The following is a 55,963-nucleotide window of genomic DNA, read 5'->3' on the forward strand; positions in this document are numbered from 1 at the left end:
CAGGGATTACCGCATAATTTTATTTCGCGCGGTGTGGCGCAGGGGTCATTACCGGTACGGGTGCAGGCCACCGGCAAAGGGGCGATCCTGGTGGGTAGCTGCTCGCGCACCACCTTGAAACAAATTCAATATCACGCTAAACACCATCCCGTCTGTCAGATTGATGTGGAAGCGATTCTGAATAACCGGATTTCGCAGGATAAATTGGTCAACTTCATTGTTGAGAACAGCGGCAAGGCGCCGCTCCTCTATACATCAAGCATTGATAATTTGGTCAATGAACTTCAGGAACGCTACGGGCGGGAAAAGGTCGCCGGTACTATTGAGAATTTTTTCTCGGCGCTGGCGGTTCGTTTGGTGGCATCAGGTATTCGCCGCATCGTCGTGGGCGGGGGAGAGACCTCCGGGGCGGTGGTGAAAGGGCTGAATTTGGCCAGCCTGATTATTGGCGAAGAAATCAGTAAAGGCGTGCCCGCCTTGGTGACGAGCGGTATCGAAGAGCCGCTCGGGTTAGCGCTCAAATCAGGCAATTTTGGCGGCGAGGATTTCTTTTCCGTCGCGCTCGACGCGCTTGGCCACGACTAATTTGCGGCAAAAAGCGCGGCCGTCGGGGCGCTGGGCGTAAAGGTCCGGCGCGTCTTCGGCTGCCCTGTTAGCGGACCGCCCCATCCCTTTCTCAGCATCACCCTCTCGATTTTTTCACTGAACGCGGCCATTATCGTGGTCTGGCAGAAAAAATAATCAATCAAAGAGGCGGCGGCATGGATATCAAGGGCGTTATTTTCGATATGGACGGCACGCTGACGGACACGCTTTCGCTGTGCGTGGCGGCTTTCCGGCAGGCGATAGAACCCCTGTCCGGCAAACAATTTTCAGACGAGCAAATCATCGCGACCTTCGGCCCTTCGGAAGAAGGCACCATTATGCAACTGGCGCCGGACCATTATGAACAAGGGCTTAGCGCCTATCTCGCCGCCTACAAAACCCTGATAGGGGATGCCGACGGGGTGTTCAGCGGCATTACCGAGCTGCTTGGCGAGCTGCGTAGCGCCGGCATCCCCATGGCGCTGGTCACGGGTAAAGGCAGCGGCAGCACCGAACTGACGCTGGCGCGCTACGATCTCGCCCCCTATTTCACCACCGTCGCCACCGGTTCGCCCCAGGGTTCGGTAAAAGCGCTGCGCATCCGCGAAATTGTCGGCGCCTGGGGGCTGGACCCGCGGGATGTGCTGTACGTGGGCGATGCGCCCAGCGATGTGACCGCCTCCCGGGAAGCCGGCGTGCGTATCGCCGCCGCATTGTGGTCCCCCGAGGCGGATAGCCGGGCGGTGGCGGCGCTTCACCCGGATCTCATGTTTAACCGCGTGGCGGAATTGCTCGCCTGGTTTCGGCAACAACGGCAAGACCGCTTTTTCTCGCTGGTGCAGCAGCTCCAGGGCATGGCCCAGACCGGCCTGACCTTTACCCGGGACCGGTACGATATTGAACGCTACGAGGCCCTGCGGGACATCGCCGCGCAGCTGATGGCGGGGCAGTCGAGCGCCTTGCGCGCGCAATTGGCGGCCTCTTTTACCGGGCAAGCGGGCTACGCCACGCCCAAGGTGGATACCCGGGCCATCGTGCTGCGGCAGGGCAAAATATTGCTGGTGCGCGAAGCGGATGACGGTTTATGGAGCCTGCCGGGCGGATGGGCCGATATCGGCGATCGGCCTTCAGAGGCCATCCGCCGCGAGATAAGGGAAGAAACGGGTCTGGAGGCCACCACCGAACGGCTGCTGGGCGTCTGGGATCGTAACCTGCACGGCCATCCCCCCTATCCTTTTCACGTCTATAAAATGATTTTTCTCTGCGCTGAACAAGGCGGGGAGCTGCGTTTATGTGAAGACTCCCTGGAGCTCGGCTTTTTTGATCCCGCGCAGTTGCCGCCGCTGTCGCTGACGCGCATCGTGCCGGTTGAAATCCAAACCAGCCTGCGGATTATTAATGAAAACGGACCAACCTGGTTCGACTGATGCCCTTTCGCCGTTTATTTCCTAGGACGGGCGCAACGGCAGGTACGCTCCACGCCGCGGCGCCGGTTTCATACTTTATTGCTGCTTTCCGATCACAATTTTTTCACAATGGATGTTCTAAAGCGCGATCCAGATCGTAGTACAACCAAAAATTATGGTGCTACAATTTCCCTCGGCTTAGTCGGCCTAAGCCATTTTTTTCCTTACCTTAAACGTCAAATTTAAGGGCGGCCTGTATTTGCCGCTATTTCCCTACATTAAGACATAATATAAACAGGACCATTGAAATGGATACTGCGATTACCCAACGTCCAACCAAAAGGCGTTATATTACGCTATTGATGATTTTTATTACCGTGGTTATTTGTTATGTGGATCGGGCTAATTTAGCGGTAGCATCGGCCCATATTCAGCAAGAATTTGGCATTAATAAAGCCCAGATGGGTTATATATTCTCGGCGTTCGCCTGGACCTATACCTTAAGTCAAATACCGGGCGGCTGGTTCCTCGATCGCGTCGGCTCCAAACTGACCTATTTTATCGCTATCCTGGGCTGGTCGGTGGCCACCCTCGGCCAGGGTTTCACCAACGGCCTGGCCGGCCTGCTTGGGCTGCGCGCCATCACCGGCCTGTTTGAGGCGCCGGCTTTCCCCACCAATAACCGCATGGTCACCAGCTGGTTTCCGGAACGTGAACGCGCGTCCGCGGTAGGGTTCTACACGTCCGGGCAATTTGTCGGCCTGGCATTCCTCACCCCGCTGCTTATTTGGATTCAGGAATTGCTGAGCTGGCATTGGGTATTTATCCTGACCGGCGCGGCGGGTATTCTGTGGTCGGTGATTTGGGCCGTAGTTTATAAGTCGCCGCGCAAAAGCCGCGGCATTAATTCCGCCGAACTGGACTATATCGCCGCGGGCGGCGGCATCATTGATGGCGATGCGCCGGTGGAAAAGAAAAACCGCACGCCAATGTCCATTGCCGACTGGAAGCTGGTATTTAACCGTAAGCTGGTAGGGGTTTATCTCGGCCAGTTCGCCGTCACCTCCACGCTATGGTTTTTCCTGACCTGGTTTCCCAACTACCTGACGCAGGAAAAACATATCGGCGCGCTGACCGCCGGTTTCATGACCACCGTGCCGTTCCTGGCCGCCTTTTGCGGCGTGCTGCTGTCGGGTTATTTCGCCGATCGCATGGTGCGGGCCGGCAAATCCCTCGGTTTTGCCCGTAAAACGCCGATAATTTTCGGCCTGCTGCTCTCCACCTGCATTATGGGCGCCAATTACACCAACGATCCCCTGTGGATTATGATCCTGATGGCGCTGGCCTTTTTCGGCAATGGTTTTGCGTCCATTACCTGGTCGTTGGTGTCATCGCTGGCCCCGGTGCGGCTCATCGGCCTGACCGGCGGGGTATTTAATTTCGTGGGCGGGTTGGGCGGTATTACCGTACCGCTGGTGGTGGGCTACCTGGCGCAGTATTACGGCTTTGCCCCGGCGCTGATTTATATCGCGGTGGTGGCGCTGCTGGGCGCCCTCTCCTATCTGCTGCTGGTGGGCGAGGTGAAACGCGTCGGCGAATAATCGCTCCCCGGCCGGGATACGGCGGTTTAGCGTATCCCGGCCGCAGCGCGTTTAACCGGCTAGACGCGCCGTAATTTTTATGATCCAACGCATTTTTCCCGCAAGTTCCCCTACCCTTGCCCCGCCGACCCGGTAAAATCTACGGCCGTTTATTTTGCCATCCAAAGCGATCGCCATGACCTCAAGCCTGCTCCAGCCCGAGCGCAAGCTGTTTTCTTATCCGCCGTATTGGGCGGAATGCTTCGGCCCGGCCCCTTTCCTGCCCATGTCCCGCGCCGAAATGGACTTGCTGGGGTGGGACAGCTGCGACATTATCGTGGTGACCGGCGACGCATATGTCGATCATCCCAGTTTCGGCATGGCCATCGTAGGCCGGATGCTGGAGGCCCAGGGATTTCGCGTGGGGATCATCGCCCAGCCGGACTGGTCCGGCAAATCGGACTTTATGCGCCTGGGCAAACCCAATCTGTTTTTTGGCGTGACCGCGGGCAATATGGACTCGATGATCAATCGTTATACGGCGGATCGCAAACCGCGCCATGACGACGCCTATACGCCCGGCAATATCGCGGGCAAACGGCCCGATCGCGCCACGTTGGTTTACACCCGGCGCTGCAAAGAGGCTTTCAGCGACGCGCCCGTCGTGCTGGGCGGCATCGAGGCCAGCCTGCGGCGTATCGCCCATTATGACTACTGGTCGGATACCGTGCGCCGTTCGGTATTGGCGGACGCCAAAGCCGATATGCTGATCTACGGCAACGGCGAACGTCCGCTGGTGGAAGTGGCTCACCGCCTGGCGGCTGGCGAACCGATCGGCGCCATCCTCGATGTGCGTAATACCGCCGTGCTTTGCAAAGGGGCGTTGCCGGGCTGGGCGGGCGTCGACTCCACCCGCCTGGACCAGCCGGGACGCATTGAGCCGATCCCCAATCCCTACGGCGAAGATCTGCCCTGCGCCAATCCTGCCGCCGCGCCGGATAACGCGCCCCGGCCGGTAAGCGTGCGGGCGCCGAAACCCAAGCCCTGGGAAAAAACCTATGTGCTGCTGCCGTCATTCGAGCAGGTGAAAAACGACAAAGTACTGTATGCACACGCTTCGCGCATTTTACATCATGAAACCAATCCGGGCTGCGCGCGGGCCCTGCTGCAACAACACGGCGACCGTTATGTATGGGTCAACCCGCCGGCCATACCGCTGCTCACCGCGGAGATGGACGCGGTATTTGCGCTGCCGTTCCAGCGCGTGCCGCATCCGGCCTATGGCCACGCCCCGATCCCGGCCTACGATATGATCCGTTTTTCGGTAAATATCATGCGCGGCTGCTACGGCGGCTGCGCGTTTTGCTCGATTACCGAACATGAAGGCCGCATTATCCAAAGCCGTTCGGAAACCTCCATCGTGCGGGAGATCGAGGAAATCCGCGACACCGTGCCGGGCTTTACCGGCGTGATCTCCGATTTGGGCGGCCCCACCGCCAATATGTATATGCTGCGCTGCCGCTCGCCCCGCGCGGAACAGACCTGCCGCCGCACATCCTGCGTTTATCCCGAAATCTGTTCCCATATGGATACCAACCATGAACCGACCATTAAACTGTACCGGCGCGCGCGGGGGCTGCCAGGCATCAAAAAAGTCCTGATAGCTTCCGGGGTGCGTTACGATTTGGCGGTGCAAGATCCCCGTTATATCAAGGAGCTGGCCGAGCATCATGTGGGGGGATATCTGAAGATTGCGCCGGAACACACCGAAGCCGGCCCGCTGGCCAAGATGATGAAACCGGGCATGGGCAGCTATCAGCGCTTTAAGCAGCTGTTCGACACCTATTCCAGACAGGCGGGCAAGGAGCAATACCTGATCCCCTATTTTATCGCGGCGCATCCGGGCACCGAAGATCGGGATATGGTTAATCTGGCGCTGTGGTTGAAAAAAAACCGCTTCCGGCTCAATCAGGTACAAAACTTCTACCCGTCGCCGCTGGCCAGTTCCACCACGATGTATCATAGCGGTAAAAATCCGCTGGCCAAGGTGGATTATCACAGCGAAGAGGTGGTAGTGCCCAAAGGAGAGCGCCAGCGGCGCCTGCATAAAGCGCTGCTGCGCTACCACGATCCGGCCAACTGGCCGCTGATCCGCGCGGCGCTGACCGCGATGGGGCAAAGCCAGCTGATCGGCAACCGCAGGGAATGTCTGGTGCCGGCGGCCACGCCGGATGAACGGCGGGCGGGCAACAACCGGGACCGAAAAACCCGGCCGGCGCTGACGCGTTTCACCGGAGCAGGTGCGCGGCCGGCCGCCAGACGCTCCTCCGGCAAGGGTTAATGCAGCGCCAGTCCGCCGTCGACAAAGTATTGGCTGCCGGTGACATAAGACGCGTCATCGGACAGCAGGAACAGCGCCACGGCGGCGGCTTCATCCGCCGACCCTACCCGGTTTAACGGCACGCGGGCCAGCACACCGGCTTCAAATCCCCGGCGGGCATCAGCGGACATAAAATCCCGCAAGCGGGTGTCGATCGGTCCGGGAATCAGGGAGTTAACGCGAATACCTTGTGCAGCAAAAGCCGTCGCCCAGCAGCGTGCCAGGGAAATCAGCGCGCCTTTGGCGGCGGCATAAATGCCGGTGGCCGCCGCGCCCTCATAAGCCGAGGTGGAGGCACTGACCACCACCGACGCGCCGGGTTTTAGCAGTCCGCCAAGCCGGGCCATCTGTAATACCGGCCCGCGCACATTCGCCGCCATCATACGATCGAAAAATTCCGCGGTGGTCGCCGTTGCCGCCGCCACATCCGCATAACCGGCATTGAGCCATAGGCCATCAAGTCCTCCGAGATGTTCGATGCGCACGGCCAGATCCTGTGCCGCGTCGGGTGCCGCCGCATCATTTCTCAACACCAGCGCACCGGCGGGAAGCCGGGCCGCGGCCTCATCCAGATGGTCCTGGTTCAAGCCGGTGATAATAACGTCGCCCCCTTCCCTGGCGATCCTTTGCGCGCCGGCCAGCCCCATGCCGCTGCTGCCGCCGGTAATCAAGATACGTTTTCCGTTAAACCTGTCCATCGCCATCTCCTGTTTGCGTTAAGTGGATAAACAGGGTAGCACCGGCGCATAATCACGATAATATGACATTATCTTCATGGGTTGATTAGGGAATCAGCGATAATGCGTGGCAGTGATTATGCTGAATTACAGGCGTTCGCCGCTATTGTCAAACACGGCAGTTTTGTCCGCGCGGCGGCCTATCTGGGGGTGACCCCGTCGGCGTTAAGCCAGATCATCCGCAATTTGGAAAAACGGCTCGGCGTACGCCTGCTAAACCGCACCACGCGCAGCGTCGCGCCCAGCGAAGCCGGTACCCGTTTGCTACAGCGCCTGCTGCCCGCGCTGGCTGATTTGAATGCGGCCCAGGCGGAGGCGACGCAAATGGGCGCGCTGCCCGCCGGCACGCTGCGGATTAATACCTCCCGGGTCGCCGCTATCCACTACCTGGCGCCGCTGCTGGGGCCGTTTATGCAGGCCTATCCCGCTATCCGGCTGGAAATCATTACCGATGAACGGTTAACGGATATCGTGGCGGCAGGGTTTGACGCCGGCATCCGCATCGGCGAAAAACTGGAGCAGGATATGATTGCGCAACGCCTGAGCGGCGATCTGTCCATGCAGGTGGTGGCCGCGCCCGCCTACCTGGCGCGCCACGGTACGCCGCGGCATCCGCGGGATCTGCATCAGCATCGCTGTTTATCTTATCTGCGCCCTTCCAACGGCAGTCCTTATCGCTGGGAGTTTGCACGGGCGGGCCAGAGGCTGGAAGTCTCGGTGGACAGCCCGCTGCTGGTTAACGAGCCGGAAATGCTGGCGGAGATCGCCCTGTCCGGAGCCGGCATCAGTTATCTGTTCAGCCATCAGGTGGCGCCATATCTGGCGACGGGTCAACTGGTCGCCCTGCTGGATGACTGGACGCCGCCGTTTCCCGGTTTTTACCTGTATTATCCCAGCCGGCATCACCTGTCGCCGGTATTGCGGGTTTTTGCCGATTTTGTCAGGGAGCATTATGAAGAGGGGCTTGATGGCAAAGGGGAGAATGTATAAAAATGATCTATGCAGTGCGATTAACCTGAACGGGGAAATTAGCAAAAAAAAGTTTATCGAGTTGAAAGCTGCCTCTACCTAAATTTATTCTCTTCATCTGCGGGATGATCACCAATGATTTAGTATATTATTATTTCATGCAGGCTGAGTGATAATATTTTTTTAACCCATGTGCCAAATTCATTTAGCTTATTATTGATATGTCGATGTTTGAAACTTAAATGTAAGTATTTTCCCGGTATTTTCTATGATATCGCAACTGTTTCTATGCAAAAAATTTATTTCAGCTCAGGATATGGATGGCAATGTTCCAAAGCGAACTCATTAGCCGAATAAAATATATATTATCCGAAACTAATAAGTCTACAGGTTTTACAAAAAAATATTTTGGCCATTTTCAGTAAGACTTGCACAAGTTTAAAAATCGGTCAATGTGGCGCGTGAAATAAGAAAAAGTTATCCAAAAATATGTATTGCGTGATTATGTGACTTTTTTAAGAAACAGCAAAAAAATTATATAAATATTATTCCCATGTTTATATTAATTAGAATAATTAACCATTACCTTAATACAAATAACAAACGAAAATAAAGTTTTAAGATAAATTAATTTTTTCTGTTTATGTAATAAACCTTGCCTAAAGTGAAAAGTATAGTTAGATTAATTTAATGGTAGATTCTATTTTAGTCGCGAATTTCTTTTACCCTATAAATTCCACAGAATTAAGTCAATTCAACAAGAAAATAAATTTTATATTTTATAAAAGCACACTTATAAATGGCTAATAAATACACCATAGTAGAGCGAATTTTCTTGAATTTATAATTATAATTCTCCTATGACATACCCAATGAAATGATTTACTTTAAGTAAATATATATTAATTAGCAACAGATCACACATTTTTAATAATTAATTATTAAGGTAACAAAAATATCAAGTCCATTCGTATTTAAATAAGGATATTTAATGAATTTTATAAACGTCATCAAACCTACGCATATATGCAATTTATCATGTACATATTGTTATAATGAAGATGTACGCAAGCCCATAATGTCTAAAGAAACATTACAAAAACTTATCTATGATAATTTTAATTACGTTAGTTCCATGAGAGCATTTTCTGGAATAGAATTATCTGGCACGGTGGGGAACCATTTATTGCTGGAATAGAATTTTACGAAGCAGCAGTCAAATTTCAGAAAAAATATTCAAAAGGGTTAAAATACCTTAATACCATACAAACCAATGCGACCTTATTTAATAATCGATGGTTGGATTTTATCAAAAAAAAAATGATTTTTCCGTTAGTATATCAATTGATGGTCCAAAAGAAATACATGATGCAAATAGGATTGATCATAAAAAACAAGGAAGCTTCGATCGGGTAATGGCAGGAATAAATAAATTGCGGAGTGCAAATATTGATTTTGGCAGTGTGCTTGTGGTAAATAAAAAAACAAAGAAAATATAGAAGAAATATACGATTTTCTGTTACAGGAAAAAATAGCATTTAATATCATACCATTGACTAAATCTGGTAGTGCTGTTACGAGCTATGAAGATTTGGGATTAGATGCAGCTGAATACGCTGATTCATGGATAAAATTATATGATAGATGGTTTGACGCTGCCGGCGATAATTACATTTATATATCAGATTTCGTTAGAAAAACACAGGCAATAATGGCAGGAAGAGCTTCCGATTGCATTGGCATGTCACAATGCGGCAATGCTAATTGCTCTACCGATCCACTTGGAGATATATATCCTTGCGCCAGCCTGTCCGGTCATCCTGATTTAAAATTCGGTAATATAAACCAGAACTCTCTATTAGAAATATTAAATGTTACTAAGGCAAAGGCGTGGCGTACTCGTAAAATAGATGAGAATTGTAGTATATGTAAATGGCAACATGTTTGTCATGGTGGATGCCAATCCAGATCCTATAATTTTTTTTCGGGGAATTATAATGTACGGGACTATTATTGTCCAAGTTTATACAAAGCATACGAGCATATCGAGCAAAAACTTAATAGCAAAGGAATCGCAGCTCGAACGCCTTTCCTTGATCATATGAATGATGGATTAAGGAATACGTCGGTTTATTTACATTCTAAAATAAACCAAGATAATAAAATTGATGTCACATTCTTATAACTGGAGGAAATAATGAGTGAAGTAAAAACTACAATGCCACATACTTGGAGCAAGGCGCTTCTCGATTGTGTTACTCCTAACAAGGAAACAATGCTAAAAGAGGGAGAAAAAATTGATCATAATATCATCGATAAATTAGTACAAGTTTCAACTATTCCGACATGGAATAGCAATGTTCATAAGTATAGGCATTAATACCCAAAGGTCTGTAATATGATCCAGACCTTTCCGATATCGTCTAAATTTATTTTTTATAACACATTATCAATCATACACTGGATGAAAGGTTTCACTTCTTCATGCCGCTGCTCTCCGACTTCCCGACGTGTTTCATCCGAAATATTCAATTCCTGAGTTATGATATCCTTTTGGTCAGGTGATTTTCTATCCGCGGTTACCTTGATATTTATACTGTACGAATGGCCGTCGGGAAGCAGTTTTACGCATTTTTTCATTCTTTCTTCTCCACGTTGGCCTGAGGGAATGGGGCCAGCATATGCAGCGGTGTTAATTGTTAATGTTGTAAATAATATGCAAAGTAAATTTTTCATTTCTTCTCCTTTAGAAACGTCATCATTGATGGTTATTGAGTTATTTGATTGGCCAGGATAAATAAAGTTCAACACCCCATGGCTAAATTTAATTTTCAAATTACGCAGATAATCATTTTTAGACATGAATGATTTTATATTAACCAAATATATTCTTGGTTAATATAATTACACATAATAAATATTAGCACAAATGCAAGGGTACCCGAGAGGGTTGCGGCTAATGAACGGTGCGTACGTAAAGGAATATTAATGCAGAAGTTACTTAGTTTATAAAATCGGCATCTTCATTGCCCGGCGACGAGCATCAGCTAACAAAAGCGGAGCGTTATTAATTCGCCGTTCCACGTTATGGTGAAAATAACTAACACCCCGGCAGTACGGTGCAAGGTAACCAGGGGCCGTGCCGCACCGGCCCCTGAACGTTTACTATGCTGCCCCTTGTTTCTCCACCAGCAGCAGATGCTGGGTCGCCAGCACGCACTCCTGGCGCTGATTGATCACCTCGATCTGCTCGGTTACGATGCCGAAGCCCGGCCGTTTAGGGTGATCCCGTTTGTCGGCCAGGGTCACCCTGACCCGGATGGTATCGCCAATAAATACCGGATGAGGGAACCGCAACTTCTCGTAGCCATAGGTCATCGCCCGGGAGTTAATCTCGCCGGCGGTCATGCCGATGCCGATGGCGAACGTTAGCGTGCCGTGGGCAATGCGCTGTTTAAACGGCTGGGTTTTACACCACTCGGCATCCATATGATGAGGATAAAAATCGCCTGTCTGCCCGGCATGCAGCACGATATCGGCTTCCGTTATTGTACGGCCCACCGTCTCGCGCGTGTCCCCCACGGCAAATTGTTCAAAAAATTTATCAATAAACATTGCCCATCCTTACGCTGTGAGAATTATCCGCTGCCGGACTTAGTCGAGATGATAAACTTCAGCCATTGAAGCCCACAGTTCTCCTGCGCCGCGGCTTTCCAGCGGTTCCAGGCAAGGGGCGCATTCGGCCCACCATTCGTTGGTCTTGGGGTCGGCGGCCATTTTTTGCATATCCGCCGCATAGTCGTCGCCGCTATATTCGTAATAGCTAAACAGATAACCGTCTCGGTAATAAATCGAATAATTACTGATATGGCATTGTTTAATCATATCGTTGATTTCCGGCCATGGGTTGGCATGCAGCTCGCGGTAATAGGCCAGTTTATCGGCTTTGACTTTTATCACGCCGCCGAATCGTTGTATTGTGTTCATTATCACACCTCGCTTAACGGGTTGTTAAATCACCTTGTTAAATAACGCTGTTAAATACGGCGGCTAAATAACCCCGCTTTGGGTCAATGCCAGGGCGATCTGCCGTTTTCTCTCATCGCCGAGCGGCGCGGTGGGCAAGAGGGAATGAACGGACACATCCACGCCTATCAGGCTAATGGCATATTTAATGACGTTATAAAAGGGCGTATCCAGGCCGTATAGACTGGGTATATACGACAGGCGCTGCTGTAATTCCACCGCCCGCGCATAGTCCTGCCGCCGGTAGGCCTGAAGAATGCCGCAGGTTAATTCAGGAGCAAAATTGGCGCTGGCGGGGATCGCCCCATCGCCTCCCAGGATCAGCGTTCCGAACAAATACTCATCGTAACCGGCGAATACGGCAAAATCGGGGCGCACGGGTTTAACCGCATGCAGCGTTTCACGGATATGATTAAGCGTATCCACGGTATCTTTCAGCCCGACGATATTAGGGCACTCTTCGGCCAAGCGACGGATAACGGCCACCGGAATATTCTGCCCGGTCAATGCCGGAAAGTTATACATAATAATCGGCAACGTTAATTGCGCCGCGATATGACGATAGTGCAGATACAGGTTCTCTTCCGACAGCGGATTATAAAAAGGATTGACCACCACCACCCCGTCCGCGCCGCAGGCCTGCGCATGCCGGCCCAGCTCGATGGTGGCCCGCGTCCCGCTATGGGCAATGCCGATCAATACCGGTTTGCGTTTATCCACGCAGGCGATGCAAAATTCCGCCACCTCTTTTCGTTGCGCATCGGACATATGGGCGAATTCCCCCGCGCTGCCGAGAAAAAATACCCCATCGATATCCGTGCCCATCAAATGTTCGATCAGGCGGCTCATGGCCGGGCGATCCAATTGCTCATCGGCGTCAAACAGGGTAGGAACCGGCGGTATCACGCCATGAAACAGACATCCTGACATAAAGCGTCTCCACATGAGAATAAACGGCCGGGCTTAAGCCCGGCCGTGGATTAATAAATTTCCTGATATAACTGCTGAATTTCCGCTTCATTGGTTTGGCGCGGATTGCCGCCGGTGCACACATCGGCGTAGGCCGCTTGGGTCAATGCTGGAATGTCTTCCTGCCGCAGGCCGATATCACGTAATTTTTCCGGAATACCGATATCGCGGTTTAGCCGGCGCAGCGCCTCGACCACCTGTTGCCGGACGGTATCAAGGGGCTGGGATGCGCTGTCCGCCAGGCCCATCGCCGCCGCGATATGGCGGAATTTTTCGCCGGTGGCCGGGGCGTTGTAGGCCATGAGATAGGGCAATAATACCGCATTGGCGATGCCGTGGGGCGTATTGTAAAACGCCCCCAGCGGGTGCGCCATGCCGTGTACCAGGCCAAGGCCGACGTTGGAGAACCCCATGCCGGCGATATATTGCCCCAGGGCCATATCTTCGACGGCCTGGGGATCATTATTCACCGAACCGCGCAGGGAGCGGCAGATAATCTCGATGGCTTTCAGATGCAGCGCGTCGCTCAACTCCCACGCGCCCAGGGTGATATAGCCCTCGATGGCATGGGTCAGCGCATCCACGCCGGTGGCCGCCTTGAGGCTTTTTGGCATGCTGGCCATCATATCGGGATCGATAATCGCCAGCACCGGAATGGCGTGGGGATCGACACAGACAAATTTGCGTTTCATTTCCACATCGGTAATGACGTAGTTAATGGTAACCTCGGCCGCGGTGCCGGCCGTCGTGGGTATGGCAATGATCGGAACAGCGGGCCGCGCGGTGGGCGCCACGCCCTCCAGGCTGCGCACATCGGCAAAATCAGGGTTGTTGATAATAATGCCAATCGCTTTGCTGGTATCCTGCGGCGAACCGCCGCCCACGGCGATCAGATAGTCCGCCCCGGCCTGTGAAAATGCCGCGACGCCCTGTTGCACCGTCTGGATGGTGGGGTTAGGCACCACCTCTTCATAAATGTCATAAGCCAGACCCGCACGGTCCAATAGCTCGGTCACTTTGGCTGCCACACCGAACCGCATCAGTTCCTTATCGGTTACCACCAACGCCTTGGTAAATCCTCTTTTTTGGATCTCTCCGGTAATGGACGCAATCGCCCCGGCGCCAAAATATGACGTTTCATTAAGTATCATTCTATAAGCCACAATAAAATCCCTCTCAAAACGTTAAAGTTGATAAATTCTTTTAGCGTTATTAAAAAATAAATTATCCCTGAATGAAGCCGATCTTGAGGCGCTAAAATCAATTAAGGTATTTACCCAGGCGCCTATACCGATATTCAGATTACACACCGGGTAATTGCTGCCGAACATCACTTTATCCGCGCCAAATGCTTCCAGGCAGTGACGCAGCACGGGGAACATATTTTCCACATGTTCAGGATTGGCAATATTCACACCCGAGACTTTACAGCAAATATTATTACAGGCCGCCAGTTGTTCAATATCGTTAAGCCACTGCGTCTGATAATGCCGTTGCCTGGCCGCCAGCGGGGTACCGGCGATAATATCCGCATCGACATTGCCCATATGATTCAGCACCAAAGGCGTTTCGGGACAAGCGCGCGCCAATAAGACAAGGTCCGAAAGCTCCTCGCAGCGCACACAGCCTTCAAACAGCCATCCCCCGGCGCCCAGCGCGCGGACGTTATCGATAAAGGCGGGCTGTAAACAGGCTCCCCGCGGGCTATCGGCCACATGCAGCACATGGCGCACCCCTTTGATTACGGCAGAAGGGCCGGAATGCGCCCAGCGCTCAACGCTGCCGTCCGTCGCCAAATCAAGGGCGATAATGCCGCCCGCTAGCGCGTTGGTTTCGTCCTTGCACAGATCGTTTATCAATACTTCTTCCTGCCGCCGCAAGCGGGGCGCGGCATCGACTTCCACATAAATGGCTTGCTCTATCGCCCAGTTTTTATCGTCCGGCTGCGCCGCAAGGTAATCAGGCCAAAAAAAACTACGGTTGAGCTGCGGCACATTATTCAGCCAGGGAAGTGAAAATCGCGCCAAATCCCATAAATGAAGATGAGTGTCGATAATGCGTCGCATAGGGCCGGTCTCCATGGGTTGATGATGACTTAATACTGCACGTCCGTCGCGGCCTTGGCCGTTGATTGATAGCAGGCTTCCACCACGCACATGGTGCGCCAGGCGTCATCCACGCTATTGAGGTAGTGATATGCCGGGTCTTCCATTTTCTTTTGCAAACCGCTCATCGGGCCGATAAACGCCTGCGGGAACCAACTGCCTTTAATCTCCAGGCTGCGCCATCCCAGGCCGTCATCCAGCACATATTCAAACTTGTCCACCGACCCGTTGGGATAGTTTAAAATCACGCCGATCTGGATTTTTATCGCCCCGCGCGTCCCTTCGATTTTAAAGAAACACTCCTGTTTGTCGGAGGCATAGTCATGGCCATGGTTGGTATGGATATTGGCCCGGATCACATCGCCGTAATCCATAATGATGGAAGAACGGGTCTGCGCCAGCTCCATCATCTTGGGGTGTTTCATGGTCTTGCAATACACGGCCTGCGGGTCGCCGAGGAAAAACCGGATGGCATCAATGTAATGGATGCTGTGGTAATTCACTTCCATGCGCTCTTTGTCGTTGAGGAAGCTCCATAAATTCCATGGCGTATGGCACACCACGCGCATTTCCACGTCGTGAATATCGCCCAGCGCGCCGCTATCGACAATCTGCTTGGCCGCGATCATAAACGGCGCCCGGCGCAGCTGAAAATTAATCCCGGCGGTCAATGGCTTTTGCTGGCAGATAGCCAGGATTTTCCTGGCCTCTTCGATGGATTCACCCATGGGCTTTTGAATCAGCACACCTGAACGGGCCGGCAATAGCGGCAGGATATTTTTGATTTCCGACGCCGGGACGGCGATATCAAATACCGCCTGGTGGGCGATACCGTGCTGAATTAATTCAGGCAGGGTAGAGCAGGCATGGGGAATATCCCAGGCTGACGCCACGGCTTGCGCTTTGGCGGCGTTGATATCATAAATCGCCTGTACCTTGAAGCCCGCTTCACGATAGGCCGGCAGATGGGAATCCGTAACGATGCCGCCGGCGCCGATAATCACGATATCGCGTTTAACCCGCGGCATTTCAGGGGTGGTATTAATCGCCGAAAAATCTACAGTCATTTTTTTGTCCTTGTTTACTCAGGCAATGCCGTTGGCATACCCTACGATAATCACGGAAAGCACCAGCACGACATTGCCCCACAGCAACACGCGTTTAGGCCGCTGGTAACCCTGCCATTCACCGGTTTTCAAGCCCCAGGCGTTACAGATAATCAGCGCGCCGGATAAGAAGGCAATCCAGCCGATGACCGGCCCGAGACTGCCGAGCAATGCGGTTGATTTGGCATATAACCCCAGCGCCGCGAACCAAATACAGCCGGTTAACAGCGCCTTGAAATAAGCGAACGCCGACCCGGAGCGCCCGAAATCGGTATAGGTCTTGTTTTTGATCAACAGGAAAATGGCATAACCCAGATTCGAAACAAACCCGCCGCTGGCAAAAACAATCACATAGGCAATCAGGCTGGCGCTAACGGGGTTAACGCCGTCGGCCACGGCCAGCGCGCTGGCTTTGCTGGCATAGGTGTAACCGATATTCATCGCCGCGGTGCCAAATCCCGACGCCAGCGCCATAAACAGGCCGAGGACGAATTGGTCATTACGCGGTTTTGCCGCATCGGCCTTTGATTCGCGATCGCGCAGGATGCCGGCTTTGGTAATTACCCCTACCCCGAGCAACATGACGGCCATGCCCACCAGCAGTAACGTTAGCGAATTGGCCGAAGGAATATTACCCAGGATAAACAGCGGAATCAGCGAGCCGAGAGAACAGCCCACCCCGGTATTAATCCCCACCGTCAGCGACATGCCGATGGAATCGATGCCCTTACCATACCAAATGGCGCTGATGCCCCACAAAAATCCGCAGGCGGCGGCAATAGCCAGTACATTCCCGGGCGTAGCAAAGATATATTTATAGAAATTGGGGACTTCTATGGCGGTCCAGACAATCGGAATAATCAGGATACCAATAATGGAAAATAAAACCCAGAATGCTTCCCAGGAAAATGGTTTATAATTCTTCATACCTAAACCAAAACTTCCTTGAAACAGACAGGCAACGAGGAGCACGGTAAATCCCGTCAGCATAATACTACCCCTATCAGGTTTTTATAATCATGAAATGAATTATCCAGGCAAGGTCCTTGGCTACCAACCGCTGCCCATTTGTTCATATATATGAATTAAAATCTTCATATATGAACTTTTATGCAAGCTATTCCTACATTTTTACTGCGTCAATACAATTTTTATAGCGTTTTAATTATTTTGCATCCGCTCACACTTTAATCATTTCCTGCTTTAATAATGCACCTTGTTGTGTCGCAATGGTACCCTGGTACTACCAATTATGTGTGATCAAATCCGCAAAAAGGAAAATCATGGTGACGTTAAAAGGCATTACCTGGAGCCATAGCCGCGGTTACACCCCGGTGGTGGCTACAGCACAGCGTTTCACGGAGCTGCATCCCGAAGTCAGGATCGAGTGGGAAAAACGTTCATTACAGGAATTCGCCGACGGGGCGCTTGATGAGCTGGCAGAGGCTTACGATTTACTGGTCATCGACCATCCGTGGGCGGGGTTTGCCGCCGACAAGGCCGTGCTGCTGCCGCTGGAGCGTTACCTGCCGGCCGGCTATCTGGCCGATCAGGCCGCCAATTCCGTGGGCGGCTCTCATGAAAGCTATCTTTTTGACGGGTTCCAAACCGCGGTGGCCATTGACGCCGCCACCCCGATTGCGGTCTATCGGCCGGATCGTTTTACCGCCGCCGATAAACCGCTGCCACGCTCTTGGGACGAGTTATTAACGCTGGCGCGCGCGGGCTATGTCGCTTATGCCGGTATTCCGATCAATATGCTGATGGATTTTCTGATGCTATGCGCCACCAGGGAACCGGACTGGTTTAACGGGCAGCGGATCGTCAGCCGAGAAATAGGCATCCAGGCCCTGGAAGATCTGCGCGAACTGGCGGGCTATTGCCCGGCGGCGATGTTTGACTGGGACCCGATTCAGGTGCATGAGGTGATGTCAGCGCAAGATGAATTTTTTTATTGCCCCTTTGCCTACGGTTATTCCAATTATTCCCGGCCGGGCTATTCGCGCTATCTGCTTAAAGGCGATGATGTGGTGTCTTATCACCAACAGCCGCTGAAAACCGTACTGGGCGGCACGGGCCTGGCTATTTCCAATCACTGCCGGCAGCGCGACATTGCGTTGGAATATCTGATGTTTACCGCGTCGCCGGTGATACAAAAAACGCTCTATTTCGACAATGGGGGCCAGCCCGGACACCGCGGTGCCTGGCTGGATAATGAAGTAAATCGCCGTTCGCTGGATTTCTTTAAAGATACATTGCCCACCCTGGACCGCTCGGCCAAACGGCCGCGTTATTCCGGTTTTCTCCATTTCCAGGACCACGCCGGGGAACGGGTGCGCAATTATGTGATGCACGGCGGCCAGGCGGCACGGGTGATCGACCAGCTTGACCAATTATACCGTTTATCCCTTACGCTGGCGGAGTGATCGGATGGAACCGTTAGCAGGTATTATCGTACTGGATTTCAGCCAATTTCTGGCGGGTCCCTCCGCCGCGCTGCGGCTGGCCGATCTGGGGGCGCGGGTGATTAAAGTGGAACGCCCGGGCACCGGCGACAGCAGCCGCAAACTCGCCCTGAACAATTTGACGGTTGACGGCGACAGCGTGCTGTTCCACACCATTAACCGCAATAAAGAGAGTTTTGCCGCCGACCTGAAAAACCCGGCGGATTTAGCGCAGGTCCGGGCGTTAATCCGGCAGGCGGATGTCATGATCGAAAATTTCCGCCCCGGCGTGATGACCAAAATCGGCCTGGACTACGCCGGAGCGCAAAGCTTGAATCCCCGGCTGGTGTATGCCACCGTCACCGGTTATGGCAATGAGGGTCCCTGGAGCAAAAAACCGGGGCAGGATCTGCTGGTGCAGGCCTTGTCCGGCCTGACCTGGCTCAACGGCAACGGCGATCAGCCGCCCACGCCGTTTGCCCTTTCGGTGGCCGATTCCATGGCGGGCGTGCATCTCGCCCAGGGCATCATGGCCTGCCTGATCCGCCGGGCCAAAAGCGGCGCCGGCGGCCTGGTTGAAGTCAGCCTGCTGGAATCGTTGCTCAGCATGCAGTTCGAGGTGCTGACGACCTGGCTCAACGACGGCCGCCAGACGCCCCGGCGCAGCCGCATCAATAATGCCCATGCTTATCTCAGCGCGCCCTACGGCATCTATGGTACCGCCGACGGCCATATCGCGTTGGCGATGGGCTCGGTCACCGGGCTTGGGCAGATCCTCGATTGCCCCGCCCTCGCCCGCTATGCCGACCCCGCGCAATGGTTTAGCCGGCGCGATGAAATCAAGGATCTGCTGGCCGCTCATCTGGCTTCGCAAACCACCGCCTATTGGCTTACCCGCCTGGAGCGACACGGGTATTGGTGCGCGGATGTCTATAACTGGCAGCGGCTATCCGAGTCCCCCGCTTTCCAGGCGTTAAAGATGGTGCAACACATCCAGCGCCCGGGTTCGCAAGCCATCCGCACCCTACGCTGTCCGATCCGTTTCAACCGCCGAGTGTTAAGCCCGGAAAAATGGGCGCCGGGTCTGGGTGAAGATAACCGCAAAATCATTGATGATTTTCATCTCGGGGACGCAATATGATGCAAATGCTAGCAGGCATCACCGTACTGGATTTCAGCCAGTTCCTTTCCGGCCCCTCGGCGGCGCTGCGCCTGGCGGATCTTGGCGCCACGGTGATTAAAGTGGAAAACCCCGCCGGCGGGGATATATGCCGGCGCCTTTATATTTCCAATCTGGATATCGATGGCGACAGCTCGTTGTTTCACGCCATTAATCGCAATAAACAGGGGATCGCCGTCGACCTCAAGGACGACGCCGACCGGCAGCGGCTGCTGCCCCTGTTAAAGCAGGCGGATGTCATGATTTTCAATTTTCGTCCCGGCGTATCGGCGCGTTTGGGGCTGGATTATGACAGCATAAAAACCCTCAATCCCGGGGTGGTCTACGGCGAAATTACCGGCTACGGCGACGAAGGCCCATGGCGCGATAAACCTGGCCAGGATTTGCTGGTACAGGCCCTGTCCGGCCTTTGTCACTTAAACGGCAATGCCGATCAGCCGCCGTTGCCGTTCGGGTTATCCATTGCCGACCTGTTTGCCGGCGAACATTTGGCGCAGGGTATCCTCGCCGGCCTGCTGAGCCGCATAAACCGGGGCGAGGGATCGTTGGTGCAGGTCAGTTTACTGGAGTCGATCCTGGATGTGCAGTTTGAAGTGCTGACCACCTGGCTCAATGACGGGCAACAACCGCCGCGGCGCAGCCAGGTGAACAATGCCAACGCCTATATCGCCGCCCCCTATGGCATTTATGCCACCGCGGACGGATTTATCGCCATCGCCATGACGCCGATTCCCCGCCTGGGAGAACTGCTCGGCTGCCCGGGGCTGCTGGCTTACACCGATCCCGAGCAGTGGTCCAATCAGCGTGATGAGATTAAACGGTTATTAAGCGATCATTTATTATCCGGCACCACCGCCGATTGGCTGCAACGGTTGGAAGCGGCGGATGTCTGGTGCGCCAGGGTACAAACCTGGGAGCAACTGGCCGGCAGCGAAGGGTTTAAGGTCTTGCAGATGCTGCAAGCGGTGGACCGGCCCGGCGGCGGCACGTTTTTAACTACCCGCTGTCCGATCCGCATCGATGGCGAACGTTTTTTCAGCAGCAAGGGCGCGCCCGGAATCGGCGAGGATAACCGGCTGCTGTCCTGATAAAGCGGCGCTTGCGCGCGTTATAGCCGGATCAGGCGTTGTTCGATCATGGTCCGGCCCTGGCGCATCACCGTCAAGACCTGCTCAACATCCAGGTTTTCCCATTCATAGGCGAGAAACGTGATGCTAAAAGCGGCGATGGTTTTACCATTCTGCTCGATGGGCATGCCGATACAGGCGGCCCGCTCATTGGCTTCCCGCTGTTCGATGGCGTAACCGTCGTCCCTGGCCTGCTGCACATCCCGCAGCAGCACCGCCAGGGAGCCGATGGAATTGACGGTCATTTTCTCCAGCGGCTTATTGCCATAGAGCCGGGCGATAACCTCATCGGGGTATTGGCTGAGCAAGACCTTGCCTACCGAAGTACAGTGCGCCGGCAGGTGAATGCCGATATTGCGCATCAACGACAGATCGTCTTTGGCCTGCGCCTTGGATAAATAAACGACATTGACCCCGTCAAGAATGGCCGCATGGGAGGTTTTCCCCAGCCGCTGGCTAAGATGCTGGGTCAGTAAATTCAGTTCCTGGATAAGATCGGTGCTTTCGATGCAATTGGCCGCCATTTTTATCAGGGCAACCCCGGCGTAATATTTTTTATTGGCCGAATTGTAGAGCAGGTAGTCGTTATCCAAAAACTCCTGGATCAGGCTATGGGCGGAGCTGCGCGGAATATCCAGCGTCGACTGCATATCGGAAAAGGACAGGCCGTCGCGCTTATTGGCAATCAATTCCAGCAGGCGAAACGTTCTTTCCGCTGACTTTACTTTCGGCATCTCAGGATTGCTCTTTAGCCAAAATGGTGTCGTAGAAATGGCGCGAGGACGTATAAAAAGCATTCAGGGATTTTTTTAAGCGGGGCTTATCGTTGTGCGCAAAGGCATCGTGGATTTTTTTGCGCATCTTGATGCTGTGTTCAATGGCGCCGGCCGATTGCAGCAGCTTGCGTGAAAATTCCTTGCGCAGCAGTACGATGGTCTGCATCAGCTTATTATAAATCTGATTACCGCAGAATTGCCCCATCAGCAGATCGTAATCATCGAGCAACTGATGATAACGTACGGCGCCCTCGCTGTGCTCCGCCGCCGAGGTTAAGTCGGCCATAATGCCGTCCAGCCGCAGCCGCTGCTCCGTCGTCACATGGTCGATGGCGGTCAGGTAGACCTCGGCTTCAATCAGTTTACGCGCCGCGTAGACTTCGTCCAGGTTATGAATTTCTTTATGGAAAATCCAGGTAATGGTTTCTTCCGGCAGCGCGGGCCGCTGTTCGCATACGTAGCTGCCGTCGCCGGGTTTAATATCGATCAGGCCAATCAGGGATAATGCGCGCAGCGCCTCGCGCACCCGGCTGCGGGTCACGTGGAACATCTCGCCCATGGCCCGCTCGTTCGGCAATTTTTCGCCCGGTTTCATTTTACCCGAGGTTATTTGGCCGGCGATTTGCTCCATGATTTGCTCGGTCAAGGTGATTTTTTTCAGCGCGGTAATATCCACCAGGGCATCCTTTACGTTATCCACGTTTGTTCACATACGTGAATTTACGTTATCCGCCCGGTCGCGTCAATCGGCCTGAAGGCCGGCCGGCGTTGTCATTTTTTTGTAATAACCTGGTCATGGTCCCGTCAGCGGCGCGCACGTAGTCTGGGTTACGCGCTTAAGAAGCTTTATTGACCCTCACCGACCAAGGATTCGCCATGACCTTTAAACGCACCGCCCTCACCCTGTTGTGCTCCACGCTGTTGTTAGGCGCCGGGGCCGCCCCCGCCCTGGCCGCGCCGATTAAAAATATCGTGCTGGTGCACGGCGCCTTTGTGGATGGCGCCGGCTGGCAGCCGGTATATGACCGGCTGACCAAAGACGGCTATCACGTCACCCTGGTGCAGGAACCGCTGACCTCGTTCCCGGAGGATGTCGCGGCCACCAAACGCATTCTTGACCAGCAGGATGGTCCGACGGTACTGGTTGGCCACAGCTACGGCGGCGCCATTATTACCGAAGCGGGCAATGATTCCCATGTCGCCGCGCTGGTCTATATCGCCGCCCATGCCCTGGACACCGGGGAAACCGAAGCCAGCAATGGCAAAAAGCTGCCGAATACCGCGCATCCGTTTGTTAAAACCCCGGACGGCTATTTATATATCGATCGCCAGTATTTCCCGGCGGATTTCGCCGCCGATTTACCCCCGGCCGTGGCGCGCTTCGAGGCCGCCTCGCAGATACTGACATCCGCCTCGGTATTTACCGCCAATATTCCCGACCCGGCGTGGAAAACCAAGCCCAGCTGGTACATGGTGGCGCAGGCCGACAGGATTATCAGCCCAGACCTGGAGCGCATGTATGCCAAACGCGCCCGCAGCACCACGGTGGAAGTGAAAGGCGCCAGCCATTCGGTCTACCGGTCCCACCCGCAGGAAGTGGCGCGGCTGATTGAAAACGCGGCGCAAACGGCACTAAGATAGCGCATCCCCCACCCACAGGACGCCGGCCCATGCACAGGATTCTAATCGTTGAAGACGAACCCAAAGCCGGGGAGTATATGCGCTCCGGCTTAACCGAGGCGGGGTATGTCGTCGACGTGGCCACCAACGGCATCACCGGGCTGCACCTGGCCCGGGAACTGGCGTTCGACCTGATTTTGCTTGATGTGATGCTGCCGGATATGGACGGCTGGCAGGTGATGGCGGCGCTCAACATGCGGGATGCCGCCACGCCGGTGCTGTTTTTGACCGCCCGCGGCACGCTGGACGATCGGTTAAAGGGGTTGGCTTCCGGCGCGGAAGATTATCTGGTTAAACCCTTTTCGTTCGCCGAACTGCTGGCGCGCATCCGCATCGTCCTGCGGCGCGGCGCCCGCGAGCCCCGGACCGACCTGCTGGCGCTGGCCGATCTGCACATGGACGTGCCGCAACGCCGCGTGGCGCGCGGCGGCGTGCGGCTCACGCTGACCAATAAGGAATTCAATCTGCTGCATCTGTTTTTAACCCATCGCGGCCAGGTGCTGTCGCGCACCCTGATCGCCTCGCGCGTCTGGGACATGAATTTCGATAGCGATACCAACGTGGTGGACGTCGCGGTGCGCCGGCTGCGGCAAAAAATCGACGAGCCCTTTTCCCAGCGCCTGATCCATACCGTCCATGGCGTAGGCTATCGCTGCGATGACCAGGCATGAAACGCCTCTCGCTGACGGCGTTTTTATCGCTGATCCTGGCGGCGCTGACATTGACGGTGATGGCCGCCGTCGGCTGGATCATGTATGGCACGCTGGAGCGGCAGCTTACCGTGCGCGACGACGGGGCGCTGATAACCCGCGTCGAGCAGATCCGTACCCTGCTGCACAACGAAGACGCCATCGATCTTATCCATCATAAACCACAGCTGTTCGCCAATATGCTGGGCAATACCGAGTCGCTGCTGGTGTTGCGCTTTCCCGGACAACCGCCGCTTATCGAGGTCAATCCGGGCAAATCCCCCGTGCCGGATATCAGCGCCGCGCCGGCGGCGCAAAAACTGTCCCTCGATTCGGTGCATCACCGGCTCCAGGGCGACGTGCCGTTTATCTACACCGCCGCCCAGGCGCAGACTACGCGCCCCCCCTATCAGCTTGAGATCATTACCGGCCGCCTGATGACGGAACGCACGCATATGCTGGCGTCGTATCGTAACCAGATTGCCCTGGTGGTGATTGGCGCTGCGCTGCTCACTATGCTGCTGGCATGGCTGGTGGCCCGCCGCGGGCTGCGGCCGCTGCGCCGCCTCGCCGCGCAGACCGGGCGCATCGGCATTCGCAACCTGTCGGTACGTATCGACGGCGAGGCCGCGCCCAGCGAACTCAAGACGCTGATTGACGCATTTAATTTGATGCTGGACCGGCTGGAGCTCAGCTTTACCCAACTGAGCCAGGTGTCGGCGGATATGGCCCATGACCTGCGCACTCCCATCGCCACCCTGATGGGCCAGACGGAAGTGGCGCTGAGCCGCCCGCGCCCGGCGGAGCAGTATGCCAGGCTGTTGGGTTCTAATTTCGAAGAGCTGGCCCGGCTGGCGAAGATGATTGAGAATATGCTGTTCCTGGCGCGGGCCGAACAGGCCGACCACGCCATCGATCGCGTCTGGCTGGACATCACGGATCAGTTCGCCACGCTTGCTGACTATTTCGACGGACCGGCGCAGGAGCGCGGCATTGCGCTGGCATTCAGCGGCGCCGGGCAAGTCTATGCCGACGCCACTTTACTGCGCCGGGCATTGGCCAATTTGCTGGCCAACGCCATTCATTATGCCGACCCCGGCTCGACGATAGCGATCGGCGCGCGGCGGGACGCCGACGGGACCACCCTGAGCGTAACCAACCGCGGTCCGGATATTGCGGCGGAACACCTGGAGCGCCTGTTCGAGCGTTTCTACCGCGCCGACGCCTCGCGCTCTACGGACATCCAGGCCAGCGGGCTGGGCCTTTCCATCGTGCGCAGCATCATGTTGCTGCATCAGGGGACCTGGCAAGCCGCCAGCGCGGCGGGACAAACCTGTTTCGAGCTATATTTTCCCGACGCCCGGCGGCCACCTGCTAATCCCAGGCGGTAATGTCCCCACCGGAATTAGTTTTCAATCGCCGTTGGCATAGCGGAACCCGAACCCGTCCGGGCACCACCGGCGATCGCGGTATACCGGAAGTGCACCGATAACGGCATGGATAGGGACAAGGGCTTTAGTCGCCGTGACAGCCCCCCGAGGCAATGGATTGGGGAGAGTTGATCGGGTGAGGCTTTCTACCAATTGGCTGCGGACCGGGTCAGAGCGGCGGGGTCCGGACGTAAACCGCCGCGCGCTTGAACGCGCCCGCCTGTTAGCGTGCAGGCGCGCCTTTATTTATTTTCAGACATGCCCTTAGTTGAATACCATGCCGCCATCGATAATCAGCGCTTGTCCGGTCATATAGTCCGAGTCGGGCCCCGCCAGATAGGATACGCAGGCCGCCACGTCTTCCGGCTCGGATATCCGGCCCAGCGCGACCGTTTTCGCCCACTGCTGCAGGCCCCACTCCAGCGACTGATTATTTTCATCAGCGACTTTTTTAGCAATATTCTCCATCATTGGCGTACGCACAATACCCGGGCAATAGGCATTGACGGTAACGCCGAGTTTAGCCAGGTCGCGGGCGGCCGTTTGGGTAATGCCGCGGACGGCGAACTTGGTTGCGCCATAGACGGCCAGATCGGGGTTGCCTACCTGTCCCGCCTGGGATGAAGCATTAATTATCTTGCCGACGATCGCGCCCGGTTTAGCGGGTTTTCCGGCTTTAAAGTGTTTAAGGGCCGCCTGGATACCCCAATAGACGCCGCCCACATTAACGTCAAAAACTTTATGGTAGATTTCCGGCGTAATCTCTTCAAGAGGCGTCGTCGGGCCTAAACCTGCATTATTGATCATGACATCGAGCCGGCCGAACTTTGCCACCACCTGGTCGACAGCGGAGATGACATCCTCTCGCTTCGACACATCCACCGGCACGGCCAAGGCTTTGCCGCCGGCGGCCTCAATCAATGCCACCGTCTCCTTCGCCGTATCGGCGTTAAAGTCCAGGCTGCCGATAGCAAAGCCATCTTTAGCCAGGCGCAGCGCAATGGCCCGGCCAATGCCCTGACCGGCCCCAGTGACAACCGCGACTTTCTTGCTCGAATCAACCACTATATTCTCCTGGCTCTCTGATTTACACGTGAAGCCGCATAGCAAACGGCTTCTGATTACTTCTTTTAGGCATAGCAGAAAAAAGCGGCCTTTCCTTGATATAAATCATTTATAGTTATGTACCGAAGCAGTAAATAACGACAATGCATCCCGTAATTCGTTATTTTTATTATCTTTTATCTCGGTGGGAACAGAATTGTTTTGTAAAGAGATTGCGACGGCTGGCGGCGCCGTCGCGGGCCTGGATGGACATGCCCTGCTGTCCCTGACGCGCGGCCTGGCCCGCGATCTGGGCCCGCGCGGCATTACCGTTAGTCTGGTTCATCCCGGTCCGACCGACAGCGATATGAACCCGGCTGACGGCGATGGCGCCGAAACCCAGCGCCAGTACATTGCGCTGGGCCATTACGGCAAAGCTGAAGACGTCGCGGCCGCCGTAACTTTCCTGGCCGGGCCGGCGGCGCGGCAGATTACCGGCACCGGGGTTAATGTGGATGGCGGTATTAATGCCTGAACCTGATTAACAATAGTTTGGTTATTCTCCCCGGCATGGGGATATCACGCCCCCTTCGCACGCCATATTCTCCCCCGATCCGGGGGAGAATTGGTTTCAGTAGCCGTAACGAATGGCGTCCTTGCTTTGTTGCATCAGGCCGTCGATTTTCTCGGCATAACGCTCCGCGGCCTTGCCGTCGCCGGACTGCGCGCTTTCACGCCGCTTCTGGTTATAGGCCTTCATCAATTGGGCCTGGGCGAAACCGGGTTTACCATAACATTGCACGCTTTTTTCCCAGCAGGCGATGGCGCCGTCGGTATCGTTTTGCCCGGCCAACAGTTTGCCCAGCTCATTCAAGGCCTGGGAACACTCCTTGGGCGGCAGCTCACGGGCCAAAATAGCGTCTATTGTCGTGTCCATAGGATCTCCATAACCGGTTAATGGAAGAAGTTGAGAATATGGCCGAATACCAGGCCAACGCTTATCACATCCGAATCGCTGAAGGTGACATTGGCAAAACCGTATTGCCCCAGCAGCGGCAACAGCAGGGCCGGTAACAGGGTGATAAACAGTCCGTGAAAAATACCGCCGATAATCGCCCCGCGCCGGCCGCCTACGGCATTGCTAAAGATCCCGGCGGTGCCGCCGGCGAAGAAATTGGTCAACATGCCCGGCAAAATCATCGCCAGCCCCACCCAGGGAAACAGGAACATCCCGATAACCGAGCCGATAGTCGTGGAAATAAAACCGATAATCACCGCGTTGGGAGCATACGGAAACAGTACCGGGCAATCCAGGGCCGGTACCGCGTTGGGAACGATGCGCAGGGCAATTCCGCGAAATGCCGGCACAATCTCGGCCAGCAGCAACCGCACGCCGGAAAGCAGGACATATACCCCGACCACGAACTGCACCGATTGCAGGAATGAGAACACCAGATAATTAACGCCATTCGAGTGGGCGGCCACCACTTCCGGTCCGGCGGCGATAGCGGGGATAAGGTAAATGGGTAGCATGACCACCATCATCGACAAATAGGTGTCCTGCAAAAACGACAGCGACTGGGGCAGTTCAAGATCCTCGGTGCTTTTACTCGCATCGCCGGTAAGCTTGGCCACCCCCGCCTGGACGATATAACCAATGGTGCAAAAATGTCCCAGGGCGAAATCATCCGAGCCGGTAATCTTGCGTACGATAGGCTGCGCCAGCGCGGGCATGCAGACTGCCATCAATCCGGCAATCACCCCGCCGATAACGATAAGTTCCGTACCCCGCAGGCCGCCCATATAACCGATAACCGAACAAACCGTCGCCATCCACAGCGATGCCTGGCCGGTAAGAAAAATATATTTATAACGGGTAAAACGCGCAATCAGGATATTCACGATAAATGCCAACACCATGATTAATGCCGTCTCACGCCCGAGCGTTTGTTGCGCAATGCCGGCGATAGAGCCGACATCGGTCACCACGCCGCGCATATTGAACCCTTTTTGAAATACTTCACCCAAAAAGTTCAATGCGTTAACAATAATATTCGCACCCGCCAGCAACACTAAAAATCCTAACAGCGTTTTTAACGTCCCGGTAATGACCTGGCCAGTGCTTTTCTTCTGGGCAATCAGCCCAATCATAGCGATTAATGCTATTAATATAGACGCCTGCCCCAGCACGTCATTGACGATAAAATGGAGAAAAGACATATAAATCCCCTGTATGGGTTCACCGCAAACGGATTAATAATAAAATATTTTTATGCCAAATAGCCTAATTCTTGCAGAATCGGCGTCAGCTTGGTTTTTATTTCTGTTTTGTCTACCAATCGCTTTAAATAAACAATAGTTGCGTTAATCGTATAATGCTGAAATTGGGAGCGGAAGTTCTCGCCGGTAACGATAATATCCGCCCGAGTCGAAGTGGCGCTGGAAATATCGCAATGAGATAAGTCTGCTTCCACCCCCAGATCTTTTAATGCCGCCTCGATGCTCATTTCACAGGCAAAACTGCTGCCCAGACCGGCCCCGCATACCGCCAAAATAGATAACTTTTTCATAAACAGTTCCTTAATTGATCATATGTAGATGTCGTGCCGCAGCAACTAAAGAGGGATCAAGAGGTCGTATTCCGCTTAATGCCTTACCCAGCCCACAGCTGACGGCTTGTCCATGCAAGATACCGATTAATATTCCATGCTCGTTGGCGAGAATGGCATCTGCCGCTTTTTGTCCAAGCGCTATTGCCAATAGCCGATCGTTTACCGAAGGCACGGGGGCCCGCTGGCAAAATCCCAGGATCGTATGGCGGATCGCGATGCCCAGGTGCTGCTCAATCATCCGGCCAATTTTTATCGATACCCCCTGCGTTCCCGCAAAATGCGCATTTTCCATAGGATAACCTTCCGCGCAGACCACCAGCGCATAACCCCGGGGCTCGGCCAGGCATTCCCCGATTCGCCGGCAAAGCCAGCGGATATCCTGGGGAAATTCGGGCAGCAGTACGGCATGAGCTCCCCCCGCCAAGGCGCCGCCCAGCGCGATATGGCCTGCGCCGGCGCCGAATACTTCCAGTAAAAATACCCGTCCTTCCATGTTATGCGCGGTGTTATGCAACTGATCCAGGGCACGGGTGACCACCTCCAGCGTACTGTCAAACCCTATGGTGTATTCCGTACCGGCAATATCATTATCAATGGACATGGGCAATACCACGGTGGGCAGCCCTTCCTGATCCAATAATCTTGCCGCCTGCGACGACCCGCCGCCGCCGAACACCACCAGGGTTTCCATACCCAGGGAACGTAAACGTTCCCTGATATCCCGACGCCCCCGCGGGGTCAGCGGCGCTTGGCTGCGCGCGCTGCGCAATAGATTCTTACCGGACGACTGCGCTTCCTGAACTTGCCCGAATGATAAAACAAAAGGGGTCTGTTCAATAATGCCGTCATAACCACCGTGAAAAGCCCAAACCTCCAATTCCGCCTGCCGGGTAATTTGCGCGATGGCCGAATTTATGCCCACAGCATCGCCGCCACTGGCGATAATGGCTATTTTTTTCATGACCTTTCACTTGATTAAAATTGGCGAATGATATCCAGCACCTGTTGTTTATCACTTACCGAACGTAAATTTTTCACCGCCTCATCATCGCAAAAAAAACGTGAAAGACTGGCAATCATTTCAATATGTGAATTACTGTCCACCGCTGAAAGCGCAAAAATAATATACACCGGGTCGTTATCCTCGCTGCCGAACTCAACGCCTTCTTTCACAATAACCAGAGAGAGTGCGGTGTTAATTACGCCTTCTTCAGGCCGGGCATGCGGCATGGCAATCCCTTCGCCCAGGACATAATAAGGTCCAATCCGTTCGTGCATGGCATAAATAGCCTGAAGATAGCGGCTTTCAACCGCACCTTGGTCAATAAGTGGCTGTACGGCTAATTCAACAGCGCTATGCCAGTTTTGCGCTCGATTAATTAAGTTGATATTACTTTCATTAATCCAGTCCGTTAACATAGTGAACCTCACTTGGATACAAATTGTTTTTGTGAGTATACTTTTTGGTAAAAATTAAAACTGTGATCCATCCATACCTATTGGTCATTAATAATAAATATCGATGATGCCATACAGCCAAAAAAATTATAAATAGCGCCCACGGTTATTCGCCACAAATAACAATAAAAGGTAAAACCGATAGTGAATAAATATTTTTATTTTGTAAGCGTTTGTTAGCTCCTTAACGAAATTTTATTAATATCGACTGGGACTTCGAGCGCCTGGAATAACCAGTCAGTTAATTTATTCATATCCACCGGGACAGATTGCTCCATTTTATAGACCAAGCCCAGATTCATCGGTTGCGCTTGCTTGGCCAGCACAATTAATTCAGGGATATATTCCCCGCCGGGATGGCCGGGTAATCTTTGATCGAGACGTGCCGCATAACGCTGGGCGGCGACATCACCGGTAACCTCGCACCAGACTTCAGCCAGATGGGTCACATTAGCCTGAACCAGATAGTCCATCAGCACGGCTTTAGGCTGAAAACCGAACCAGGCGTCGACAATAATAGTGCTGCCCGCGGGGGCGTTGGCCACGATGGACCAGATAACTTCATAGCTCGCCTTGCCCAAAAGCCGGTTGAACTCGCGATCCACGCCGTCGATACGCTGCAAAAAAGGGTTCTTGATAACGTCAAGGGACAAGTACAGCCAGCCGGTACGTTTAGACAGCTCGGCGGCGACAGTGCTTTTCCCGGAGGCGGGGATACCATTAACCAGCACGATCCGCTGCCCGCAGCCAGACGCTATCTTGTGATCAGCCATACTTTACCTGCCCGGCCACTGCGCCGGTGTTTGATGTGCCCGCATGATAATATTGACGAATAACGGCCTGGATTTCGTTCAGGCGAGGCACCGCCAGGGTTTCAAGTTTATCTTTGGTCGCCGCGCTGTCCAGCGAAATGCAGTCTTTCCACAGCGAACGCCCGGCGATTACTCCCGATGCGCCGTTGCTCATAGCATCGGCAACCTGGGTTAGGAAGGTGGCATGATCGACCCCGGCGGACAGCACGGCCCAGGGAACATCCCCTGCCAGCCGGGTGATTTCGGCACAGTCTTGCGGGGAGCCGGGATAAGGCAACTTTAATACCTTGGCGCCGTTCGCCAGACAGATTTTAGTGCCGCCTTTGATAAGCTCGGGGAATTTAGCCTGATATTCTTCGTCGCTTTCGCCGTCCAGTTTATAGGTCAGGAATTCGACCACCAGCAGCAAATCTTCCCGGGCGAAATCTTCCACGCACTGGCGTAGAATGTCGATATTATGCTGATTCGCCGCCTCATGATCGGCGCGCAGATACACCATGATTTTGCCGCCGGTGCCGCCCAGTTCGCGGATATGGCGGGCATTGACATCGGGCACCAGGCGCGAAAGGCGATAACCTTCGGGCGACGTATCCCAGCCCGAGGCATCCAGGCCGATAAGCAGCGCGGTGTCGCGGGTGATAACGCCGTCGTCCACCAATTGCGGCACGGCGCATACCGGGTCGACCAACACGCAGGACGCGTTGCTGGCCAGGTAACGGGTAATATCAGCCTTGATGATCCCCAGTTGCTGTTCGGAGATTTTCGCCTGCTGCTGCGGATCGCTTGCAAGCAGGCTGCGCATTGCACCACGCTGGTCGCAGGCGATGACCATCATGGCGCCGTTGCTGCCGCAAATTTGTTGATAACCACGTAGTTCTGAAGTAGACATCTTTGACATTTATGACTCCTTGGCGTGAAATTTATTGCATATACCAACATGCTCTGACGACTGCCACGGACCTCCCCATCGTTAACGAAGGGGCTAAAACCCGCGCATGCCGCCGGTTTATAAGGTTTTTTTGCTCGGTACGCCGTTTGCTTTTTCGACGGCGTTGCGCAATAATTCCCCTACGTCAAAATGAGTGTAATACATTACAGAAAGGAATTTCAAGCTGAAAGAACCAATTTTGCAGGATGTGACGGCAACTCGCGCCATGATGCATATGGTGGCCAAGCTGCACTACGAGTCGGATATGTCCCAGGTGGATATCGCCCGCAAGCTGGGCGTATCGACCGCCACCATCTCACGCCTGCTGAATAAAGCGCGTGCCGCCGGCATTATTCGTATCGAGGTGATTGATTTAACCTCGCCCGAAGATATGACGATCGATTTGATTGCGCGGCTGGGACTAAAGACCGCGGCGGTGGTGGACACGCCGCCATCCAACGTGCTGGCATCGCTGGCGACGCCGTTGGCCGGCCTGTTGCAACATGCCAGGTTGGGGAGCGGGTCCGTGGTGGGCATAGGCTGGGGGCGCGCCATCCGCGAAGTTACCCTGGCGGGCTTACCGCGCCTGCCGGGTATCTTGACCGTGGCGCTTAACGGCGGCATGCAGCAGGCCGAACCGCATTTCCAAATCAACGAATTCGTGCGGCTGGCCGCCGAACATATGGAAGGCACGCCTTATTTCCTGCACGCCCCCTATATCTCATCGACCGAATTGCGCGACGCGCTGCTCGCCGACCAGAGCGTCCAGAGCATTATCTCGTTATGGAATCGGCTGGATGTGGCCATCGTAGGCGTCGGGCTGACCCATGCGCCCAAACCAAGCGAATCCACCACCGCCACCCTTGACGAGCAAGCGCTCAGCCAGGCGGCCGGCGATGTGCTGCGCCACTACGTTACGCAGTCCGGGGACATACTGCATTGGGAAGGGGAAGAGCGGATGATTGCCGCCTCGCCGGAACAGCTCAGGCGCACGCCGCTGACCATCGGCGTCGCCGCCACGCCGGAAAAAGCGCCCGGCATCATCGGCGCCGTGCGTTCGGGCATGATCAACTCGCTGGTGACCGACGTAAATACCGCCCAGGCGATTTTGGATCTGCTGCCGGCGGAATAACGGCAGGCACCGCGCCGCATATCTGCCGGTCCGGCGGGCGAACATTTGTCCGCCCGGCGGGACGGAGGTACTATCCGGACCTACTGCGCCGCCGGAAAAGGGTTTCCCGGCGCTGCCCTGAAATCCTCGGCATTTTTACCCAGCAGCCGATCCGGCGCGTAGTCCGCCAACAGCGGTGAGCGCGCCTCGTCGATCAGTTCCTCGGCGACCAGGCGGCCGAGCAGCGGGGCTAAGGTAATGCCGCTGTGCGTCGCTACGATATAAGTTCTTTGCAGCGGCGTGATAAAGCCCACCGCCGGCAGCCCGTCGGCGGGGCGGGAACGCTGGCCGACCGCGATATGCCCGATGCGCGCATGTTGCGTATTGGCCAATATCCGCCGCAGCCGCTGAAGCAATTCCCGGCCGATAAATCCCTCGGGCGAAGGCAGATAGGCCGGGTCCGCCCGCCCGTCCAGATCCAGTGCCTGCAACAGCAAGCGGCCGCCGCCGTCAGGGCGTAAATTCATATCCGGCGTGATCAGGTTGGATCGCAGTTGCACGGGCAAGGGCTGAGTGTAACCGAGGAACCCGCAGGCCAGCTTGTCCGGCTGATTGGCGTCGGTCATGGCCAGGGTTTGGCCTAAACGGGCCACCAGGGCCTGCGTCCAGCGGCCGGTGGCGCTAACCGCCAAATCGCCCCGCCAGATTTCGCCGTTGGCGAGCGTTAGCGCGACGGCGTCCGCGGTTTCAGTGATATCCACCACGCCCACCGGCGCCCTGAGTACCGCGCCATGCTCCCGGGCTTCCGACCACAGGCGGGCCAGGAAAATCGACGGATAAATAATGCCTTCCGAGGGGAAATGCCAGATTTCGCCATGATGGCGGCCAAGCTGTAATTCCGGAATGCGGCGCCGGAGCGACGCGGCCGACACCAGTCCGGCCGGATATCCGCTTTGCCGCAGTTTCCGCGCGCGGTCCGTCAGCCATCGGCCCGGCTCGCCTTCGGCGGCCCATTCATAGGTTCCGCATTGATCCAGCCATTGGCCCTCGGTGTCGGAGTTAGCCTGCAGCAGTTGATGCTCGCGCATGCTTTCAACGTTTAATTGATGGTAAGAGTCAGGGCTTTTACCGTTGGAGTTTACCCAGCCAAAGGTAGTGGAGCTGGTGCCGGCGCCGATAAATTCACGCTCAAAGAGAGTGACCTGGGCGCCCTTGATGGCCAATGAACGCGCTATAGACATGCCAATCACGCCCGCGCCGATAATAGCGATAGAAATTTTTTTCATGCAAATACCTTACCGCCGCGTCAATACACTACGGCATAAAAGACCCGTCCTGGTATCGTAGCATGCCTGAGGCGGCATTCCGACGGCAGGCGATGGGGTAAAGCATTGGCGTTGATACGGTCCGGATGATGCCGATAACTGCGATGCTGATAATTTTAAGGTCTCGACGGCCGCAGTATCGGCAAAAGCGTATTTTATTCCCTTGGCGGGAAGACGGCGCTAGCGAACGGCCGCCGCCAGGGCTTTGGGCAGCCACTCTTTATTTAAGCGGACGCAATAAGCCGGGGTACCGGTTTGGAACTTCCAGCCTTCGGCCAGCGGGCCGACGTCCACCGCATCAAAACCGAACTGGTCATAAAGATCGGCGACCACTTTTTTAGCTTCGGCGTCATCCCCGCACAAGGGCAGCGCACGCCGGTCAAACGAGCCGGCCGGCTGGCTGTCCCGTTCTATATGCGTCATCATAATGGCGTTAAAGGCCTTAACGATTTTTGACTCAGGCAAATGGGCCGCCAACAGTTCGCTGCTGGTGGTGGAACCGCTGTCCAGCGCTTCAATCTTGTCATCACGCTGCGGATAATAATTATTGGTATCGATGACAATTTTACTCACCAGCGGCGCAACGGGAACGGCCTTATAATGTTTGAGGGTAATGGCGACAATCACCACATCGCCAAATTTTGCCGCGTCGTCGATGGTGCCCGTTTTACAGCCCAGCATTGCGCCGTCGCTAAAGAGCGTATGCGGACCGCGTGAATTACTGATCATGGCGTCATGGCCCTGTTTTACCGCCGCGGCTGCCAATGCGCGGCCCACATATCCTGCACCTATTATGCCGATTTTCATTATCTGCGCTTCCTTTGGTTAGACGTTGTACCGGCCCCGCGACACCAGGGCGCGGATGATTTTAGTTCAATAAGCATAGCATCCGGCCGGGCGCGGTCAGCCCGCGGGCTGGCCGTGGCCACGGCCGAGCAGCAACATAATCAGCCCGCCGGCGAGCGCCGCCAGTGCGCTATAACCGATAGCGCCCGGGGAGCCGAGGCTATCCACCAGCAGGCCGCCCGCCACCGCGCCCAGGGAAATAGCGATCTGGAAGGTGGTGACCAGCAGGGCGCCGGCGGTTTCCGCATGGTCCGGCGCGGATAGCGTATTCCAGGTCTGAAAGCCGACCGGGATGGCGCCGAAAGCAAAGCCCCAGGCGGCGGTGGCGACAAAAGCCACATTGGTGAACGCCCCATAAAACAGCAGCGCGAATGCCATGGCCGAGAGCAATATCGCCGCCAGCGCAACGGCCATCCGGGCGCTGCGCTCGGCAATAAAGCCGCCGGCCAGATTACCCAGGAAGCCGCCGATGCCGAAGGCCAGCAGCGCCAGGGAAATGGCTTTCACATCGAGGCGGGGAACCTGCTCCAGAAATGGCCGGATATAGGTAAAGCCGGCAAAGTGCGCTGAAATCACGAACATCACGGTAATCAGGCCGATGCGGATGCCGCGCCGGCGCAGCAGCAAGACAAAGGTGCCGAGCCCCGGCACATCCGCGGGCGGCAGACGGGGCAGGGTTATAAACTGGGTAAGCAGCGCCACGATGCTAATGCCGGAGGCCGCCATAAAGGTGGCGCGCCATCCCAGCAGGTCGCCAAGGTATGCGCCCAGCGCCGGCGCGCATACCGTGGCCGCGGAAACGCCCGTAAAGATAATCATCATGGCCCGCGGCAATAGCCGGGTGGGCACCAGGCGCAGGGCCAGGGCCGCCACCAGCGACCAGACGCCGCCCAGGGCGATACCGAGCAGTACCCTGGCCGTCAGCAGCACCCAGATATTGGGCGCAAACCCCGCCAGCAGATTGGACAATACCAGCAGCGCCATCAGGCCCCAGACCACCAAACGCCGATCGATTTTACCCGTGCCGATTACCACCGCCGGCCCCGCCACCGCGGCCACCAGCGCCGTTGCCGTCACGGCCTGCCCGGCGACGCCGTCGGAGATGGCAAGATCGCCGGCGATGGGCGTCAGTAAACTGGCGGGCAAAAATTCCGCCGTGACCAGGGCAAATACGCTAATCGATAACGATAGCACCGCGTTCCAGGCCGCGATGGTGGGTCCGCTTTCGGCCTCGTAGGCGGGACTTACCAAAAGCTCATCGTCAATACAGGACTTTTCTGACATAGTCGTTCCAATGGTCTTTTCAAGGATTAGCTTGAATGGTACAGTCCATAACTTGGAACATCCATGCTGGAAAAGCCAGAATGCTTAACCATTCGTCCAAACCTGACGCACATTTTTCAAACGATCCCTTAACCGACATGCTACAGGGCCTGCGGCTGGACGGCGTTGAATATGGCCGCTGCACGCTTTCCGCGCCCTGGGCGTTTACGTTTCCGGCCAGGACGGATGCCTGCTTTCTGTTTGTGGCCGAGCAGGGCTGCTGGCTGAAGACCCCGGCCGGGGAATGGGTCGAGCTAAACGCCGGGGATGCCGTATTATTGCCCCGCGGCCACGCCCACGCGCTGGCAAGCGACCCCGACGCCACGCCGCTCCCCTTCCCGCGCTGGCAGTGCAAATCCCTCACCACCAATATTTTTGATTACAGCACCGGCGAGCGGGACGATAACTGCCTGCTGTTCTACGGCTCCATGCGCTTTAACCTCGATAGCCTGCATCCGCTGATGCGCATGATGCCGGACTTTATGCGCGCCAATGAACTCATGCGCAACGAACCCACCATTATGCATCTGCTGGAGGCCATGGGCTGCGAAGTGGCCATGAGCCGGGTGGGCGCCTGCGGCATTCTCGCTCGCCTGGCCGACGTGCTGGCCGCCCAGATCATCCGCGCCTGGGTAGAACACGGCTGCGGCGAAACCACGGGCTGGATTGCGGCGGTGCGCAACCCCGAGATCGGCCACGTGCTGGCGGCGATACATTCAAGCCCCGATCGCGACTGGTCTTTGACCGAACTGGCCAGGATGATGGGCGCTTCGCGCTCCAGCTTCGCCAGCAAATTCGCCGCCATCGTGGGCGAAACCCCGGCCCGCTACGTGGCCCAGGTGCGCATGCATCAAGCCCGCCAGTGGATTATCCGCGATGCCGCCCGCATTTCCGATGTGGCCCAACGCCTGGGTTATGAGTCGGAAGCATCCTTTAGCCGGGCGTTTAAGCGGGTAATTGGACAAGCGCCGAGCTATTTCCGCGTGGGGAAAAATGCCGCTGAGGCAAAACCGGCCTTATAAACCGTCATCAGTTCCGCTGGCCGATAATCGTTTCGACGAAAGCGGCCGCGGAGCGCAGCCAGGGTTTTAACCAGATTGCGCGGTGCTAAGAGATCGCGCCTGAACGCCAGCGCCGGTCCTGCAAAAAAGGGGTTTTAACGCGATGTTGGAAGGCGTTTAGCAAATATACCGGCAATATTTATGCGGCTACAGTCTCCGCCACGGCGGCAAGGGAGCGAACCGATCGCGCAGAAAATGCATAAACCGGCGGGTACGCAGCGGTAGCCCCTCGCGCTGATGGGTCAGGGCGATAACATCGGCGTCGGGCAATTTCCAGCCCGGCAGCAGCCGGACAAGCGTCCCTGCGCGCAGGGCCTGCGCCACGTCCCATTCCGAACGCATAATAATGCCCAGCCCCCGGGCCGCCCATAAACGGGTAATATCGCCGTCGTTGCTCACCAGCGCGGAACTCACGCGCACGCTGGTGCTGGTGCGTCCCCGGGTAAAATGCCACAGCAAAACGTCTTCATTATTTTCCCGCAGGGCGATACAGGGCAGCCGGGCCAAATCTTCCGGCGACCCGGGCTGCCCGCAGCGGGCGACAAAATCGGGCGCCGCGCAGATAAAACGGCTATTGGCGGCAATAGTGCGGCCAATTAAACTGGATGAGCGTAATTCACCGATATGGATCACGACATCAAAACGATCGGCGGCCTCCACCATCGGCCGATCCGACAAGGTCAGTGCGATTTCAACATCGGGGTATAGTTGCTGGAAGTCCGCCGCGGCGTCGGCCACATAACGCCGGCCAAAGCCAAACGGCGCATTGATTTTCAAGATCCCGGCGAAACCGCCGCGGCGATGGGTTAGCTCGTCCATTAACGCATCATACTGTTCAACCAATGGTTTGCCGCGCTGGCATAACAGTTCCCCTTCGCCGGTGAAACATAAGCGGCGGGCCGAGCGGTCGATCAGATGCACGTTGAGCCGTTTCTCCATCTGCTGCAACCGCTGGGTCACCGCCGAAGGCGTTATTCCCAACTGATGCGCGGCCGCCACCAGAGTGTCATTGTCCCGAATCGCCAATAGAAATTTCAGGTCCAGCATATCGTTCATGGGGCATTCCTGAATGCGGGCAATAAATTATCTCAAGCCAGTAGATTACCATACCGGTTATTTAGCATATCTTAATCTTAGAGTTAGCAGAATTAAATTTACGGCACCGCCGTCCGGTTTCTATACTGGTCTCTCAAGCCGGAGGTGCTATGCAAAATTCAACCCTGCCCGATTCAACCGATATCATTGAAACCCCCTACCTGATGCTGGATGTCCAGCGGCTGGATAACAATATTAAACGCATGCGCGCCAAGCTCGCGCCGTTTAACGTCACGCTGCGTCCCCATGTTAAAACCAATAAATCGCTTGAAGTCACCGCGCGCCTGTTCGCCGGCGAACCCGGTCCTATTACCGTTTCCACGCTGCGGGAAGCGGATTATTTTTTCGCCGCCGGTTATACGGATATTTTGTATGGCGTGGCCATATCCCCGAATAAATTTGATCATGCGGCGCGGCTGATCGGCGCCGGGTGCCGGTTATTATGCATTCTCGATAACCTGGATACGGCTCTTGCCCTGGCGGCATATGCCGAGCGGACAGCGATAAATTTCGCCGTCCTGCTGGAAATTGATTGCGACGGCCACCGCTCCGGCTTGCCGCCGCGCTCGCCCGTGCTGCTGGATATCGCCCGGTTAATGCAACATGGCAAAGTCCATTTCCGGGGCGTAATGACCCATGCCGGCAACTCCTATTTTTGCCGCTCTGCCGACGCCCTGGAACAATGCGCCCGGGAAGAGCGCGATGCCGTGGTTAATAGCGCCGATATGCTGCGCCAGGCCGGTTTTGCGGTGGATATCATAAGCGTAGGCTCAACGCCCACCGCGCTATTTGTCCGCGACCTGACCGGCGTAACCGAAGTGCGCGCCGGGGTATTCGCCTTTTTTGACTTGGTCATGGCCGGACTGGGAGTATGCCGCCTGGAGGATATTGCCCTGTCCGTAGTGACCACCGTCATCGGCCACCAGGCGGACAAAGGCTGGACTATTGTGGATGCGGGCTGGATGGCCCTATCGCGGGATCGCGGCACGGCGGCGCAGGCTATCGACCAGGGTTACGGCGTCGTGTGCGATATGCACGGGCGGCCCATCGCCGACCTGATTCTCCAGGGGGCCAATCAGGAGCATGGCATTATCGCTTCCCGGTCCGGTACCGGCGCCCCGCCATCGCTGCCGATTGGCGCGCTATTGCGGATTCTGCCCAATCATGCCTGCGCCACCGCCGCGCAATATAACGGCTATTACCTGGCCGGCACCGAGCGGGCATACTGGCCGCGAATCAACGGCTGGTAGAGTCGGAACCCAACACCGGAGACAAGAATGCGGATAATCAACAGCCCGGCGGTAACGGCGCCGGCGGGACACTATTCCCATGCCGTCATTAGCGGCCAACAGGTATATGTTTCGGGGCAGCTGCCCTTTGCGCTGGATACCCATGAGTTAGCGCCGGATATCGCCGGCCAGGCATTACAAGCCTTAAAAAACCTAGAGGCCATTCTACTGGCCGGCGGCTCATCCGTTACCCAACTGGTCAGCGTGCAAATTTATATCGCGGATATCGGCCTATGGCCCCAGGTGGATGACGTTTATAGCCGCTATTTGCAGCACCACCGCCCCGCCCGGGTGGTGGTGCCCTGTAGCGAACTTCATTATGGCGCGCTGGTGGAAATCAGCGCCGTCGCCGAGATTAACTGATGGCTAAAAGGAAAATAACATGACCCAGGCAGAGAAACCGGCGGCCCCCGTGGAACTGGTGTTATTCGACCTGCTAACCGCCCTGCTGGATTCATGGACGGTTTGGAACCTGGCCGCCGGCTCCGCGGAAGCCGGGCGCACCTGGCGCATGGCCTACCTGAAACTCACCTATGGCTGCGGCGCCTATCGCCCGTATGAAACCCTGGTGGAAGAATCCGCCGTCAGCGTCGGATTGGGCAAAGACGCGGCCCTGCGCCTGGAAGAATACTGGCCGCAGCTGCGTCCCTGGCCGGAAGCCATCGACGTGCTGGATCAGTTAAAACAGCGCTACCGCCTTGGCGTGGTCACCAATTGCTCCCAGCGCCTGGGCCTGGCCGCGGCGCAAAGCGTCGGCGTCGATTTTGACGTGGTCGTGACCTCAGAACTGGCCGGCTTCTACAAACCCGACCCCCGCCCTTATCAGTTGGCCCTGGATACCGCCGGCGTCAGCGCCGATCGAGCGGTTTTTATCGCCGGCTCGGCCTACGACCTGTTCGGCACAGCCAAAGTTGGCCTGCCGACGTTCTGGCATAACCGGGTGGGACTCACCGCGCCGGCGGGGGCGCCGCGGCCGGTGGAGGAAATGGGGACACTTGACGGGCTGCTGGAAAAGATCGGGAGGTGAAGCACCTGACCAACATTTTGCCGCCGTAGAGATGGGCGGCGGCGAAAATTTTCACAATATGTAAGACATTGCTGAATTGAACATTCGCAATTGATACAAAGAATACAATTTATATTAGTGATTAATTCATTACGGAGGAATATATCAGACCGTGCAGTTAAAGCGGTTAAGTAAAATAGGACTATCGCTTCACTTAGCCTATGCACGATCTGAAACTAGCCATGATGTTATAACCAACATATTCCCTACGATTGTCGGCATACCATTCTTACCGGCCTTATAGGGAAACCTGGCAACACGTCCTACCTGCCCGCGGCTCCCCGTAGGAACATATTCACCGCCCGGTCGACCATCTGGCGGATACGATCGCGCTCCAGCGGCTGGGGATTGCGTTGATATAGCCGCACTTCGGATTCGGCCGTGACCAGGGCCAGAAATTGCAGCGCGGTGATGTGCGGGTCGGCGCGGCGCAGTTCCCCTCGTTCCATAGCTGCCGCCAGCAAGGCGGATAGCACCTCGATACTCTCGCTGGGCCCAGACTCATAAAACAGCATGCCCACGTCCGAGCGACCCGCTTCGGCCACCACCATGCGGTAAACCGCCAGGGCGCTTTCATCGTTGATCAATATCAACAGCATTTGCTCGCCAAAACGCCGCAGTGTGGTTTCCAGACCCGCCTCATGGGCCGGATCGTCCAAAAGCCCGTGCACCGCATCAGACAAATGCAAGGTGGCATAGGCCTGCACCACGGCAACGAACAGCTCTTCTTTTGAAGGAAAATAGCTATATAAGGTTGCTTTGGAGCCGCCCAACCGTTTCGCCAGTTCATTCATTGACGCGCCTTCGTAGCCCATTTCCTGAAAGAGTTTGGCCGCCGCATCAATGATGGCGTCACGGCGCGCTTCGGTCCGTACCTTCATCATTTTTCCTATAAGTGAACCGACCTGTACATTTACTTGACAGAGAATTAATTCTCATGCAAAACTAAACCGTACAGTTTGGTTTATTTTTGCCGATAACCTTACTGTAACGCTCTGGGCCGTTTTTGTAAAGGCAACGACAACCGCAGCCACGGCCGATCGCGGGATGCTTGCGCAAGTATCGCAGCGTTCCGGATGGCTTTCCGTGCTCCCTATAGATAAGGCTCGTAAAATGGTTAATTTTAATTCATTCCGCCTGTTTCCTCTGGTTTTTTGCGCAGTCCTGGCCGGCTGTGCCGGCACGCAGCCGGTGAATTATTCCGGCATAACATCGTCGCCCCAGCTGCGGCCGAATGCTGACGATCGGACGGGTCGCGTGCCGTACAGCTATTCAGCCGGCGCCGACTGGAAAAAATATGCCAGCGTCATTGTTGAACCGGTGGCGATTTACCAAGGGGCGGATAATCAATTCGACGACATCTCCAACGCGGATCGCTCGACCCTGGCGAATTATATGGAAAATCACGTCAAGCAGAGCCTGGGACAGCGCTTTCGGATAGTAGAGACGCCGGCGGCGGATACCCTCAGGATTAAATTGACGTTGACCGGGGCGGAGACCACTACGCCGGTGCTCGGTACGTTTTCCCGATTCGACCTGATGGGCGGCCCTTATAATATTGTGCAGTCCATACGCGGCAAACAGGGGGCATTAACCGGTTCGGTCAGTTATGCCGTGGAAATCTATGAAGCCGCCACCAACCGCCTGCTTAGCGCTTATGTCACCAAGCAATACCCCAATGCGCTGAATATCGGGGCGAGCTGGGGGTCTTTGGCCGCCGCCGAAGCGGGGATCGATAAAGGCGCCGAAGAGCTGGTCGCGCGGTTGCGGTAGGTCAAAGGCGCAGCTATGATCGACACTGCGGAACGGCACTGCGGGCCGGTAGTTGGGCAATAACCAAATGAAGCCAGGCATGGTGGGGTACCGATGGGTATGTACCCCTTAGGGGCGTTTAGCGTAAATTCAGCGCCGTTGCCGACGGACTGTTGCACGTTGGATAAAATACTCAGGCCACGCCGCCGTGCTTAATCAGTAATTCTAAAATGGTATGCTCTAATAACCGGCTGTTTATCTGGCTGGAATGACTTTCACTTCTGCGTTGGCGACGGTAATCATGATCGTAAGCGCGGGATTGCGCGATATCAGAGATATACTGCGCAATAGAATCGGCATTATCCATCATGACGTTTTTTTGCAGCATCGGATCGTTTTTAATTAACTGGAGAAATTGGGCGTTGCTAACATTGATGTCCAGAAAATTTACATAGCATTGTAGAAACAGCTCATCACAAACAATCGCCTCATTGCCGTTGGTATACAAAGCCTCATTAAAAACTTCCAGAATTTCGCTGGCATCGCCTACCGACCGGGTAATCGGCGAGTACACGAAATCCCTTGAACCGACCTGGATATGGGAAGCTTCATGGATTGCGGTGATGTGTAATCTATTATTCAGCACCATATTCTCGCCAAAAATATCCGCCATGATAACGATTCTGTTACCTGAATCCAGCGGCATGACAAAGCCGTTAGGGCAATTCGAATTGTGGATATAATCAACGCCAACTTGTTTTGACGTAGCAAAAATAACGTTATTTTTATAGTTATCAAAAAAAAATTTCAATTCCAACAGATAGTGTTCAAGCCTTTTCATCGCCTCATGAATAATATTTTTATCATTTGTACCCAAAGCGCCATTGAGGTATTTTTTGATTCTGTTTTGCGGTGAATACTGTAGGATATTATCATCATTTCTGATCGTGGTACGTTGAAAATTATACAATGCCTGATTGACTAAATCCTGAGCTTTATCTATTTCTGATTTCAACTCGCGGATGCTGTTTCTTAAATAAAAAAAACGCGGCGGGATGGCATCCTCTAGATCGCCGTAATGATGGATATAGATATCGTCCGTTTGGTAATGGCTAATTATTTGCTGATGTATCACCGCCGCCTGATCTATTTTATCATGGTTGAACAGCCAACGATAATAGTTCATAGGATGAATAAACTGCGTTAGATGGGGTATGTGGCTGATATCAATTTCTTGAATATTATCATTACTGTCCACTATCTGACGGTGATTGATATTATCAAAAGCATCCATCCGGTTTATTTCAATATTTCCAGAGAGTTTGTTATCAGCTATGCTATTTATTTTACCATTTGATTTGGTTGCATCGCTTTTTACCGCCTGGGTCCGCGGTTCTTCAACCTGGCCATCTTCGATATCCATCGGCTCGCCCGTAGCCTCTTCCTTGGTCCGTGCAGTGCCATCCCCGCTGACGGCGTTGATCCCTATGCCGACGCCAGCCAGAACCCCCAGGGTTCCCGCCGCGCCTAATAGTTGGACAGGCATGCTTAGCGGGGCGCCTCCCGTGGCGCTTCCCACGACGCCTCCCATGGCACTGCCCGCTGAGCCTAGCAGATGAGCAGCACTATCTGCGGCTTCGGCCCTGATTGCGGCTCTCATTGCCGCCCTGGCGTCGGCTTTGGCTTTGGCTCTCACACGTTTTTCATTTGCACGCTGCGCTTTGGCCTGTCTTCTGGCCTTTACTTCTTTTGGCACTTCTTTTGGCACTTCGCAGGTACAGCCGGCGGCTCTTTTGTTTCGTTGGCGCTGTGCCGGCAAATCGATGAGACTATTGATTGCAATACTTTCATTGAGGAACACATTACCACTATTATTATGATTATCAGCAAAAGGAGTTAAAGCCGATGTACTTGCAGACGATAATGGTTCACTACTAGGGTGGGTGTGCGGCTTTAGCGATAGAATCAACATCATAATATTTAAAAGCGACTGCGCCTGAATTTGCTTTCTGGTATCATTATATTTCATCGCATCTGATTCATTTATATTTCCGGCACGGGCAAGCTGATGAATTATTTTCCCTTCCCGCAAAAAAACGTCATTCCCAGAAACCGAGGTTTTATTTATTGCCGCCTTATTTTTTTGTTTATCCAAATACTGATGATGCGTCCCAATCACCCGATGGTGATTACTTACAGAAAAAACAGGCATATTACCCCCTATATTTATAGCTATTATAATTAAATCAATGCTTATGTGTTTCCATCAAATCATCACCATGATTATTTTACTATTATAAAAAATGGGGGATATATGAATGCTTAACATCAATCATTTTTCTTTAACGGACATGACGGCAAGTTCGGCATGCCATTCAGTCACCGGTCAGATCTTCGTAAAGTACCTGCAACCGCAGGCGTAAAAACAGTACCGCCTGATGCTTGCGCGAGAGCAGCGTTTCAACGGCGGTACCGGACTCTTGAGCAAGCTGCTTGAACGAGTATCCCCCAAGTTCCGTCTTTTCAAACGCCTCGCGTTGCAAGGGGGGCATATCCGCCAGCGCGATGTCCAGTTCTTGCCACACCAGTTGGCGCAGATAGTCATCTTCGGCGCTGTTCCGTGGGGTAAACAACACGTCGGCCAGCTCCGCTCCCGCGGGCCACTCTTCATCCATATCCTCGGACAGCAGCAGCTCGCGTTTTTTACGCGACCGGTCGATGAGTTCATTGCGTGCGGCGCGATACAACCAGGCAGCCACTTGCTCGATAGGATGAAGATAGCTGTCGGCCTTAATCAACTGATAGCTTATCTCCTGGTAAACATCTTCTGCATCGGCAACGCTGCCGGTACGTCTGGCGATAAACGCGCGCAGGCGCTGCTGGCTGTCACGCAGCGCGGTCATCAAATCGCGACGCCGCTCCGCGGCTTTAGTCATTATGCCTGCCCGTTATCTTCGGTATGTTTTTGATCGTCCCGATCCCGCCCATGGCAGCGTCCGCGCCATGGCCCATGCCGGTGTCCCATGCCGCGCTCTTTGATAAAAGCTTCGCGTTGCTCGGGGCTCATCGCCATCCAGCGTTCACGCAGCTCGCGGCCGCCGCGGCCGAACATGCCCCGCCCGCCGAAACCGCCGAACAGGATTTTACTCAGGATCAGCAGTCCCAGCGCCTGGAAAAAACCAATACTCGTCACGCCGAAAATCGCCGGCAGCAACGCATTCCACAGTAGCATCACCAGCGTGGCCATCACCACGATGGCTACTACGACCATACCCAAAAACCTAAATTTGTGATCTCTCATGTCGTCTACTCCACGTTGTTCAGATATAGGGGTAGACGAATCAGCGCGGGAAATATTTGCGCTGATGCGGAAAATTTCACTTTATTTAGCGCACAGGGCATTCGCGGCGGCGTCGGCAACCGCCGCGACCTGTCAAGGATGGGCTTGCGGGGTCAACGTGATTCGGCCAGCGCCACGGCGTCAGCGCCGGCGGCGAGGCGAAACGGGCAGGACGGCTCGTTCGCCGCCCGCCACACCGATTCCGCCACGTCCGACGCCAGGGTAATCTCGCCCGTCGGCCCCATGCCCGCGAAAACGCGCTGCACGAGGTCGGCATACGCCTCGGGACTGTCGCCCTGCATCCGGGGCCGGGCGTTCTCGCCGAAGCGGGTGTCCGGCGCCCGTCCCGGCAACACCAGGCTGACGCGCACATTAAATGGCGCAAGTTCCAGCGCCAGCGACTCGGTAAAGGCTTCGACCGCCGCCTTGCTTGCGGTGTACACGGCCAGCAGCGGCAGCGGCTTCAAGGTTACCGCCGAGGTGACGTTTATGATGACGCCCGTCCGGCGTTGCCTGAACTGCGGCAGCACCGCCTGGGTCAACGCCATCGTACCGAGAGTGTTGGTCTCGAACACTTCGCGGACCGAGTCCAGCGGCGTGCTTTCGAACACGCGCAGCAGCCCGATGCCCGCGTTGTTGACCAGGACGTCGATCGGTCCTGCGGCATGCACGGCCTGGCGGATGCTGTCCGGGTCGGCAACGTCGAGGGCGAGCACGCGCAGGCGTTCGGAGCGCGGCAGCAGGTCATGGCGCGGCGTGCGCATGGTGGCGATGACCCGCCAATCGCGATCGAGAAAGTACCGGGCGGTTTCGAGACCGAATCCGGATGAGCATCCGGTGATCAGGACAGTTTTCATTGGGAACTCCTGTAGGGGTTGGCGGTATCAAAAATGATAGGTCGCCGCCGTCGGACTTGCTACAATCATAAGTCCAAATTACATTCGCAGGAGTCCAGGCATGGTCGATCCGCTGGCCGAGGTGGTCGCATTGCTCCAGCCCGGCGCGCCGTTCTCGAAAGTCGTCAGCGGCGCCGGCCCCTGGCGCGTTCGCCGATCGCAAGCCGGACAGCCCTTCTATTGCGCCATCCTGGAGGGTTCGTGCCGCCTTGCGGTTGACGGGCGCGCGCCGATCAATCTGCAGGCGGGCGACTTTGTCCTGATCCCTTCGGCATATGGCTTTGCCATGTCGAGCCTCGAACCGATGCCAGCGGAAGATGGCGATACCGTACCCGTCGCGCTGCTTAATGGCGGCTTCAGGCACGGCGTGCAAAACGTACCCCCTGACGTGCTATTGCTGGTGGGCCACTGCGTCTTCGGTTCGCCGGACGCGGCCCTGCTGGTTTCGCTCCTGCCGCAACTCGTGCACGTGCGCGGCGAGCAAAGGCTGGCCACCCTGGTAGAGCTGGTGGGCGAAGAATCCCGCGCGCGGCGGCCCGCCCGGGAGGTTATCCTCGCACGCCTGCTGGAGGTGCTGCTTATCGAAGCCCTGCGATCCACCGCGGGCACCGCGGCATCGCCGGGCCTGTTGCGCGGGCTGGCCGACGAACGCCTCGCGGCGGCGATACGGCGGATGCACGAAAGCCCGGCCCGGCCCTGGAAGGTGGCGGAGCTGGCAAAAGAGGCGGCCCTCTCCCGCTCGGCGTTCTTCGAGCGCTTCAATCGCGCCGTGGGCGTAGCGCCGATGGAATACCTGCTCGCCTGGCGCATGGCGCTGGCGAAGAATCTGCTGCGGCACAAAGAAGGCGGCATCGCCGACGTTGCGCAACGCGTCGGCTACAGCTCCGCCAGCGCGTTCAGCGTCGCCTTTACCCGCTATGTCGGGCTGCCGCCAACGCGCTATATGCAAGAAGAGCTGGCCCGCGCGCATGACGGCTTCGGCGAGGAATGACTCTCCCTTGCGGGCCAAACCGGGACACTAATGGGCAAACAAAGCGCCGATCGCACTGATTCCCACAACGCTTTGCCCGTTATTCGACAGAATTGAAAAGCACACCCATACTTCCAATGAATCCGTATCCGTAGCGTCATTCAGGCTAAAGGGAAAACGTCTCCCGGCCCTTACATTTTGATTTATATAACAGATTATAAGTGAGACCGTAAAGCGTCTCGTCATTGTTCATTAGGGGTTACTAAAATGAAGAAAAATGCATTTATTACCGTAGCTTTTACCTGCGCCTCGCTGTTTTTCCTGGCCGCATGCTCATCCAACCAGGCTATCAGAACCACAGACGGTAAAACCATTATCACCGACGGCAAACCACAGGTAGACGATGATACCGGCCTGGTTTCTTATAAAAACGCCGAAACCGGGAAAACCGAGCAGATAAACCGCGACCAGGTCAAAACCATGGGCGCGCTTGATAACTAAAACAGATTAACCGGCCCCTCCCGGCCGATGCGGGGTAACGTTCGATTCATCGGATTACCCCGCCGCGCCGCATAACCTGAACCCGGCGCTATACGCCCTTGATGCGTTCCCAGACCGCATTACGTCTGCCGGTAGGCAGGCAGCTTCGCACCGGTCCATCGCCTTGGGGCTACATGTCCAGGCTCGCGGCGCGGCGCAGTTCACGTAGCCAGCTTTGCAGCAGTTTTTGGCGCCCTATCCACAAGGATTCCGCTTTTTCCACGCTCACACATTCAAAACTGACTTTGTCGCCGGGCTTGTGCTGTCCCAATCGGGCCAGATCGGCGCGGATCACGGTGGCGATTTTCGGATAACCCCCGGTGGTCTGCCGATCGTTCATGGCGATAATCGGCTGCCCATTGCCCGGGATCTGGATGCTGCCCCGCGAAATGGCATCGGAGATAATATTGAAGCCTTTGACGTGCGGCACCGCATCGCCGGTTAAACGGTAGCCCATGCGGTCGCTTTGTCCGCTGATGATATAGTCGCCGCCAAGAAACCGCGCAAAACCCGCCCCATCGAAGTGATCGTCCTGGGGACCGGCCACCACCCGCAGCGGGCGATGCTCATATTGCGGCAGCAGCCGCTGTACCGGCCTGCCTGCGGCCGCGGGCCGGGTATCGGTGCTATTGAGCGCCAGCCAGTCCCCTTTTTGCAAGGGCCGGCCGGCGAATCCGCCCAATCCGGCCCGGGTCAACGTCGAAACGCTGCCCATAACCGGCCGCGCAGTAAATCCGCCGGCCACGGCGAGATAACCGCGCGCGCCGCTACGGGCGCGAATAATCCGCAAAGTACCGCCCGGGCGCAGCGGGTAACTGCAATAAGGCGCCAGGGGGCGCTCATCCAGGGTGAAATAGATATCGCCGGTAATGGCGAACCGGCAGTGGCTATCGCCGGTCAGGCGCAGGGTCGCGCCGGTCAGGGTAAACTCCAGCGCGCCGGCGCTGCCGGGATTGCCCACCAGGGCGTTGGCGATGGCGAAGCTCATCTCATCCATGGCGCCGGAGGGCGGCACGCCGCAATCTTCATAACCGAAGCGGCCTTCGTCCTGCAAGGTCGTATAAAGCCCGGGAGATAACACCTCAAAACCAGTCAGCATTATTGCCATGTCCATTCGGGTAAGTAGTCGGATTGCCCATGAAGCCGGATAAACGTCCCGCCATCGATGGGTTGAAAGCGGACCCGATCGCCGGCGCTGAACAGAAACGGCTCCTCGCGCTCCGGCATAAAGCTGCGCACCGGGGTACGCCCGATCAGATGCCATCCGCTCGGCGCCTCGACCGAGCCGACCGCGGTCTGCATGCCGCCGATGCTGATACTGCCGGAGGGGGTTTTCAGACGCGGCGATTCCCGGCGCGAGGTATGCAGCCGCGGGTCGAGTCCGCCCAGATAAGCGAACCCGGGCATAAACCCAATCATATACACCCGGTAGGTCGCGGCGCTATGGATGTCGATAACCCGCTGGGGGCTGATAGCGTGCAGCGCGGCGAGGGCGATCAGGTCGATGCCCTGCTCGCCGCCGTAGCTGACCGGGATGGTCCAGCAGCGCACTTTCGGCGTGGCGACGTCGTGGGTCATGAGCAGGGCTTCCAGTTGCCTGACCAGCACGGCTTGCCTGACGCGGGTTGAATCATAGGACACCGTCAACGCCCGATAGGTGGGCACCAATGAGGTGACGCCGGCCAAGGCCGCTTGCCGGACCCGGGCGGCCAATGAGGTCACCCGGTTATTAATGGCTTCATCGATGATTTCGCCAAAATCCACAAACACCGCCTGATCGGCAATAGGGAGAATCCGCCATTCGGCTGATGCTGGTCTGTGTTCCACGCTGCATTCCTGTTGGAAAATTTTGATTGCCGCAAGTGCCTAAGTCTGCCAAAGTTTATGGAATACTTTTGGCATACCAGCCAATGCCTGTCAATACACCGGGACTGGCATGCACCGTTTGCTATGCACGACTACCTACGCAAAAATGGTACGCAAGAATGGTAGGCAAGAATGATGCCAGTCATACTGATTGCCGACGAACCGCCACGGGGAGCGCTACAGCATGTTGATCGACCTGAACAGCGATATGGGAGAAAGTTTCGGTGCCTGGAATATGGGCGAAGATGAAAAAATGCTTGGCATCGTCACCTCGGCGAATATTGCCTGCGGCTTCCACGCCGGCGATCCCGATGTGATGTTCGCCACCCTGGAGCAGGCTAAAATCAACGGCGTCGGCGCCGGCGCCCATCCCGGCTTCAATGATATCCAGGGGTTTGGCCGCCGGCAGATAACCGGCGATAGCCCGGCGCAAATCGAGCGGCAGATTATTTACCAGATTGGCGCCTTGAAAGCCCTGGCCGACAGTATCGGCCATCCGCTCAGACATGTGAAAACCCACGGCGCGCTGGGTAATATGGCGGCGGAGGATGCCGGGCTGGCCATGGCGGTGGCCAGGGCCATTTATGCCGTTGACAGGGATTTGCTGATGGTGGTGATGCCGGGAATGGAAACGGAAAAAGCCGGCGAAAAGATGGGATTGCGGCTGGTACGGGAAATTTATGCCGACCGGGCCTATGCCGATAACGGCAATCTGGTGTCGCGCAAATTGCCGGGCGCGGTACTGCATGACCCCGAGCAGGCCGCGACGCGCATTATGCGGATGCTGGAAAGCCAGGCCATCATTACCCTTGGCGGCAAACGGCTGAAATCCCGGATCGACAGTATCTGCGTGCATGGCGACACCCCCGGCGCGGTGGCGATGGCGGGCCGGCTGCGCGCACTGCTGGAGAAAAGCGGCGTGACCGTGGCGCCGATGGCCCGGGTTATCGACGCCGCCGGGTAATACCTCCGCGCCCGTCAGCCGCGCCGCCGCCGTTTATCCCAGATTTCGGGGTTAATCGGCGAAGCCGGCAGACGCTGGTTCAAGATATCCAGTATGCCCTGCACCGACGCATTCGCCATGGCCATCATAGCCTGCTCCGTCGAGGCGGCGATATGCGGCGTAACAATAACATTCTCCAGGGCCAGCAGCGGATCGCCGGCGGGCACCGGCTCATGGCAAAAAACATCCAGGCCGGCCCCGGCTATCGCGCCGCGCCTCAGGGCATCAATCAGCGCCGGCTCATCCACCAGCGCCCCGCGGCTGGTATTCACCAAAAAAGCGCCGGGTTTCATCAGCGCCAGCTGCGGCGCGCCAATCATCTTGTGGGTTTCCGGCACCGAGGGCAGATGCAGTGAAACCACATCGCTCTCACCGAGCAGCGTCGCCAGGCTCTGCGCTTTTTGCAGCCCCGCGGCGGCCAGCTCCCCGGCGCCGCGGCGGCTCAGCACCTGCACCCGCATGCCCATGGCCCGCGCCAGTTGCGCGGTGGCCTGTCCAATGGCGCCAAAACCGATGACCCCAAGCGTCGCATCGCGCAGTTCGCTTAAGCCGCCCTGGAATCTAAAAGCATAATTCCCGGTTCTCATGGCCCTATCGGCGGCGGGAATACGTTTGGTTAACGCGAAGATCAGGCCCAGCGTATGCTCGGCGACCGAACGGGTATTGGTCCCGGGGGTATTGAACACCACAATGCCCAGATCGGAAGCGGCCTGCACATCGATACCATCCACCCCCACCCCATGCACGCCAATTGTACATAATGCGGGCAGTTGCATCATTTGGGTGCGCGAAAATTGCCCGCTGCGCCAGATAGCCGCCACCACCCGATCGGCGGGCGCATTGTTGCACGCCGCCTCGCCCACCAGCGGCTCAACCCCGTTTTCCCTAAGTTTGTCCAGACCGCCAGAGTGTATGGGCTGCGGAATCAGGCAATATTTTTCCATTGTTTTTTTCTCTTTTGGTGAAAACCGCGGTGGTGGCATTTTAATTGCATTTCTTGTGTATACCAAAAGAATTCCAAAGTAAATCCAAGGTATTTTCTACCAGAGAGGATCTTTATGACCGCTAAAAACGACCCATCTCTTACCGAGTTTACGCTGGCCGCCACGCGGGGTACGGCGGTGCCGCTGCGGCAAGGGCAGGTGCTGGGCATTAAAAATCTCCACGGCAACCAGGTAGTGGACGCATGGGCCGTCACCCAAGCCGATCCCTTTGAATATTCCTCTATGGAACATACCCGATCGGTTAATAGCAATCTCTTTTACGAACTCGGGATGGCGGTAGTCAGCAATTATCGCCGTCCGCTGTTTACGCTGGTGGGCGATACCACGCCTGGCCGTCACGACACCTTGCTTTGCCCCTGTAACGCCGCAATCTACCGCGAACTGGGCTGTGTTGATTATCATCGCAGCTGTACGGATAATTTTCACGAAGCCCTGGCGGAACATGGCGTTGCCCTGCCCTTTACCCCGGCCTCGCTGAATCTTTTTATGAATGTCCCGATTACGGCGACGGGCGCGCTGGATCGGGCGCCCCCCCGTTCCGTTGCCGGCGACGTTCTGCAACTGCGCGCGGAATGCGATATTTATCTGGTGCTGTCCGCCTGCCCGCAGGATATCACCCCCATCAATGGCGCATCGCGCCGGCCGGCCGACATCGGTCTTGCCATCAGCGATGCCGCGAGCGCGGCTGGGGAGGTTGAATGACACCCACCCCTGGGCCGCTATTAACCATTCGCGAATTAAATAAAAGCTACGGCGATCTTCACGTGCTGAAAAACGTGGCGCTGGAGGTCCACGCCGGTGAAGTGGTATCCATTATCGGCGCCAGCGGCTCCGGCAAAAGCACCTTTTTGCGCTGCCTGAATGTAATGGAAATGCCGCAAAGCGGTTTTATGAATTTTGATGAGTTCTCCTTCGATTTCCGCGAAGGGGCGCGGGATCAGCCGACGCCGGAGCAGTTGCGCCTGCTGCGCGCGCGTATCGGCATGGTGTTTCAGAGCTATAACCTGTGGCCCCATATGACCGTGCTGGAAAACGTGATTGAAGCGCCGCTGCTGGTGCGCAAACTCAACCGCAAGCAGGCGATTGCCGATGCCGAAGCCTTGCTCAATCGCGTCGGTCTTTACGAAAAACGCGATCAGTATCCCGCCCGTCTCTCCGGCGGGCAGCAGCAGCGCGTGGCCATTGCGCGGGCGCTGGCGATGAAACCGCAACTGATGCTGTTTGATGAAGTGACTTCCGCCCTCGACCCGGAATTGGTGGGTGAAGTGCTGGCGCTGATGGCCTCCCTGGCCGAAGAGGGAATGACCATGCTGCTGGTCACCCATGAAATCGCCTTCGCCCGCGATGTGTCTTCCCGCGTACTGTTTTTCGATCAGGGCGTAATGGCGGAAGACGGGCCGCCGCAGCAGGTGCTGCACCATCCGGAAAGCCCCCGGTTGCGCCAGTTCCTCAGCCGGATTTTACATGAAGATATCGCCAGGATATCCAGGGAGAGCCAGCCATGATTCAATTATGGAGCGACATCAACACTTACGGCGCGGGTTTTCTGGAAGCCGCCTGGACCGTTTTACTGATCACCATTGTCACTATTGTTCTCAGTTGGATTTTCGGTTTCCTGGCGGTCAGCGCCAAAATCTCGCCGGTAAAATTATTCCGCGGCCTCGGCCGGTTCTATATTTGGTTTATCCGCGGCACGCCGGCGCTGATCCAGGTGTTCGTGGTGTACTTCGGCTTTCCGCAAATCGGCATTCATCTCTCGCCGTTCGTGGCCGGCGTGCTGGCGCTGGGCCTGAACAGCGGCGCCTATGTGGCCGAGATTATCCGCTCAGGCCTGCAGGCGGTGCCGCGCAGCCAGACGGAATCGGCCTTCGCGCTGGGCATGAGCAAATGGGAAGTGATGCGCCGTATTATTCTGCCGCAGGTGTTCCGCATCGTATTGCCGCCGCTGACCAATGAAGCGATTTCCACTTTGAAAAACACCTCGCTGCTATCGACCATTACCGTTATCGATATCACGCTGTATGCCCAAACCATTATTTCCGCCACCTTCCGCCCATTCCAGTTCTATATTGCGGCGGCGCTTATTTACCTGGTTCTGACCACCTTCCTGACGGAGCTTTCGTCATGGCTTGAACGTCGTCAGGCCCGTTTCAGCTAATTGCCACGGAGTCACAGTATGAGCGTATTACCCACTGATTCATTGGAAACCCCGCGGTTTTGCGGCGTGCCCACCTTTATGCGGTTACCGATGGCAACCGACTTAAGCCAGCTTGACGCGGCGGTGATCGGCCTGCCGTCCGATTCGGGCGCGGGGTTCCGTCCCGGCGCGCGTTTTGCGCCCAACGCGGTGCGGGGCATGTCGATTATGCTGCGCCCCATTAATCCCTACCGTAACAATATCAACGTATTCGAGACGCTGCGGGTGGCCGACGCCGGCGATGCGTCGGTGGTGCCGGGTTATGAAGAAGAAAGCCTGGCGCGCATCGAGCAGGCGGTATCGGTACTGGTCGAGGCCGGCGTCGTACCCTGCGGCATCGGCGGCGATCATTCCATTACCCTGGCCGAGCTGCGCGCCGTGGCCAAACGCCACGGCCCGGTGGCGCTGATACAGTTCGATTCCCACAGCGACACCTGGGACAAATACTTTGCCGGTAAACGCTATAGCGCCGGCACGCCTTTTCGCCGCGCGGCGGAAGAGAACATCATCGATACGGCGCATTCCATTCAGGTCGGATTGCGCGGCTCGCTATTCCAAACCTCCGATATCAGCCAGTCGCTGGATCTCGGTTTTGCGGTGGTGACCACCGATGACATGTTTGAAATGGGCATCGGCGCGTTAGCGGAACTTATCGCACAGCGCACCGCCGGGAAACCGACGTTCATCACCTTCGATATGGATTTTGTCGATCCCGCCTCGGCGCCGGGCGTGGAAACGCCGGAAGCCGGCGGCCCCACCGCCCGCGAAGCCCTGTTACTGCTGCGCAAATTGCAGGGTATCAACCTGGTGGGTTGCGACGTCACGGAAATCAGCCCGATGTACGACGGCCCGGGACAAATCACCTCCCTGCTGGGCGCAACGGTCATGGCTGAACTGCTGGCGCTGTTGGCCAGCGAAAAACGGTAAGCCGCCCACGGCAGGGTTTTTAGCGGCAATCACGCCCGGTAATGAGTTCTATTTACCGCAACTATCAAAACGTGCAGTTTTATCATCAACACATTGAGAGCGACATCATGAAAATTAAGCATTTTCTTCGTATTGCCACCGTTCTTGCCGCAATGATTCCCCTGGGCCACGCCAGCGCCGCCGACGCCAAATTGGAGTTATTGCAGCCGGGCAAACTGTCGGTCGCCACCGAAGGGACCGATCCGCCCTTCAGCATGCGCAGCGCCGACGGTAAGCTGGACGGCCTGGAAATTCGGGTATTAAAAGAAA

59 protein-coding genes and 1 pseudogene (2 of these 60 only partly in view) are annotated in these 55,963 nt (G+C 55.8%); 29 read left to right on the plus strand and 31 right to left on the minus strand.

Features of this window, described 5'->3' with window-relative positions; all coding sequences use genetic code 11:
- From otnK to ACL2XP_RS24195, 4 genes are all read left to right on the plus strand, one after another.
- A protein-coding gene (gene otnK, locus ACL2XP_RS24180) for a 3-oxo-tetronate kinase (protein WP_413735909.1) crosses the window boundary here: on the plus strand, positions 1-585 show its 3' end. The gene continues 690 nt to the left of window position 1, outside the view; 585 of the gene's 1,275 nt are visible here — the last part of the coding sequence; its start codon lies off the left edge, out of view; its stop codon occupies positions 583-585.
- A 176-nt stretch (positions 586-761) separates the two neighbouring features.
- The gene (locus ACL2XP_RS24185) at positions 762-2,012 is read left to right on the plus strand and encodes an NUDIX hydrolase N-terminal domain-containing protein (RefSeq protein WP_413735910.1); all 1,251 of its coding nucleotides are present in this window, start codon (positions 762-764) and stop codon (positions 2,010-2,012) included.
- 287 nt (positions 2,013-2,299) lie between these two features.
- Positions 2,300-3,592 (plus strand): MFS transporter, encoded by a 1,293-nt coding sequence (locus tag ACL2XP_RS24190; protein WP_413735911.1) that lies wholly within the window; start codon positions 2,300-2,302, stop codon positions 3,590-3,592.
- Between the two features lie 175 nt (positions 3,593-3,767).
- Positions 3,768-5,912, plus strand: coding sequence for a YgiQ family radical SAM protein (locus tag ACL2XP_RS24195; RefSeq protein WP_413735913.1), 2,145 nt, complete (start codon positions 3,768-3,770; stop codon positions 5,910-5,912).
- Here the strand turns inward: ACL2XP_RS24195 and ACL2XP_RS24200 are convergent.
- Positions 5,909-6,649, minus strand: coding sequence for an SDR family oxidoreductase (locus ACL2XP_RS24200; protein WP_413735915.1), 741 nt, complete (start codon positions 6,647-6,649; stop codon positions 5,909-5,911). The genes ACL2XP_RS24195 and ACL2XP_RS24200 overlap by 4 nt on opposite strands.
- Before the next feature lie 102 nt (positions 6,650-6,751).
- Between ACL2XP_RS24200 and ACL2XP_RS24205 the strand changes: the two genes are divergently transcribed.
- The 4 genes from ACL2XP_RS24205 to dynB all read left to right on the plus strand — a co-directional run bounded on the left by ACL2XP_RS24205 (position 6,752) and on the right by dynB (position 10,037).
- On the plus strand, positions 6,752-7,678 hold the full coding sequence (locus ACL2XP_RS24205; protein ID WP_413735916.1) for a LysR family transcriptional regulator: 927 nt from the start codon (positions 6,752-6,754) through the stop codon (positions 7,676-7,678).
- Between the two features lie 1,274 nt (positions 7,679-8,952).
- Complete coding sequence (locus ACL2XP_RS24210; protein ID WP_413735917.1) at positions 8,953-9,156, plus strand: hypothetical protein; 204 nt, start codon at positions 8,953-8,955, stop codon at positions 9,154-9,156.
- Between the two features lie 53 nt (positions 9,157-9,209).
- A complete protein-coding gene (locus ACL2XP_RS24215; protein WP_413735918.1) occupies positions 9,210-9,842 on the plus strand; it encodes an SPASM domain-containing protein in 633 nt (210 codons plus the stop codon).
- A gap of 12 nt (positions 9,843-9,854) precedes the next feature.
- Complete coding sequence (gene dynB / locus ACL2XP_RS24220; protein WP_413735920.1) at positions 9,855-10,037, plus strand: dynobactin A family peptide antibiotic; 183 nt, start codon at positions 9,855-9,857, stop codon at positions 10,035-10,037.
- Positions 10,038-10,093: 56 nt separating this feature from the next.
- On the opposite strand, the gene ACL2XP_RS24225 is transcribed toward dynB, so the two are convergent.
- The 8 genes from ACL2XP_RS24225 to ACL2XP_RS24260 form a co-directional block, all read right to left on the minus strand.
- Positions 10,094-10,519 carry a hypothetical protein gene (locus tag ACL2XP_RS24225; RefSeq protein WP_413735921.1) on the minus strand — a complete coding sequence of 142 codons (426 nt, stop codon included), beginning with the start codon at positions 10,517-10,519 and terminating at the stop codon, positions 10,094-10,096.
- A 303-nt stretch (positions 10,520-10,822) separates the two neighbouring features.
- Positions 10,823-11,272 (minus strand): MaoC family dehydratase, encoded by a 450-nt coding sequence (locus ACL2XP_RS24230; protein WP_413735922.1) that lies wholly within the window; start codon positions 11,270-11,272, stop codon positions 10,823-10,825.
- Positions 11,273-11,311: 39 nt separating this feature from the next.
- On the minus strand, positions 11,312-11,644 hold the full coding sequence (locus ACL2XP_RS24235; protein ID WP_413735923.1) for an L-rhamnose mutarotase: 333 nt from the start codon (positions 11,642-11,644) through the stop codon (positions 11,312-11,314).
- 63 nt (positions 11,645-11,707) lie between these two features.
- Positions 11,708-12,613 carry a dihydrodipicolinate synthase family protein gene (locus tag ACL2XP_RS24240; protein ID WP_413735924.1) on the minus strand — a complete coding sequence of 302 codons (906 nt, stop codon included), beginning with the start codon at positions 12,611-12,613 and terminating at the stop codon, positions 11,708-11,710.
- 50 nt (positions 12,614-12,663) lie between these two features.
- Positions 12,664-13,815, minus strand: coding sequence for a lactaldehyde reductase (fucO, locus tag ACL2XP_RS24245; protein ID WP_413735926.1), 1,152 nt, complete (start codon positions 13,813-13,815; stop codon positions 12,664-12,666).
- Between the two features lie 21 nt (positions 13,816-13,836).
- Positions 13,837-14,718 carry an amidohydrolase family protein gene (locus ACL2XP_RS24250; protein WP_413735927.1) on the minus strand — a complete coding sequence of 294 codons (882 nt, stop codon included), beginning with the start codon at positions 14,716-14,718 and terminating at the stop codon, positions 13,837-13,839.
- A 29-nt stretch (positions 14,719-14,747) separates the two neighbouring features.
- The gene (locus ACL2XP_RS24255) at positions 14,748-15,824 is read right to left on the minus strand and encodes a Gfo/Idh/MocA family protein (RefSeq protein WP_413735928.1); all 1,077 of its coding nucleotides are present in this window, start codon (positions 15,822-15,824) and stop codon (positions 14,748-14,750) included.
- 18 nt (positions 15,825-15,842) lie between these two features.
- Positions 15,843-16,853: an L-rhamnose/proton symporter RhaT gene (locus ACL2XP_RS24260; protein WP_413735930.1), complete on the minus strand. Its 1,011-nt coding sequence runs from the start codon at positions 16,851-16,853 to the stop codon at positions 15,843-15,845.
- A 293-nt stretch (positions 16,854-17,146) separates the two neighbouring features.
- On the opposite strand from ACL2XP_RS24260, the gene ACL2XP_RS24265 reads away from it, so the two are divergent.
- From ACL2XP_RS24265 to ACL2XP_RS24275, 3 genes are read left to right on the plus strand one after another with little or no spacing between them, the layout of a single operon-like run.
- The gene (locus ACL2XP_RS24265; protein WP_413735931.1) at positions 17,147-18,289 is read left to right on the plus strand and encodes an ABC transporter substrate-binding protein; all 1,143 of its coding nucleotides are present in this window, start codon (positions 17,147-17,149) and stop codon (positions 18,287-18,289) included.
- A 4-nt stretch (positions 18,290-18,293) separates the two neighbouring features.
- Positions 18,294-19,448, plus strand: a complete 1,155-nt coding sequence (locus tag ACL2XP_RS24270; RefSeq protein ID WP_413735932.1) for a CaiB/BaiF CoA transferase family protein — start codon at positions 18,294-18,296, stop codon at positions 19,446-19,448.
- Positions 19,445-20,575, plus strand: a complete 1,131-nt coding sequence (locus tag ACL2XP_RS24275) for a CaiB/BaiF CoA transferase family protein (protein WP_413735933.1) — start codon at positions 19,445-19,447, stop codon at positions 20,573-20,575. Before ACL2XP_RS24270 ends, ACL2XP_RS24275 begins: the two co-directional genes overlap by 4 nt.
- Positions 20,576-20,595: 20 nt before the next feature.
- Here the strand turns inward: ACL2XP_RS24275 and ACL2XP_RS24280 are convergent, their stop codons facing one another.
- Both ACL2XP_RS24280 and ACL2XP_RS24285 read right to left on the minus strand, forming a co-directional pair.
- Positions 20,596-21,348: an IclR family transcriptional regulator gene (locus tag ACL2XP_RS24280; RefSeq protein WP_413735934.1), complete on the minus strand. Its 753-nt coding sequence runs from the start codon at positions 21,346-21,348 to the stop codon at positions 20,596-20,598.
- A gap of 1 nt (position 21,349) precedes the next feature.
- Positions 21,350-22,090 (minus strand): FadR/GntR family transcriptional regulator, encoded by a 741-nt coding sequence (locus ACL2XP_RS24285; RefSeq protein ID WP_413735935.1) that lies wholly within the window; start codon positions 22,088-22,090, stop codon positions 21,350-21,352.
- A gap of 176 nt (positions 22,091-22,266) precedes the next feature.
- Between ACL2XP_RS24285 and ACL2XP_RS24290 the strand changes: the two genes are divergently transcribed.
- From ACL2XP_RS24290 to ACL2XP_RS24300, 3 genes are read left to right on the plus strand one after another with little or no spacing between them, the layout of a single operon-like run.
- Positions 22,267-23,031 carry an alpha/beta hydrolase gene (locus ACL2XP_RS24290; protein ID WP_413735937.1) on the plus strand — a complete coding sequence of 255 codons (765 nt, stop codon included), beginning with the start codon at positions 22,267-22,269 and terminating at the stop codon, positions 23,029-23,031.
- A gap of 29 nt (positions 23,032-23,060) precedes the next feature.
- A complete protein-coding gene (locus ACL2XP_RS24295) occupies positions 23,061-23,741 on the plus strand; it encodes a heavy metal response regulator transcription factor (RefSeq protein WP_413735938.1) in 681 nt (226 codons plus the stop codon).
- Positions 23,738-25,150: a heavy metal sensor histidine kinase gene (locus ACL2XP_RS24300; RefSeq protein ID WP_413735939.1), complete on the plus strand. Its 1,413-nt coding sequence runs from the start codon at positions 23,738-23,740 to the stop codon at positions 25,148-25,150. The genes ACL2XP_RS24295 and ACL2XP_RS24300 overlap by 4 nt, the downstream gene beginning before the upstream one ends.
- Positions 25,151-25,453: 303 nt before the next feature.
- Here ACL2XP_RS24300 and ACL2XP_RS24305 read toward each other — a convergent pair whose 3' ends face one another.
- Positions 25,454-26,254: a (S)-acetoin forming diacetyl reductase gene (locus tag ACL2XP_RS24305; RefSeq protein WP_413735940.1), complete on the minus strand. Its 801-nt coding sequence runs from the start codon at positions 26,252-26,254 to the stop codon at positions 25,454-25,456.
- Between the two features lie 178 nt (positions 26,255-26,432).
- On the opposite strand from ACL2XP_RS24305, the pseudogene ACL2XP_RS24310 reads away from it, so the two are divergent.
- A pseudogene (locus ACL2XP_RS24310) lies at positions 26,433-26,768 on the plus strand (SDR family oxidoreductase); the annotation flags it as partial.
- 96 nt (positions 26,769-26,864) lie between these two features.
- Here ACL2XP_RS24310 and ACL2XP_RS24315 read toward each other — a convergent pair.
- From ACL2XP_RS24315 to ACL2XP_RS24345, 7 genes are all read right to left on the minus strand, one after another.
- Positions 26,865-27,170, minus strand: a complete 306-nt coding sequence (locus ACL2XP_RS24315) for a hypothetical protein (RefSeq protein ID WP_413735941.1) — start codon at positions 27,168-27,170, stop codon at positions 26,865-26,867.
- A 17-nt stretch (positions 27,171-27,187) separates the two neighbouring features.
- Positions 27,188-28,453 carry a PTS sugar transporter subunit IIC gene (locus ACL2XP_RS24320; protein WP_413735943.1) on the minus strand — a complete coding sequence of 422 codons (1,266 nt, stop codon included), beginning with the start codon at positions 28,451-28,453 and terminating at the stop codon, positions 27,188-27,190.
- A 50-nt stretch (positions 28,454-28,503) separates the two neighbouring features.
- On the minus strand, positions 28,504-28,803 hold the full coding sequence (locus ACL2XP_RS24325) for a PTS sugar transporter subunit IIB (RefSeq protein ID WP_413735944.1): 300 nt from the start codon (positions 28,801-28,803) through the stop codon (positions 28,504-28,506).
- A gap of 10 nt (positions 28,804-28,813) precedes the next feature.
- Complete coding sequence (locus tag ACL2XP_RS24330) at positions 28,814-29,806, minus strand: 6-phosphofructokinase (protein ID WP_413735946.1); 993 nt, start codon at positions 29,804-29,806, stop codon at positions 28,814-28,816.
- A gap of 14 nt (positions 29,807-29,820) precedes the next feature.
- A complete protein-coding gene (locus tag ACL2XP_RS24335) occupies positions 29,821-30,264 on the minus strand; it encodes a PTS sugar transporter subunit IIA (RefSeq protein ID WP_413735947.1) in 444 nt (147 codons plus the stop codon).
- Positions 30,265-30,479: 215 nt separating this feature from the next.
- Positions 30,480-31,076, minus strand: coding sequence for an AAA family ATPase (locus ACL2XP_RS24340; protein WP_413735948.1), 597 nt, complete (start codon positions 31,074-31,076; stop codon positions 30,480-30,482).
- Positions 31,069-32,013, minus strand: a complete 945-nt coding sequence (locus tag ACL2XP_RS24345; protein ID WP_413735949.1) for a tagatose-bisphosphate aldolase — start codon at positions 32,011-32,013, stop codon at positions 31,069-31,071. Before ACL2XP_RS24345 ends, ACL2XP_RS24340 begins: the two co-directional genes overlap by 8 nt.
- Positions 32,014-32,269: 256 nt before the next feature.
- On the opposite strand from ACL2XP_RS24345, the gene ACL2XP_RS24350 reads away from it, so the two are divergent.
- Positions 32,270-33,175, plus strand: a complete 906-nt coding sequence (locus ACL2XP_RS24350) for a sugar-binding transcriptional regulator (RefSeq protein WP_413735950.1) — start codon at positions 32,270-32,272, stop codon at positions 33,173-33,175.
- 80 nt (positions 33,176-33,255) lie between these two features.
- Here the strand turns inward: ACL2XP_RS24350 and ACL2XP_RS24355 are convergent, their stop codons facing one another.
- The 3 genes from ACL2XP_RS24355 to ACL2XP_RS24365 all read right to left on the minus strand — a co-directional run bounded on the left by ACL2XP_RS24355 (position 33,256) and on the right by ACL2XP_RS24365 (position 36,609).
- Positions 33,256-34,440: an NAD(P)/FAD-dependent oxidoreductase gene (locus tag ACL2XP_RS24355; RefSeq protein ID WP_413735952.1), complete on the minus strand. Its 1,185-nt coding sequence runs from the start codon at positions 34,438-34,440 to the stop codon at positions 33,256-33,258.
- A gap of 219 nt (positions 34,441-34,659) precedes the next feature.
- Positions 34,660-35,286: an NADPH-dependent F420 reductase gene (locus ACL2XP_RS24360; RefSeq protein ID WP_413735953.1), complete on the minus strand. Its 627-nt coding sequence runs from the start codon at positions 35,284-35,286 to the stop codon at positions 34,660-34,662.
- A gap of 96 nt (positions 35,287-35,382) precedes the next feature.
- Positions 35,383-36,609 (minus strand): MFS transporter, encoded by a 1,227-nt coding sequence (locus tag ACL2XP_RS24365; RefSeq protein ID WP_413735955.1) that lies wholly within the window; start codon positions 36,607-36,609, stop codon positions 35,383-35,385.
- An 80-nt stretch (positions 36,610-36,689) separates the two neighbouring features.
- On the opposite strand from ACL2XP_RS24365, the gene ACL2XP_RS24370 reads away from it, so the two are divergent.
- Positions 36,690-37,670 (plus strand): AraC family transcriptional regulator, encoded by a 981-nt coding sequence (locus ACL2XP_RS24370; RefSeq protein WP_413735956.1) that lies wholly within the window; start codon positions 36,690-36,692, stop codon positions 37,668-37,670.
- 186 nt (positions 37,671-37,856) lie between these two features.
- Here the strand turns inward: ACL2XP_RS24370 and ACL2XP_RS24375 are convergent, their stop codons facing one another.
- A complete protein-coding gene (locus tag ACL2XP_RS24375; RefSeq protein WP_413735958.1) occupies positions 37,857-38,765 on the minus strand; it encodes a LysR family transcriptional regulator in 909 nt (302 codons plus the stop codon).
- Positions 38,766-38,914: 149 nt separating this feature from the next.
- On the opposite strand from ACL2XP_RS24375, the gene ACL2XP_RS24380 reads away from it, so the two are divergent.
- Genes ACL2XP_RS24380 through ACL2XP_RS24390 form a run of 3 tightly spaced genes read left to right on the plus strand, consistent with a single transcriptional unit; the run spans position 38,915 to position 41,120 of the window.
- Positions 38,915-40,054, plus strand: coding sequence for an alanine racemase (locus ACL2XP_RS24380; RefSeq protein WP_413735959.1), 1,140 nt, complete (start codon positions 38,915-38,917; stop codon positions 40,052-40,054).
- Between the two features lie 27 nt (positions 40,055-40,081).
- A complete protein-coding gene (locus ACL2XP_RS24385; RefSeq protein ID WP_413735961.1) occupies positions 40,082-40,456 on the plus strand; it encodes a RidA family protein in 375 nt (124 codons plus the stop codon).
- A gap of 19 nt (positions 40,457-40,475) precedes the next feature.
- Positions 40,476-41,120 carry an HAD-IA family hydrolase gene (locus ACL2XP_RS24390; RefSeq protein WP_413735963.1) on the plus strand — a complete coding sequence of 215 codons (645 nt, stop codon included), beginning with the start codon at positions 40,476-40,478 and terminating at the stop codon, positions 41,118-41,120.
- A gap of 302 nt (positions 41,121-41,422) precedes the next feature.
- Here ACL2XP_RS24390 and ACL2XP_RS24395 read toward each other — a convergent pair whose 3' ends face one another.
- The gene (locus ACL2XP_RS24395) at positions 41,423-42,040 is read right to left on the minus strand and encodes a TetR/AcrR family transcriptional regulator C-terminal domain-containing protein (RefSeq protein ID WP_413739280.1); all 618 of its coding nucleotides are present in this window, start codon (positions 42,038-42,040) and stop codon (positions 41,423-41,425) included.
- Between the two features lie 232 nt (positions 42,041-42,272).
- Between ACL2XP_RS24395 and ACL2XP_RS24400 the strand changes: the two genes are divergently transcribed.
- Positions 42,273-42,932, plus strand: coding sequence for a DUF3313 domain-containing protein (locus ACL2XP_RS24400; protein WP_413735965.1), 660 nt, complete (start codon positions 42,273-42,275; stop codon positions 42,930-42,932).
- Between the two features lie 172 nt (positions 42,933-43,104).
- Here the strand turns inward: ACL2XP_RS24400 and ACL2XP_RS24405 are convergent, their stop codons facing one another.
- From ACL2XP_RS24405 to ACL2XP_RS24420, 4 genes are all read right to left on the minus strand, one after another.
- Positions 43,105-45,123, minus strand: a complete 2,019-nt coding sequence (locus ACL2XP_RS24405; protein WP_413735966.1) for a hypothetical protein — start codon at positions 45,121-45,123, stop codon at positions 43,105-43,107.
- Positions 45,124-45,286: 163 nt separating this feature from the next.
- Positions 45,287-45,847: an RNA polymerase sigma factor gene (locus ACL2XP_RS24410; RefSeq protein WP_413735967.1), complete on the minus strand. Its 561-nt coding sequence runs from the start codon at positions 45,845-45,847 to the stop codon at positions 45,287-45,289.
- On the minus strand, positions 45,847-46,182 hold the full coding sequence (locus ACL2XP_RS24415; protein WP_413735969.1) for a hypothetical protein: 336 nt from the start codon (positions 46,180-46,182) through the stop codon (positions 45,847-45,849). The genes ACL2XP_RS24410 and ACL2XP_RS24415 overlap by 1 nt, the downstream gene beginning before the upstream one ends.
- Positions 46,183-46,364: 182 nt before the next feature.
- A complete protein-coding gene (locus tag ACL2XP_RS24420; protein WP_413735970.1) occupies positions 46,365-47,108 on the minus strand; it encodes an SDR family oxidoreductase in 744 nt (247 codons plus the stop codon).
- Between the two features lie 100 nt (positions 47,109-47,208).
- Here ACL2XP_RS24420 and ACL2XP_RS24425 point away from each other — a divergent pair, with 100 nt between their 5' ends.
- Positions 47,209-48,138: an AraC family transcriptional regulator gene (locus tag ACL2XP_RS24425; RefSeq protein WP_413735972.1), complete on the plus strand. Its 930-nt coding sequence runs from the start codon at positions 47,209-47,211 to the stop codon at positions 48,136-48,138.
- A 246-nt stretch (positions 48,139-48,384) separates the two neighbouring features.
- Complete coding sequence (locus tag ACL2XP_RS24430; RefSeq protein ID WP_413735974.1) at positions 48,385-48,618, plus strand: YgdI/YgdR family lipoprotein; 234 nt, start codon at positions 48,385-48,387, stop codon at positions 48,616-48,618.
- Between the two features lie 169 nt (positions 48,619-48,787).
- Here ACL2XP_RS24430 and ACL2XP_RS24435 read toward each other — a convergent pair whose 3' ends face one another.
- Together ACL2XP_RS24435 and pxpB are read right to left on the minus strand one after the other, a co-directional pair.
- Complete coding sequence (locus ACL2XP_RS24435; protein ID WP_413735976.1) at positions 48,788-49,756, minus strand: biotin-dependent carboxyltransferase family protein; 969 nt, start codon at positions 49,754-49,756, stop codon at positions 48,788-48,790.
- Positions 49,756-50,484, minus strand: a complete 729-nt coding sequence (gene pxpB, locus ACL2XP_RS24440) for a 5-oxoprolinase subunit PxpB (RefSeq protein WP_413735978.1) — start codon at positions 50,482-50,484, stop codon at positions 49,756-49,758. Before pxpB ends, ACL2XP_RS24435 begins: the two co-directional genes overlap by 1 nt.
- Before the next feature lie 223 nt (positions 50,485-50,707).
- Between pxpB and ACL2XP_RS24445 the strand changes: the two genes are divergently transcribed.
- Complete coding sequence (locus ACL2XP_RS24445; RefSeq protein WP_413735980.1) at positions 50,708-51,487, plus strand: LamB/YcsF family protein; 780 nt, start codon at positions 50,708-50,710, stop codon at positions 51,485-51,487.
- A 14-nt stretch (positions 51,488-51,501) separates the two neighbouring features.
- Here the strand turns inward: ACL2XP_RS24445 and ACL2XP_RS24450 are convergent, their stop codons facing one another.
- Entirely contained in the window at positions 51,502-52,470 is a 969-nt protein-coding gene (locus tag ACL2XP_RS24450; protein WP_413735981.1) for a hydroxyacid dehydrogenase, read from the minus strand.
- 114 nt (positions 52,471-52,584) lie between these two features.
- Here ACL2XP_RS24450 and ACL2XP_RS24455 point away from each other — a divergent pair, with 114 nt between their 5' ends.
- The 5 genes from ACL2XP_RS24455 to ACL2XP_RS24475 form a co-directional block, all read left to right on the plus strand.
- Positions 52,585-53,232 (plus strand): DUF1989 domain-containing protein, encoded by a 648-nt coding sequence (locus tag ACL2XP_RS24455; protein WP_413735982.1) that lies wholly within the window; start codon positions 52,585-52,587, stop codon positions 53,230-53,232.
- Positions 53,229-54,035 (plus strand): amino acid ABC transporter ATP-binding protein, encoded by an 807-nt coding sequence (locus tag ACL2XP_RS24460; RefSeq protein WP_413735984.1) that lies wholly within the window; start codon positions 53,229-53,231, stop codon positions 54,033-54,035. The genes ACL2XP_RS24455 and ACL2XP_RS24460 overlap by 4 nt, the downstream gene beginning before the upstream one ends.
- Positions 54,032-54,688 (plus strand): amino acid ABC transporter permease, encoded by a 657-nt coding sequence (locus ACL2XP_RS24465; RefSeq protein ID WP_413735986.1) that lies wholly within the window; start codon positions 54,032-54,034, stop codon positions 54,686-54,688. The genes ACL2XP_RS24460 and ACL2XP_RS24465 overlap by 4 nt, the downstream gene beginning before the upstream one ends.
- An 18-nt stretch (positions 54,689-54,706) precedes the next feature.
- Complete coding sequence (speB, locus tag ACL2XP_RS24470; protein ID WP_413735988.1) at positions 54,707-55,654, plus strand: agmatinase; 948 nt, start codon at positions 54,707-54,709, stop codon at positions 55,652-55,654.
- Positions 55,655-55,761: 107 nt separating this feature from the next.
- A protein-coding gene (locus ACL2XP_RS24475) for a transporter substrate-binding domain-containing protein (protein ID WP_413735990.1) crosses the window boundary here: on the plus strand, positions 55,762-55,963 show its start. The gene runs 596 nt beyond the window's last position; 202 of the gene's 798 nt are visible here — the first part of the coding sequence; the start codon lies at positions 55,762-55,764; its stop codon lies off the right edge, out of view.

This window comes from Sodalis sp. RH21 (assembly GCF_047324175.1).
Classification (GTDB): domain Bacteria; phylum Pseudomonadota; class Gammaproteobacteria; order Enterobacterales; family Enterobacteriaceae; genus Acerihabitans.

Coding starts and splice junctions, on each gene's coding strand:
- ACL2XP_RS24185 (WP_413735910.1), top strand. CDS start 762: ATGGATATCAAGGGCGTTATTTTCGATATGGACGGCACGCTGACGGAC.
- ACL2XP_RS24190 (WP_413735911.1), top strand. CDS start 2,300: ATGGATACTGCGATTACCCAACGTCCAACCAAAAGGCGTTATATTACG.
- ACL2XP_RS24195 (WP_413735913.1), top strand. CDS start 3,768: ATGACCTCAAGCCTGCTCCAGCCCGAGCGCAAGCTGTTTTCTTATCCG.
- ACL2XP_RS24200 (WP_413735915.1), bottom strand. CDS start 6,649: ATGGACAGGTTTAACGGAAAACGTATCTTGATTACCGGCGGCAGCAGC.
- ACL2XP_RS24205 (WP_413735916.1), top strand. CDS start 6,752: ATGCGTGGCAGTGATTATGCTGAATTACAGGCGTTCGCCGCTATTGTC.
- ACL2XP_RS24210 (WP_413735917.1), top strand. CDS start 8,953: ATGGTTGGATTTTATCAAAAAAAAAATGATTTTTCCGTTAGTATATCA.
- dynB (WP_413735920.1), top strand. CDS start 9,855: ATGAGTGAAGTAAAAACTACAATGCCACATACTTGGAGCAAGGCGCTT.
- ACL2XP_RS24225 (WP_413735921.1), bottom strand. CDS start 10,519: ATGTCTAAAAATGATTATCTGCGTAATTTGAAAATTAAATTTAGCCAT.
- ACL2XP_RS24230 (WP_413735922.1), bottom strand. CDS start 11,272: ATGTTTATTGATAAATTTTTTGAACAATTTGCCGTGGGGGACACGCGC.
- ACL2XP_RS24235 (WP_413735923.1), bottom strand. CDS start 11,644: ATGAACACAATACAACGATTCGGCGGCGTGATAAAAGTCAAAGCCGAT.
- ACL2XP_RS24240 (WP_413735924.1), bottom strand. CDS start 12,613: ATGTCAGGATGTCTGTTTCATGGCGTGATACCGCCGGTTCCTACCCTG.
- ACL2XP_RS24250 (WP_413735927.1), bottom strand. CDS start 14,718: ATGCGACGCATTATCGACACTCATCTTCATTTATGGGATTTGGCGCGA.
- ACL2XP_RS24255 (WP_413735928.1), bottom strand. CDS start 15,824: ATGACTGTAGATTTTTCGGCGATTAATACCACCCCTGAAATGCCGCGG.
- ACL2XP_RS24260 (WP_413735930.1), bottom strand. CDS start 16,853: ATGCTGACGGGATTTACCGTGCTCCTCGTTGCCTGTCTGTTTCAAGGA.
- ACL2XP_RS24265 (WP_413735931.1), top strand. CDS start 17,147: ATGGTGACGTTAAAAGGCATTACCTGGAGCCATAGCCGCGGTTACACC.
- ACL2XP_RS24270 (WP_413735932.1), top strand. CDS start 18,294: ATGGAACCGTTAGCAGGTATTATCGTACTGGATTTCAGCCAATTTCTG.
- ACL2XP_RS24275 (WP_413735933.1), top strand. CDS start 19,445: ATGATGCAAATGCTAGCAGGCATCACCGTACTGGATTTCAGCCAGTTC.
- ACL2XP_RS24280 (WP_413735934.1), bottom strand. CDS start 21,348: ATGCCGAAAGTAAAGTCAGCGGAAAGAACGTTTCGCCTGCTGGAATTG.
- ACL2XP_RS24290 (WP_413735937.1), top strand. CDS start 22,267: ATGACCTTTAAACGCACCGCCCTCACCCTGTTGTGCTCCACGCTGTTG.
- ACL2XP_RS24295 (WP_413735938.1), top strand. CDS start 23,061: ATGCACAGGATTCTAATCGTTGAAGACGAACCCAAAGCCGGGGAGTAT.
- ACL2XP_RS24300 (WP_413735939.1), top strand. CDS start 23,738: ATGAAACGCCTCTCGCTGACGGCGTTTTTATCGCTGATCCTGGCGGCG.
- ACL2XP_RS24315 (WP_413735941.1), bottom strand. CDS start 27,170: ATGGACACGACAATAGACGCTATTTTGGCCCGTGAGCTGCCGCCCAAG.
- ACL2XP_RS24320 (WP_413735943.1), bottom strand. CDS start 28,453: ATGTCTTTTCTCCATTTTATCGTCAATGACGTGCTGGGGCAGGCGTCT.
- ACL2XP_RS24325 (WP_413735944.1), bottom strand. CDS start 28,803: ATGAAAAAGTTATCTATTTTGGCGGTATGCGGGGCCGGTCTGGGCAGC.
- ACL2XP_RS24330 (WP_413735946.1), bottom strand. CDS start 29,806: ATGAAAAAAATAGCCATTATCGCCAGTGGCGGCGATGCTGTGGGCATA.
- ACL2XP_RS24335 (WP_413735947.1), bottom strand. CDS start 30,264: ATGTTAACGGACTGGATTAATGAAAGTAATATCAACTTAATTAATCGA.
- ACL2XP_RS24340 (WP_413735948.1), bottom strand. CDS start 31,076: ATGGCTGATCACAAGATAGCGTCTGGCTGCGGGCAGCGGATCGTGCTG.
- ACL2XP_RS24345 (WP_413735949.1), bottom strand. CDS start 32,013: ATGTCAAAGATGTCTACTTCAGAACTACGTGGTTATCAACAAATTTGC.
- ACL2XP_RS24350 (WP_413735950.1), top strand. CDS start 32,270: ATGATGCATATGGTGGCCAAGCTGCACTACGAGTCGGATATGTCCCAG.
- ACL2XP_RS24355 (WP_413735952.1), bottom strand. CDS start 34,440: ATGAAAAAAATTTCTATCGCTATTATCGGCGCGGGCGTGATTGGCATG.
- ACL2XP_RS24360 (WP_413735953.1), bottom strand. CDS start 35,286: ATGAAAATCGGCATAATAGGTGCAGGATATGTGGGCCGCGCATTGGCA.
- ACL2XP_RS24365 (WP_413735955.1), bottom strand. CDS start 36,609: ATGTCAGAAAAGTCCTGTATTGACGATGAGCTTTTGGTAAGTCCCGCC.
- ACL2XP_RS24370 (WP_413735956.1), top strand. CDS start 36,690: ATGCTTAACCATTCGTCCAAACCTGACGCACATTTTTCAAACGATCCC.
- ACL2XP_RS24375 (WP_413735958.1), bottom strand. CDS start 38,765: ATGAACGATATGCTGGACCTGAAATTTCTATTGGCGATTCGGGACAAT.
- ACL2XP_RS24380 (WP_413735959.1), top strand. CDS start 38,915: ATGCAAAATTCAACCCTGCCCGATTCAACCGATATCATTGAAACCCCC.
- ACL2XP_RS24385 (WP_413735961.1), top strand. CDS start 40,082: ATGCGGATAATCAACAGCCCGGCGGTAACGGCGCCGGCGGGACACTAT.
- ACL2XP_RS24390 (WP_413735963.1), top strand. CDS start 40,476: ATGACCCAGGCAGAGAAACCGGCGGCCCCCGTGGAACTGGTGTTATTC.
- ACL2XP_RS24395 (WP_413739280.1), bottom strand. CDS start 42,040: ATGAAGGTACGGACCGAAGCGCGCCGTGACGCCATCATTGATGCGGCG.
- ACL2XP_RS24400 (WP_413735965.1), top strand. CDS start 42,273: ATGGTTAATTTTAATTCATTCCGCCTGTTTCCTCTGGTTTTTTGCGCA.
- ACL2XP_RS24405 (WP_413735966.1), bottom strand. CDS start 45,123: ATGCCTGTTTTTTCTGTAAGTAATCACCATCGGGTGATTGGGACGCAT.
- ACL2XP_RS24410 (WP_413735967.1), bottom strand. CDS start 45,847: ATGACTAAAGCCGCGGAGCGGCGTCGCGATTTGATGACCGCGCTGCGT.
- ACL2XP_RS24415 (WP_413735969.1), bottom strand. CDS start 46,182: ATGGTCGTAGTAGCCATCGTGGTGATGGCCACGCTGGTGATGCTACTG.
- ACL2XP_RS24420 (WP_413735970.1), bottom strand. CDS start 47,108: ATGAAAACTGTCCTGATCACCGGATGCTCATCCGGATTCGGTCTCGAA.
- ACL2XP_RS24425 (WP_413735972.1), top strand. CDS start 47,209: ATGGTCGATCCGCTGGCCGAGGTGGTCGCATTGCTCCAGCCCGGCGCG.
- ACL2XP_RS24430 (WP_413735974.1), top strand. CDS start 48,385: ATGAAGAAAAATGCATTTATTACCGTAGCTTTTACCTGCGCCTCGCTG.
- ACL2XP_RS24435 (WP_413735976.1), bottom strand. CDS start 49,756: ATGCTGACTGGTTTTGAGGTGTTATCTCCCGGGCTTTATACGACCTTG.
- ACL2XP_RS24445 (WP_413735980.1), top strand. CDS start 50,708: ATGTTGATCGACCTGAACAGCGATATGGGAGAAAGTTTCGGTGCCTGG.
- ACL2XP_RS24450 (WP_413735981.1), bottom strand. CDS start 52,470: ATGGAAAAATATTGCCTGATTCCGCAGCCCATACACTCTGGCGGTCTG.
- ACL2XP_RS24455 (WP_413735982.1), top strand. CDS start 52,585: ATGACCGCTAAAAACGACCCATCTCTTACCGAGTTTACGCTGGCCGCC.
- ACL2XP_RS24460 (WP_413735984.1), top strand. CDS start 53,229: ATGACACCCACCCCTGGGCCGCTATTAACCATTCGCGAATTAAATAAA.
- ACL2XP_RS24465 (WP_413735986.1), top strand. CDS start 54,032: ATGATTCAATTATGGAGCGACATCAACACTTACGGCGCGGGTTTTCTG.
- speB (WP_413735988.1), top strand. CDS start 54,707: ATGAGCGTATTACCCACTGATTCATTGGAAACCCCGCGGTTTTGCGGC.